The organism is Vibrio sp. Vb1729 (assembly GCF_033338655.1).
Classification (GTDB): Bacteria; Pseudomonadota; Gammaproteobacteria; order Enterobacterales; family Vibrionaceae; genus Vibrio; species Vibrio alginolyticus.
The window spans coordinates 57672-111675 of sequence record NZ_JAWOTB010000004.1; the positions used below are offsets into that span (position 1 = coordinate 57672).

The 54004-nt window shown below is 45.1% G+C and carries 48 protein-coding genes (1 of these 48 running past the window's edge); 27 read left to right on the forward strand and 21 right to left on the reverse strand.

Features of this window, described 5'->3' with window-relative positions; translation table 11 throughout:
* From R7E29_RS02035 to rsuA, 3 genes are all read right to left on the reverse strand, one after another.
* Positions 1 to 498, reverse strand: the 5' portion of a protein-coding gene (locus R7E29_RS02035; RefSeq protein ID WP_005378053.1) for a DUF2913 family protein. It extends 165 nt beyond the left edge of the window; only the first 498 of its 663 coding nucleotides appear in the window; its start codon is at positions 496 to 498; the stop codon falls past the left edge of the window.
* Positions 498 to 1700 carry a Bcr/CflA family multidrug efflux MFS transporter gene (locus tag R7E29_RS02040; RefSeq protein WP_005378055.1) on the reverse strand — a complete coding sequence of 401 codons (1203 nt, stop codon included), beginning with the start codon at positions 1698 to 1700 and terminating at the stop codon, positions 498 to 500. Before R7E29_RS02040 ends, R7E29_RS02035 begins: the two co-directional genes overlap by 1 nt.
* A 436-nt stretch (positions 1701 to 2136) precedes the next feature.
* Entirely contained in the window at positions 2137 to 2838 is a 702-nt protein-coding gene (rsuA, locus tag R7E29_RS02045; protein ID WP_005388670.1) for a 16S rRNA pseudouridine(516) synthase RsuA, read from the reverse strand.
* Positions 2839 to 2959: 121 nt separating this feature from the next.
* On the opposite strand from rsuA, the gene R7E29_RS02050 reads away from it, so the two are divergent.
* The 5 genes from R7E29_RS02050 (at position 2960) to rplY (ending at position 7870) form a co-directional block, all read left to right on the forward strand.
* The gene (locus tag R7E29_RS02050) at positions 2960 to 4711 is read left to right on the forward strand and encodes a DEAD/DEAH box helicase (RefSeq protein WP_047100738.1); all 1752 of its coding nucleotides are present in this window, start codon (positions 2960 to 2962) and stop codon (positions 4709 to 4711) included.
* Positions 4712 to 4866: 155 nt separating this feature from the next.
* Complete coding sequence (locus R7E29_RS02055; protein ID WP_372008595.1) at positions 4867 to 5232, forward strand: PepSY domain-containing protein; 366 nt, start codon at positions 4867 to 4869, stop codon at positions 5230 to 5232.
* 76 nt (positions 5233 to 5308) lie between these two features.
* Positions 5309 to 5968 carry a response regulator transcription factor gene (locus R7E29_RS02060; RefSeq protein ID WP_005378073.1) on the forward strand — a complete coding sequence of 220 codons (660 nt, stop codon included), beginning with the start codon at positions 5309 to 5311 and terminating at the stop codon, positions 5966 to 5968.
* Positions 5958 to 7307 carry an ATP-binding protein gene (locus tag R7E29_RS02065; RefSeq protein WP_054576423.1) on the forward strand — a complete coding sequence of 450 codons (1350 nt, stop codon included), beginning with the start codon at positions 5958 to 5960 and terminating at the stop codon, positions 7305 to 7307. The genes R7E29_RS02060 and R7E29_RS02065 overlap by 11 nt, the downstream gene beginning before the upstream one ends.
* Before the next feature lie 284 nt (positions 7308 to 7591).
* Positions 7592 to 7870 carry a 50S ribosomal protein L25 gene (gene rplY, locus R7E29_RS02070; RefSeq protein ID WP_005378066.1) on the forward strand — a complete coding sequence of 93 codons (279 nt, stop codon included), beginning with the start codon at positions 7592 to 7594 and terminating at the stop codon, positions 7868 to 7870.
* Positions 7871 to 8017: 147 nt separating this feature from the next.
* On the opposite strand, the gene R7E29_RS02075 is transcribed toward rplY, so the two are convergent.
* Complete coding sequence (locus R7E29_RS02075) at positions 8018 to 8533, reverse strand: GNAT family N-acetyltransferase (RefSeq protein ID WP_017634886.1); 516 nt, start codon at positions 8531 to 8533, stop codon at positions 8018 to 8020.
* A gap of 751 nt (positions 8534 to 9284) precedes the next feature.
* Between R7E29_RS02075 and ushA the strand changes: the two genes are divergently transcribed.
* On the forward strand, positions 9285 to 10973 hold the full coding sequence (gene ushA, locus R7E29_RS02080) for a bifunctional UDP-sugar hydrolase/5'-nucleotidase UshA (RefSeq protein ID WP_017634888.1): 1689 nt from the start codon (positions 9285 to 9287) through the stop codon (positions 10971 to 10973).
* 415 nt (positions 10974 to 11388) lie between these two features.
* On the forward strand, positions 11389 to 11610 hold the full coding sequence (locus R7E29_RS02085; RefSeq protein ID WP_005386686.1) for a hypothetical protein: 222 nt from the start codon (positions 11389 to 11391) through the stop codon (positions 11608 to 11610).
* 135 nt (positions 11611 to 11745) lie between these two features.
* Here R7E29_RS02085 and R7E29_RS02090 read toward each other — a convergent pair whose 3' ends face one another.
* Positions 11746 to 11994 (reverse strand): DUF1289 domain-containing protein, encoded by a 249-nt coding sequence (locus tag R7E29_RS02090; RefSeq protein WP_005378062.1) that lies wholly within the window; start codon positions 11992 to 11994, stop codon positions 11746 to 11748.
* 184 nt (positions 11995 to 12178) lie between these two features.
* Between R7E29_RS02090 and R7E29_RS02095 the strand changes: the two genes are divergently transcribed.
* The 9 genes from R7E29_RS02095 (at position 12179) to R7E29_RS02135 (ending at position 22465) form a co-directional block, all read left to right on the forward strand.
* Positions 12179 to 12625 carry an META domain-containing protein gene (locus tag R7E29_RS02095; RefSeq protein ID WP_017634889.1) on the forward strand — a complete coding sequence of 149 codons (447 nt, stop codon included), beginning with the start codon at positions 12179 to 12181 and terminating at the stop codon, positions 12623 to 12625.
* Positions 12626 to 13060: 435 nt separating this feature from the next.
* Entirely contained in the window at positions 13061 to 14221 is a 1161-nt protein-coding gene (locus R7E29_RS02100; protein ID WP_042522009.1) for an ABC transporter substrate-binding protein, read from the forward strand.
* Positions 14222 to 14230: 9 nt separating this feature from the next.
* Complete coding sequence (locus R7E29_RS02105; protein WP_054576422.1) at positions 14231 to 15940, forward strand: ABC transporter permease; 1710 nt, start codon at positions 14231 to 14233, stop codon at positions 15938 to 15940.
* Positions 15906 to 16553 carry an ATP-binding cassette domain-containing protein gene (locus tag R7E29_RS02110; protein WP_042522013.1) on the forward strand — a complete coding sequence of 216 codons (648 nt, stop codon included), beginning with the start codon at positions 15906 to 15908 and terminating at the stop codon, positions 16551 to 16553. The genes R7E29_RS02105 and R7E29_RS02110 overlap by 35 nt, the downstream gene beginning before the upstream one ends.
* On the forward strand, positions 16546 to 17157 hold the full coding sequence (locus R7E29_RS02115; protein ID WP_005386693.1) for a CDP-alcohol phosphatidyltransferase family protein: 612 nt from the start codon (positions 16546 to 16548) through the stop codon (positions 17155 to 17157). Before R7E29_RS02110 ends, R7E29_RS02115 begins: the two co-directional genes overlap by 8 nt.
* A 123-nt stretch (positions 17158 to 17280) precedes the next feature.
* The gene (locus R7E29_RS02120) at positions 17281 to 17760 is read left to right on the forward strand and encodes a glycine zipper 2TM domain-containing protein (RefSeq protein WP_005386695.1); all 480 of its coding nucleotides are present in this window, start codon (positions 17281 to 17283) and stop codon (positions 17758 to 17760) included.
* 202 nt (positions 17761 to 17962) lie between these two features.
* Positions 17963 to 19492, forward strand: a complete 1530-nt coding sequence (norR, locus tag R7E29_RS02125) for a nitric oxide reductase transcriptional regulator NorR (RefSeq protein ID WP_054576420.1) — start codon at positions 17963 to 17965, stop codon at positions 19490 to 19492.
* A gap of 174 nt (positions 19493 to 19666) precedes the next feature.
* Positions 19667 to 21328, forward strand: a complete 1662-nt coding sequence (gene hcp / locus R7E29_RS02130) for a hydroxylamine reductase (protein WP_054576419.1) — start codon at positions 19667 to 19669, stop codon at positions 21326 to 21328.
* Positions 21329 to 21409: 81 nt separating this feature from the next.
* Complete coding sequence (locus R7E29_RS02135) at positions 21410 to 22465, forward strand: hybrid-cluster NAD(P)-dependent oxidoreductase (RefSeq protein ID WP_054576418.1); 1056 nt, start codon at positions 21410 to 21412, stop codon at positions 22463 to 22465.
* Positions 22466 to 22678: 213 nt separating this feature from the next.
* Here the strand turns inward: R7E29_RS02135 and R7E29_RS02140 are convergent, their stop codons facing one another.
* The 3 genes from R7E29_RS02140 to R7E29_RS02150 all read right to left on the reverse strand — a co-directional run bounded on the left by R7E29_RS02140 (position 22679) and on the right by R7E29_RS02150 (position 25796).
* The gene (locus R7E29_RS02140) at positions 22679 to 23620 is read right to left on the reverse strand and encodes a class I SAM-dependent methyltransferase (protein ID WP_054576417.1); all 942 of its coding nucleotides are present in this window, start codon (positions 23618 to 23620) and stop codon (positions 22679 to 22681) included.
* Positions 23621 to 23651: 31 nt separating this feature from the next.
* Positions 23652 to 24344, reverse strand: a complete 693-nt coding sequence (locus tag R7E29_RS02145; RefSeq protein WP_017820860.1) for a TIGR01621 family pseudouridine synthase — start codon at positions 24342 to 24344, stop codon at positions 23652 to 23654.
* Between the two features lie 81 nt (positions 24345 to 24425).
* Positions 24426 to 25796, reverse strand: a complete 1371-nt coding sequence (locus tag R7E29_RS02150) for a sodium-dependent transporter (protein ID WP_042522154.1) — start codon at positions 25794 to 25796, stop codon at positions 24426 to 24428.
* Positions 25797 to 26226: 430 nt separating this feature from the next.
* Between R7E29_RS02150 and cls the strand changes: the two genes are divergently transcribed.
* The 4 genes from cls (at position 26227) to R7E29_RS02170 (ending at position 31129) form a co-directional block, all read left to right on the forward strand.
* Entirely contained in the window at positions 26227 to 27681 is a 1455-nt protein-coding gene (gene cls, locus R7E29_RS02155; protein ID WP_005378105.1) for a cardiolipin synthase, read from the forward strand.
* A 214-nt stretch (positions 27682 to 27895) separates the two neighbouring features.
* A complete protein-coding gene (locus tag R7E29_RS02160; protein WP_053349514.1) occupies positions 27896 to 29101 on the forward strand; it encodes a cystathionine beta-lyase in 1206 nt (401 codons plus the stop codon).
* A gap of 249 nt (positions 29102 to 29350) precedes the next feature.
* Positions 29351 to 30256 (forward strand): esterase/lipase family protein, encoded by a 906-nt coding sequence (locus R7E29_RS02165; protein ID WP_017820863.1) that lies wholly within the window; start codon positions 29351 to 29353, stop codon positions 30254 to 30256.
* A 12-nt stretch (positions 30257 to 30268) separates the two neighbouring features.
* Positions 30269 to 31129, forward strand: coding sequence for a lipase secretion chaperone (locus R7E29_RS02170; protein ID WP_054576416.1), 861 nt, complete (start codon positions 30269 to 30271; stop codon positions 31127 to 31129).
* A gap of 24 nt (positions 31130 to 31153) precedes the next feature.
* Here R7E29_RS02170 and R7E29_RS02175 read toward each other — a convergent pair whose 3' ends face one another.
* The 7 genes from R7E29_RS02175 to pspA form a co-directional block, all read right to left on the reverse strand.
* On the reverse strand, positions 31154 to 31720 hold the full coding sequence (locus tag R7E29_RS02175; protein ID WP_017634671.1) for a DNA-3-methyladenine glycosylase I: 567 nt from the start codon (positions 31718 to 31720) through the stop codon (positions 31154 to 31156).
* Positions 31721 to 31792: 72 nt separating this feature from the next.
* Complete coding sequence (gene vmeI / locus R7E29_RS02180; RefSeq protein ID WP_054576415.1) at positions 31793 to 34903, reverse strand: efflux RND transporter permease subunit VmeI; 3111 nt, start codon at positions 34901 to 34903, stop codon at positions 31793 to 31795.
* Positions 34900 to 35997, reverse strand: a complete 1098-nt coding sequence (locus R7E29_RS02185) for an efflux RND transporter periplasmic adaptor subunit (protein ID WP_005378112.1) — start codon at positions 35995 to 35997, stop codon at positions 34900 to 34902. Before R7E29_RS02185 ends, vmeI begins: the two co-directional genes overlap by 4 nt.
* Position 35998: 1 nt before the next feature.
* Positions 35999 to 37030, reverse strand: coding sequence for an efflux RND transporter periplasmic adaptor subunit (locus tag R7E29_RS02190; RefSeq protein ID WP_054576414.1), 1032 nt, complete (start codon positions 37028 to 37030; stop codon positions 35999 to 36001).
* 161 nt (positions 37031 to 37191) lie between these two features.
* A complete protein-coding gene (gene pspC, locus R7E29_RS02195; protein ID WP_017820868.1) occupies positions 37192 to 37581 on the reverse strand; it encodes an envelope stress response membrane protein PspC in 390 nt (129 codons plus the stop codon).
* Entirely contained in the window at positions 37574 to 37807 is a 234-nt protein-coding gene (gene pspB, locus R7E29_RS02200) for an envelope stress response membrane protein PspB (RefSeq protein ID WP_005378117.1), read from the reverse strand. The genes pspC and pspB overlap by 8 nt, the downstream gene beginning before the upstream one ends.
* 14 nt (positions 37808 to 37821) lie before the next feature.
* On the reverse strand, positions 37822 to 38493 hold the full coding sequence (pspA, locus tag R7E29_RS02205) for a phage shock protein PspA (RefSeq protein WP_005378119.1): 672 nt from the start codon (positions 38491 to 38493) through the stop codon (positions 37822 to 37824).
* 232 nt (positions 38494 to 38725) lie between these two features.
* Between pspA and pspF the strand changes: the two genes are divergently transcribed.
* The 6 genes from pspF to R7E29_RS02235 all read left to right on the forward strand — a co-directional run bounded on the left by pspF (position 38726) and on the right by R7E29_RS02235 (position 45177).
* A complete protein-coding gene (pspF, locus tag R7E29_RS02210; protein WP_054576413.1) occupies positions 38726 to 39733 on the forward strand; it encodes a phage shock protein operon transcriptional activator in 1008 nt (335 codons plus the stop codon).
* A 205-nt stretch (positions 39734 to 39938) separates the two neighbouring features.
* Entirely contained in the window at positions 39939 to 41558 is a 1620-nt protein-coding gene (sapA, locus tag R7E29_RS02215) for an ABC transporter substrate-binding protein SapA (protein WP_054576412.1), read from the forward strand.
* Positions 41558 to 42520, forward strand: coding sequence for an ABC transporter permease (locus tag R7E29_RS02220; RefSeq protein ID WP_005378122.1), 963 nt, complete (start codon positions 41558 to 41560; stop codon positions 42518 to 42520). The genes sapA and R7E29_RS02220 overlap by 1 nt, the downstream gene beginning before the upstream one ends.
* The gene (locus R7E29_RS02225) at positions 42507 to 43394 is read left to right on the forward strand and encodes an ABC transporter permease subunit (protein ID WP_005378123.1); all 888 of its coding nucleotides are present in this window, start codon (positions 42507 to 42509) and stop codon (positions 43392 to 43394) included. The genes R7E29_RS02220 and R7E29_RS02225 overlap by 14 nt, the downstream gene beginning before the upstream one ends.
* Positions 43394 to 44389, forward strand: coding sequence for an oligopeptide/dipeptide ABC transporter ATP-binding protein (locus R7E29_RS02230; RefSeq protein ID WP_005378126.1), 996 nt, complete (start codon positions 43394 to 43396; stop codon positions 44387 to 44389). The genes R7E29_RS02225 and R7E29_RS02230 overlap by 1 nt, the downstream gene beginning before the upstream one ends.
* Positions 44386 to 45177 (forward strand): ATP-binding cassette domain-containing protein, encoded by a 792-nt coding sequence (locus tag R7E29_RS02235; RefSeq protein ID WP_005393308.1) that lies wholly within the window; start codon positions 44386 to 44388, stop codon positions 45175 to 45177. Before R7E29_RS02230 ends, R7E29_RS02235 begins: the two co-directional genes overlap by 4 nt.
* Before the next feature lie 82 nt (positions 45178 to 45259).
* On the opposite strand, the gene R7E29_RS02240 is transcribed toward R7E29_RS02235, so the two are convergent.
* Both R7E29_RS02240 and R7E29_RS02245 read right to left on the reverse strand, forming a co-directional pair.
* Complete coding sequence (locus R7E29_RS02240; RefSeq protein WP_054576411.1) at positions 45260 to 45649, reverse strand: DUF2750 domain-containing protein; 390 nt, start codon at positions 45647 to 45649, stop codon at positions 45260 to 45262.
* A 68-nt stretch (positions 45650 to 45717) separates the two neighbouring features.
* Positions 45718 to 46623: a manganese-dependent inorganic pyrophosphatase gene (locus R7E29_RS02245; RefSeq protein WP_017634678.1), complete on the reverse strand. Its 906-nt coding sequence runs from the start codon at positions 46621 to 46623 to the stop codon at positions 45718 to 45720.
* A gap of 186 nt (positions 46624 to 46809) precedes the next feature.
* Here R7E29_RS02245 and R7E29_RS02250 point away from each other — a divergent pair, with 186 nt between their 5' ends.
* Positions 46810 to 48024: a putative manganese transporter gene (locus R7E29_RS02250; RefSeq protein ID WP_054700662.1), complete on the forward strand. Its 1215-nt coding sequence runs from the start codon at positions 46810 to 46812 to the stop codon at positions 48022 to 48024.
* 77 nt (positions 48025 to 48101) lie between these two features.
* Here R7E29_RS02250 and R7E29_RS02255 read toward each other — a convergent pair whose 3' ends face one another.
* From R7E29_RS02255 to torE, 4 genes are all read right to left on the reverse strand, one after another.
* Complete coding sequence (locus tag R7E29_RS02255) at positions 48102 to 49841, reverse strand: glycoside hydrolase family 36 protein (RefSeq protein WP_054576408.1); 1740 nt, start codon at positions 49839 to 49841, stop codon at positions 48102 to 48104.
* A 198-nt stretch (positions 49842 to 50039) separates the two neighbouring features.
* Positions 50040 to 52502 carry a trimethylamine-N-oxide reductase TorA gene (gene torA, locus R7E29_RS02260; protein ID WP_005378138.1) on the reverse strand — a complete coding sequence of 821 codons (2463 nt, stop codon included), beginning with the start codon at positions 52500 to 52502 and terminating at the stop codon, positions 50040 to 50042.
* A 26-nt stretch (positions 52503 to 52528) separates the two neighbouring features.
* On the reverse strand, positions 52529 to 53713 hold the full coding sequence (torC, locus tag R7E29_RS02265; protein ID WP_005378139.1) for a pentaheme c-type cytochrome TorC: 1185 nt from the start codon (positions 53711 to 53713) through the stop codon (positions 52529 to 52531).
* A 50-nt stretch (positions 53714 to 53763) separates the two neighbouring features.
* On the reverse strand, positions 53764 to 53943 hold the full coding sequence (torE, locus tag R7E29_RS02270) for a trimethylamine N-oxide reductase system protein TorE (RefSeq protein WP_005378141.1): 180 nt from the start codon (positions 53941 to 53943) through the stop codon (positions 53764 to 53766).
* Between the last annotated feature and the right edge of the window lie 61 nt (positions 53944 to 54004).

Sequence of the window (54004 nt, forward strand, 5' to 3'; positions counted from 1 at the left end):
GCGTACAAACCAACTCATTGGCTTTACGAGCAACTCGCCATCAAAACAGCTTTCGCATTGGTCTGCACATAACGCTAAAGAGTTTTGACCTTCAGTGAAGATTTGTACTTTGCCGCACCCAATCAGTTGCTCAGATGTTGAGACTTCCCAGCCTGCTTGCTCCATCAAATCAAGAAAAGACTCAATATCTGAATCTTTGAACACTTTGGAGTCTTCACCTTCAGGGAAGAATTGCGCATAAAAAGCAGAAATACGCTTGAAGATAAACAACAAACCAGCATCGTTCCCCTTTGAGCGACCTGCTTTTTGCCAACGCGTTAAGTCATCGCCCACTGTACGTCCGAAACGTTGTGATTTTAGCGCCTTTGTTACCCAACGCACTAAATAATGGTTATTCGCAACAGGGGCATTGGCTAACTTACCTGAGCGATGCTCTTGATCTAACTCTTCAAGTGCTGAGTTAACCAAGTTTTGAATTTCTTTGGTGTAATTCGACATTACGCCTTTCTTCCTAAAGTCCAATAAAACAGTGCTGAAAGCACAGAACAAGCAAACATCACGATGATCATCGGCCAAGCAACATTCCCGGGCAGTGATGCCACCAGCGCACCAACCAATGAACCGATACCGAATCTTAATGTCCCCGCTAGAGACGACGCCGTACCCGCCATTGATGGGTAACCACTTAAAAGCAGCGCCATCGCGTTACTACCTATCGTCGACAATGTACCGATAAACAGCACAACAAAAGGTACAATGCCCCATAATCCGAAGTCCATTAACCAACTTACGAATAAACCAATCCCCGCCAAAAGTTGCACGAACAACCCAAAACGAAGCATGGCATGGGAACCAACTTTCTTCACCAAGCGACCATTAATACTGGTCATGATGATCATCGCCACAATGTTCAAACCAAATAGGTAACCAAAGTGGTCTGGTCGAACACCATATAAATCAATATAAACAAACGAACCCGCCGTCAAAAATGCAAACATTCCGGAAAATGAAAACGCACCTGAGAGCATCAAACCGATCGCTTCAGGATTGGAGCATAATCTGGCGTAGTTTCTCAGCGTCGTGCGGAAACGAAGAGGCTGACGATTTTCAAGCTGTAACGTTTCAGGGATTTTCCAAAGTACGAGAAAAATCACGACTACAGCGAAAATAGCTAATACCCAAAAAATGGAACGCCAACCAAACCAAATCGCGAGATGGCCACCGATCATCGGTGCCACCAACGGCGCAATAGTAATGACCAGAGTAACGAAGGACATTGCGCGTGCAAAGTCTTCACGGTCAAACATGTCACGCACGACAGCTTGGATAATGACCGCCGCTGCCGCGCCAGCAAAACCTTGTGCCGTACGTACATAGGTCAGCGCATCAATGCCATTTGTTGTCGCACTCACAACAGCAGCCAAGCCGAAGAAAAGTACGCCTAAAATCAACACAGGTCTGCGACCAAAGCTATCGGCAAGCGGCCCGTGAATTAACTGGCCGATCGCAAAACCCGCGGTATAAGCCGTCAACGTAATCTGAACCGCGCCAGGCGCGACCCCCAAATCTTTCGCAATTGTCGGCATCGCAGGCAAATACATATCGATCGCCAAAGGCGTCAAAGCACCAATCGCTCCTAGTACCAGAAACAATAGAAAACTGATTTGGGATTGCGGAGCACTTTGAGCTTTTTCTGTCATTCTTTTACCTCTTGTTGGAGCCCTACCGTCAATACTTGCAGAACAAAGTGAAAATAACGGAAGTTCTCATATCGCTGAATGTAGAAGCCAAAAAACTGTTCTATCCAACGTTCGAGAATCATAAGGGCAAATATGTACCAAGGTGTGACCTTGACGAACTCGACATAGAAAAGCATGTGAAAGCGAAATGTGTTTATGGGAAACAAACACAATGCAGTAAAAATGATGGCGTTGACACCATCATTCCATTCACCGTAGCCGAAGGCTTTGCAATAAGAGTATGCATGCATCAGCTAAATGCAAAGGCATATCACTGAGATGAGTAAGCACACCGGAATTGTCTAGGCACTAATTTTGGTAGGAAAATTTATTTTGAGCCAATTCCTACCAAAAGACTAGTTCCTATTAGGAACTAAAGAATTTCCCATGCCGACAATTAATTCCAAATAGAATCAATTTCTTCTTGCGTGAGGTAGCGATAATCACCTGGTTCTAGTGCCTCATCAAGTTCGATAGAACCAATACGCTCACGATGTAAGTACTCAACTTTATTTCCTAACGCCGCGAACATACGTTTCACTTGGTGATACTTACCTTCCACGATAGTTAACAATACTTCATTCTCGGCCTCGTTCACGATTTCCAAACGAGCGGGCAATGTTGCTTCTGATTCATTGCGCAAAATGATGCCTTGTTCGAGCTTTTCCGCGTAATCTGGCTGAATAGCATCGACGAGCCAAACACGGTACGTTTTCTCACACTTATGCTTAGGTGAGGTAATACGGTGAGACCACTTACCATCATCCGTAATCAACACTAAACCAGTTGTGTCGACATCTAATCGGCCCGCAAAGTGAAGGTTTTCAATTTTAGGCTCATCAAGCAATGCGAATGCAGTTTGGTTGTAGCCATCTTCATGTGAACAAACAAAGTCAGCAGGCTTATACAACATAATGTAACGAGGGCCAGGAGCACCAATAACACGGTCTTCCCACATCACTTCCGCACCTTTAGGTACTTTAAATGCACCACTTTTTTGAACCTCACCGTCAACGGTGATGTCTCCACTTTTGATGATCTTTGTTGCCTGTTTGCGTGTTGCACCCAGAGCGTCACACAAATATTTATCTAAACGCATGAATACCTCATTTAATTATACCCAAGTGATCTCTAAATCTTGGTTTAAAGGTCACTTGGGTATAAAAGTCAGGTATTATAGCGTTCCTCGTTCGAATAGTTGAGCAATTTCACATATTTTCATGTACACACTTCGTCCTTATCAAGCCGACTCGGTTAAAGCCGTTATTCATTACTTTCGTAAACACTCGACACCAGCAGTGATCGTGCTGCCAACCGGTGCAGGAAAAAGCTTGGTGATCGCAGAACTTGCTCGCCTTGCGAAAGGACGAGTGTTAGTCCTCGCCCACGTCAAAGAACTGGTCGAGCAAAACCACGCGAAGTATGAAGGTTATGGTTTAAAAGGTTCTATCTTCTCAGCAGGATTGGGACGAAAAGAAACTGACCAGCAAGTCGTGTTTGCTTCGGTTCAATCGGTCGTACGTAACTTAGATTCGTTCAAAAACCAGTTTTCTCTGCTCGTTATTGATGAGTGCCATCGTGTGCCAGATGACAAAAACAGCAGCTACCAAAAAGTTATTACTCACTTACGAGAACTGAACCCTGGCATTAAGGTGCTGGGATTAACTGCAACGCCCTATCGTTTAGGAATGGGCTGGATTTATCAGTATCATACCCGAGGTCAAGTGCGAACCGAAGAGCCTCGATTCTTCCGCGATTGTATTTTCGAACTGCCGATCCGTTACTTGCTCGACGAAAACTTCCTCACTCCAGCCCGCATGATGGATGCGCCCGTTTTGTCTTACGACTTCTCTCAGCTGAAGCCCGCTAACACCGGACGCTACAAAGAAGCAGAAATGGACATGGTGATCGATAAAGCCAAACGTGCGACTCCACAAATTGTTGAGCAAATCATGCAATATGCGAAAGAGCGCCAAGGGGTCATGATCTTCGCTGCAACTGTTCGACACGCACAGGAGATCCACAGTCTATTGCCAGAAGGCGAAACTGAAATCGTCATTGGTGATACACCTACGCCGGAGCGCGATGCGATCATCCAAGCGTTCAAGAATCGTCAAATAAAATACTTGGTCAATGTTTCGGTACTGACAACCGGTTTTGATGCGCCGCATGTCGATTTAATCGCGATTTTGCGACCAACAGAGTCAGTCAGTCTGTACCAGCAGATAGTAGGACGAGGATTACGCTTATCAGACGGAAAATCAGAATGTTTAGTGCTTGATTACGCAGGCAACAGCTACGATTTATACCAGCCTGAAGTCGGTGATCCAAAACCAGACTCTGACAGTGAAATTATCACGATTCCTTGCCCGGCTTGCGGATTCAATAACAACTTCTGGGGTAAGTTGGATAGTAACGGTTTCTTGGTTGAACACTTTGGCAGACGTTGCCAAGGTTACTTTGAAGATGAAGACACAGGCGAACGTGAACACTGTGGCTACCGTTTTCGTGCCAAATACTGTGGTGAATGTGGTGCGGACAACGATATCGCTGCACGAATTTGTCATGAGTGTGACGCGACGCTCGTTGACCCAGATAAAAAGCTAAAAGAAGCCCTTAGTCTCAAAGATGCATTAATCTTTGAATGCACAGAAATGGACCTATCTGTATTTAAGTCCAGTGATGGTAAATCTCAGCTAAAAGTGACGTATTCTGGTGAACCATACCAAGGCGAAGGCAATGCGTTAGTTCATGAGTTTTGGTCATTGGGTACCAAAAAACAAAAACAAACGTTTAAAGATCAGTTCGTACGTCCCCACTTAGCAGACAAGCATCGCCCTTTTGAAGAGGCTTCACCGACACGCGTTGTCGCTAATCAACATCGTTTCCGTTTGCCTCAGTTTGTTATTGCTAGAAAATCTGGTCGCTTTTGGAAGCTGCGAGATAAAATTTTTGAAGATGAGTTGAAATAACATCGACAACACATGGCAAAACTTAATTAGCTGATTCACTCTCTGTTCATCTATCTCCGATATACTGCGGCTAACGCTCCAGAAAAGGTTTGACTATGTATAAAGCAACGACTTCTCTACATTCTGCGTTACTTTTCGGCCTTATCACGACATTCATGTGTGCACCAAGTTTTGCCAAGCATGGCAACGAGTACACATCACAAAATGGCCACGCCATCGTGCAAGATGTCGAAAAGCCAGGAACACGCATCGAATTCGATGAAGATCAAGATGAGGTCTATCGCGCGGTTCAACAAGGATATATACGACCATTTTCGGAACTTTACGCCGCAGTAGAAAACGACCTATACGGCCGCATCATCAAGGTCGAGCTTGAAGAAGATGATGATGCTTGGGTGTATGAATTGAAAATTCTGTACAACAATAGCGTCCTGAAAGTTGAGTACGACGCCGCCACGCTGGAAATGCTTGAGATCAAAGGTCGCAGCTTTAACAAAGCGTTAAAACCGCAAAACAACTAAACTTGTCTAATGCGTAATCCAGACGCGATGCGTAGCTTACTTCGATAAAAATCCAAACATAATAAGAATCATCAATATGAAAATACTTGTTGTTGAAGATGATCCTCGTTTAGGCGAGCAAATCATCGAAACATTAGAAAGTACCGGCTGGGTACCAGAATTGTCCCAAGATGGCATAGACGCTCTGTATCGCGCGACTTCGGAAGAATGGGACGCCATTGTTCTTGACCTCGGCTTGCCAAAACTGGATGGTCTTACCGTCCTAAAAGGCATCCGAGATGAAAACATTAATACTCCTGTCGTGATTCTAAGCGCTCGCGACACCCTAACGCAGCGAGTTGAAGGCTTAAACGCAGGTGCAGACGATTACCTAACTAAACCATTTGAAATGGTTGAGCTTATCGCTCGTATTCGTGCACAGCTGCGAAGAGCCTCTGGTAATGCCTCTCCTGTAATGCAAATTGGCGACTTGAGCTTGGATACACGCACTTCTAAAGTCATGTGGCAAGGGCAAGCGGTAAGCTTGACTGCGCTAGAGTATAAAGTGGTCGCTTACTTTATGCATAACCCGGAAAAAGTGATTTCTCGAACCGAACTCGTTGAGCACATTTACAAACAAGACTTTGATCGTGACTCCAACACAATCGAAGTTTTTATCGGCCGAATTCGCAAAAAAATCGCACCAAAGATCATCAAAACTGTCCGAGGGTTGGGATACCAATTAAATGCCGAATAGAAACAGGCTACCGTTGAACGCAATAAAACGACTGAGTATCAAAAGTCGCCTCGTTTTAGCGGCGATCGTTTGGTTAACAGCAATGATCCTCGCCGCTGGTGTGACGATACCGACGCAGGTCTATAACTATATGGTTGATGACACTCGCTCACAGCTCAGCATTTTTATGGATGAAGTCGCCGCACAGTTAGAAGTCGATAACACCGGGCATCTTTCACTCGCAGCTCAGCTATCAGACCCTCGATTTAACCGACCTTACAGTGGTTTGTATTGGAGCGCCTCTACAGAGGCAAGCCTCGAACGTTCTCGTTCGTTGTGGGACAAAAAAATCGAATACAAAGGTTTGGATAAAGATGCGTATGGAGCAAGAGGCGAAAAACTAATTACGCTAGAAAAAGCGCTGTATCTTCCTGATTACGATGGTCCTATTCACATTATTATTGGTATTGACGAAGAGCCCATTAAAAATACCCTTCAGACGTTAATCGGCCAACTTTGGCTTATTTTGGGTTTATTATTCGCGGGCGTACTTACCGTCATTTTACTGCAAATTGCTTGGTCATTGAGTCCGCTTACAAAGCTACAAAAAGAATTAGCCGAGCTGAAGTCTGGTAATAAAAAGAGTCTAGAAGAAACCTACCCAAAAGAGATTTCTCCTCTAATCTTCGACCTCAACGCTCTGCTGTTCCATTACCAAGAATTACTAGAGAGAGCTCGCAATCATGCAGGTAACCTATCTCATGCACTTAAAACGCCACTTTCTGTTCTAAAAAATGAAGTTCAGACGTTAGAACCTGAGGCACAATCCCGTCTCCGAGCTCCAATCAATCAAATACAAGACCATATCGATTACCATTTGGGTCGTGCCCGTATGGCCGGATCGATGAACATATTATCAGTGAAGTCGAACCCAGCAGAGCGTGTGGATGCTATCTCAATGGCGTTTGATAAAGTGTATGCGAGCCGAAGCATTACCTTAATTAATGAACTTGATTCAGAGCTGAATGTAGCAGTAGAGCAGACCGATCTCGATGAAATGCTAGGTAACTTGCTAGAAAATTGCTATAAGTGGGCCAACAGCATGATTCGTGTGCACTCCTCTCAGGATAAGGAAAATATACACATCATTATTGAAGATGATGGGCCAGGCATCCCTAAAGAGAAACTGAGTCAAGTAATCAAGAGAGGAGTTAGATTGGATGAAACAACCCCTGGCTCAGGTCTTGGTCTAAACATAGTCAGTGAAATGGCACACAGTTACCGAGGTCAATTAACATTGGATACAAGCGCTTTAGGTGGATTAAAAGCATCTTTAGTCTTACATCTCAGCCGAACATAAAGCATATAACACATAAACTTTGTTTTTCGGACCATGATCAGTAAACCGATGAAAATGAAGTCGATGTGAACAAAATCCAAGCAAAGCGTTAAAAGGGATAGCCTTCCACCCCGCTAAATCATACCTTTTTGTTGATTTGGATACGATTTGGGTTGCCCATTTATAAGTGGAATGATAGTATCCGCGCTCGCTTGAACAGTTCCTGTTTCAAGCTTTACCACGAACAACAAGGTCGCATTGTTGATTGTGAACATTTGATTTTTACTAATTTGAGAGTAAATACTATGAAATTCGAAGCAGTAGTACGTACTGAACTAGGTAAAGGTGCGAGCCGCCGCCTACGTCACGCTGGCAAATTCCCTGCAGTTGTATACGGCGGTGAAGAAGCAGCAGTAGCTATCGTTCTTAACCACGACGACATCGTAAACCAAATGGACAAGCCTGAATTCTACGAAGGCATCGTTCTAGTTATCGATGGCAAAGAAGTTAAAGTTAAGCCACAAGACGTTCAACGTCACGCGTTCAAGCCAAAAGTTGAACACATGGACTTCATCCGCATCTAATTCCCTACCAAGGAATTAATCGGATTAAATCCAAACCTTTTGCATAAAAGATAATCGGACTTACCAACCGAGACATCTAAAAAATTTCAAAACCCCGGAGTCTTACCACCTCCGGGGTTTTACTATATTTGGCATATAGCATTTGATTTATGAGCGGGCAATATACTTCACTAAAGTGAGATCGGTCAGCGTCATACTCTCAATCACTTCCGACTCTTCCTCTCCAGTACGCACAAAACCACACTTCTTGTAAAAGTTAAGCCCCTGTTGATTAGTATCCAGTGCTTTCAAACTGATCTGCATAACTGACGTAGAGAGCAAACGTGTCTCTAACTCATCTAACAGTGCACTTCCTGCTCCTTGCCCATAATGTAGCGGCGTAACGTAGCAACATGTCACTAATGCCGTTTTATCTTCGCTGGTGTGGTTAGGTAACTCGTAACTTAAAAAGCCAACAATTTCTCCTTGCCTCTCAACTACGATCAATTGGGCCAGTTGCTCCGTCATCACTCGTGCCCACATCCTTTCTCGACGCTCAATCGTAAACTGCTCTATGTAGCTCTTTGGCATTAATCCTTTATACGCCACCTGCCAAGAATCAACGTGTATCTTGGCGATTTGGGCTGCTTCCTTTTTGAGTGCGTCCCTTACTGTGTATCTCATAAGCATCCTTTATTAGCGTTCACCACTTACAAATTCTTTTAACCCTACCCTTTAAACCAAAGCTCAAAGATAACAGCTACAGTCGCAACGCTTTACATTAATCCATTTCATTTTCATTAATTAAATGATAGTTCACATCATAATATTCGAACAAGAACGATCCATTATTTACTTTTCATTTTGACTCATTAGGTTGAATCTATTTGTTTAAACACTCGAGTGTCAAATGCGGAATAAGCACGATAAGGTATCGGATGAGGATAAATAAACGATGCCTAAAGCATAAGGTTTCTAAACGATCGCAATTATAGTAAAGAGATAAATACAATTTTTGATAGAGTTAGGCAGAATAAAGCCATAATCAAATGAGTTTCAATTCTGTGCTGTTCATTATGCATACAAACCGAGCCCCTCATCATTAGAGCGAAAATTTATAACGATTTGTGTCATACCTATTAGGGAAAACATAAACTTGGCAAAATTATCACCAAAATCAGCGTAATACTTCGCAAAAATGCGCATTGATTCACACAAACAACACACATTCAATTAACTACCTCACAAAAAATAGAGCTAGCTATATAAAATAAATACTAAATACCAATTCTGTTTATTTATAGACGTAGTTTGCAGGCTTATTAATTCATTTCTCCGATAGAAGTATAAATAAGAGATAGATCACTAAAGTTTCACATTAATTCCGTATATTTCACGCCGTAACAATAACAAAATCACAAAGAAAGGATCCCTTATGAAGTTTTCCAAATCTCTTTTGGTAGTGGCAGTGGGCGCTGCGCTAGCAGGATGCGGCTCAGACAGCGACAATTCTCCAGTAACCTGCGAGACTGCAGATTCTTGTACTAAGTTCACCGTTCTCCACACTAACGATAACCATGGTCGCTTTTGGCATAACAGCGACGGCGAATACGGCATGGCTGCGCGTCACACTTTAATCGAATCTATCCGCGCAGAAGTCGAAGCAAAAGGCGGTGAAACCATTCTGCTATCTGGCGGTGATATTAATACCGGCGTACCAGAATCAGACATGCAAGATGCGGTTCCAGACTTCGTAGGGATGAACCTACTTGGTTACGATGCAATGGCTGTCGGTAACCACGAATTTGATAACTCACTAGATATTCTCGATATGCAAGCCGAGCTAGCTGACTTCCCTATGCTGGCTGCGAATATCTATAAAAAAGATACAAACGAGCGTTACTTCGACCCTTACAAAGTATTTACTATCAACGGCCTTAAGATCGCTGTTATTGGTCTAACAACGCAAGACACTGCGAAGCTAGTCAATCCAGACAACGTATCAAACATCCACTTCGAAGACCCTCAAGTAGAAATCAAAAAGGTACTGAAGGAAATCGAAGAGAACGAAAAGGTAGACCTAGTATTTGCAACGACGCACATGGGTCACTACGAAGATGGCAAAAACGGTAGTGAAGCACCAGGTGACGTTAAACTCGCTCGCTCTCTTGAAGAAGGACAGCTAAACGCTATCATCGGTGGTCACTCGCAAAACCCTGTATGTATGGAACCAGGTACCAATGAGTATGCTGATTTCAAACCTGGGGATGATTGTGCCCCAGACCAACAAAAAGGTACTTGGATTATGCAAGCGCATGAGTGGGGTAAATATGTGGGTCGTGCAGACTTCGAATACTACGACGGCAAGCTTCACTTAGCAAACTACGCACTGATTCCTGTAAACCTTCTAGACGAAAACGATGAAGTTATCGGTGAACGAATTCAACAAGATGCAACAGTAAAAGCGTTACTACTGCCATACCAACAACAAGGTCAAGAGTTATTAGATGAGAAGATTTCTAATACGACGGGTAAGTTAGAAGGTGATCGTAACGTAGTTCGCTCTCAACAAACTAACCTAGGTCACCTACTCGGCGAGGCATACCGTACTTACAAAACGGTAAATGCTGACTTTGGTGTGATGAACTCTGGCGGCGTGCGTGATTCAATCCAAGATGGTGATATCACTTACCGTGACGTATTAACGGTTCAGCCATTTGGTAACTTCGTGACTAAAGCAACTATGACAGGTAAAGAAGTTAAAGAATACCTAGACGTGGTTGCGACGAAATCTGCAGGCTCTGGTGCTTACGCTCAACTAGATAACATCACTTTAGATGTAAATTGTGATGCTGGCTCAGTAACCATTACCGATATTAACAATAAAGGCTTCGATCTAGACGCAACGTACACATTCTCTGTAATCAGCTTCAGTGCTGCTGGTGGCGATAACTATCCAATCATCGATGTTCAATCTACACAGCTAACCGATGCATACGTTTTGCGCGAGTTCTTCGTAAACAACCCACAAATCTCTGCGGATAACTACAACAAGAACTTAGAGAACATCAAGTACTTCAGTAATGGCCAACCAGTAAAAGGCTGTCCTGCATCTGGTAGCTAATACTCAACACCTTACCCCTGGCACTAAGAGCTTTTACAAGCAATTTCGTCAGGGCTTTCCTCAAAACCGAAGCTTTGTGCTTCGGTTTTTTATTTTCGATAAATTACTGAAAACTCTCCACCTTCACAATATGTTCAAAAATTGTTCATTTGTGTTATTGACGCCCCTGTGTTGGGCTTCTATGTTTGATAAGGTCTTTTAAATATGCAGGTTCATCGGCTAAATTTCGCGAAACATTTTTAATCGCATAGTCAATGATTCTGAGAAAGATGTGAATGGCGTTACAAACACTGCTCTCAAACAATTTGTCTTTGGACTTCAAACGATGGTGATGTGCCTCCACGCGCACACTAATGAGCAGCGATCTGGACGTCAATGTGTTCAAACTGCTGCCATCGAGTTCTGGAGGTCAAAAATGAAACGAGCCAGCAATAGCTACAGACTCCAAATGATCAAAGAAGTAGTTACCCGTAGAGAGCGTGAAGCTTGTACGGATCCTATGGCGAGATATATTCATCAACTGATGGATGAACGCCCAACAAGTAAATTAGATGTTGAATTCAATCATCGATTTTCAGGAAATCACTTCGACGAACAAGCGGGAGGCTGGGTTAGCGACCGTTGGTCGATGAAATAACGCCAATTACCGCTCTATAGGGAAAATGGATAGGAGATTCCCGGTTCTTAAAGGACACCTTGCCGGACCGGGAATATGTAAAAGCCTAATCAGAACCGAAAGCGAAGGCGTAACCCCACAGACTGAACAAGAATTCTAGAATAAGTCTTGTTGAGGCGATGACTCATCTTGAAGCTGTTCTGGCTTCGTCTTCCCTGCCAACATCTTTCTTCTGTACCTTTGACGACACAACTTAATAACGTGCAACTGCTGAGCGGGGGTTAAGTTAAGCCAATTAAACCTTTCCTCTCTCTTTCTCATACACCCCTTGCAATACCCTTTTTCATCAGAGGTACATACTCCAACACAAGGGCTTGGGACAGTAAAAAACTCCAGTTGCTCCATACTAAAACCGCTCTTTCCATATTAGGGCGTATTGGCCTAGTTTAAATAATGAGAAGATTAGTCAGCAACAAAACTTGCTATATACTTCGTTATGTCAAAAACATACGAAACCATAACCTTATGCTGACAAAAACAGTGTTTTATTACTTATACTTACCGCGTTTATAAAAACGGAGTCTATAAAATGAAGCTTAGCCTAAAAACGTTAGTTACAGCAATCTCTCTCCCTGTTCTTATGACTGCTTGTGCTAGCAACGGTGATAATGTGAAAGAAATAACGGCTCAAGATTTGCAGCACCACAACTGGGAACTTGTTCAAGTTGATGGCAAAAATATCGTTCTAGACGAACACCAAAAAGCGGCTCGCCTAGAAATCGGTGAAAATCTAACCGCAAACGGCAACGCAGGTTGTAACAACTTCTTCGGTCAAGCCGAGCTGAAAAACAACCAACTACGCATCGAAAAAATGGGCATGACCATGAAGATGTGTATGGAAGATCAAATGAAGATCGAAAACGCAATGACACAAACACTATCTAACTGGAGCGATATCACGCTAACTACAGATGGTCTTGTTCTGAAAAGTGCCGATCACGAATTGACGTTTACACTACGTGACTGGGTAAACTAATCCCAACTAAGTAAACCAGATAGTATCTTAAAGCAGCCAAACGGCTGCTTTTTTTATATCGATGAATCGTTAGTCATGCATGCCAAAGTCATTTAAATGGCCAACTTTCTTTCTCTTTTCGCCCTCAATTCCATGCTTTAAACATCAATTTTGCTCTGTAAAACAACCTATTCATATCTCTGGGGACAATAATTTTCAATTACTTGAAAGAATATCCTCAAACAAACGGTCCGCTCCTAAAATGACACCAAATTTGTCCTTTCTTCGTTTTGCTTCACATTGAGAGTAATTCTTTGAATCAATGAGTGATTCCGTTTGGGATTGGCATTGATAATAGAGAGAGATGAATTACTATCCTTGTAACAGAGCGGAACGACTTGCGAAAACGTCAATAGAAACGAAAGCAAGCACCAAAAGACATAACACGGAATAGATATGAAAAAGCTACTCAGCAGCATTGGCATTTTAGCCACGACTTTTGCGACACCTTCTTTTGCCGATTCATCAGTGAATAGCGAATGGCAAAAAATCGAACAACAAGCCGACGGGCAATCCGTCTACTTTCATGCTTGGGGCGGAAGCCAAGAAATTAATCGCTACATACAGTGGGCGAGTAGAGAGCTAAAATCACGTTATAACGTGACGCTAAACCACGTTAAAGTAACTGATATTTCTGAGACCACTACTCGACTTATCGCAGAAAAAGCGGCAGGCAAAAACAGCGGTGGCAGTGTTGATATGGTTTGGATCAATGGCGAAAACTTCAAATCAATGAAGGATAACCAATTGCTATTTGGTCCTTTTGTCGAAGGTTTGCCAAGCTGGCAATATGTGGATAAATCTCTACCAATTGATGTGGACTTCTCCGAGCCAACAGAAGGTCTAGAAGCACCTTGGGGAGTAGGACAATTAGTGTTTATCCATGACGAGCAAACCCTCCATAACCCTCCAAAATCATTCGCAGAAATGCTGAGCTATGCAAAAGCGTTCCCGAATCGCCTGACTTACCCTCGACCACCAGAGTTTCATGGCACAAGCTTTATCAAAGCATTACTCATTGAACTGTCTAACAACGCCCCTGAGCTGCAACAACCAGTTACCGATGACACGTTTGAACAAGTCACTCAACCGCTGTGGTCTTATCTAGATGAGTTCCATAAAGTCGCTTGGCGCGGTGGTAAGCAGTTTCCAGGCGGTACAGCAGAAACCCTTCAGCTACTAGATGATGGTCAGACTGACCTGGCGATTACCTTTAACCCGAACGCGGTTTTCTCTGCGCAGTCAAGCGGTAATCTTGCAGAGAGCACCAAAGCGTACGCAATGGACGCAGGAGCACTCTCAAATATCCACTTTTTAGCGATTCCTTGGAACGCAAATGCCAGTGCGGGTGCACAAGTTGCGATAAACTTTTTATTGAGCCCTGAAGCACAGTCTCGCAAAGGTAACCTAAACATCTGGGGCGACCCTTCGGTACTAAGCAACCAATACCTAACTGGTTCGGCCAAAAACACTCAACAATTCAAATCTATCGCTGAGCCACATCCAAGTTGGCAAGCTGCGTTGGAAAAAGAATGGTTGAAACGCTACGGGAATTAGTAAGAATCCATGTTAAGAGCGCTGTATTTAGTCATTATCGCAGTTTGTATTTTGCCTACCATTCCGGGACTACTTGGAGTGGTGGTCTCTGCGCTCGGTTATGTGCCTCCTATCGGCTTGCACCACTTTTCTTTAGATGGCTTTAACGCTGTTTTTGATTGGGAGGGTGTTTGGACATCCATCGGGCTTACTTTCTACTCTGCCATTTTCAGTAGCTACTTGGCTTGCTTGATCACATTTGCGATTTTGCAAGCCTCTTGGGGTAGCAAGTTTTGGCGAAAAATTGAAGTAAGCCTCTCGCCACTTCTTGCCATGCCGCACGTAGCGTTTGCGATTGGCTTTGCGTTCTTGTTTGCCCCAACTGGTATGGGCGTTAGGGTTCTCAACCAACTGTTTGGTTACGACCCGAATGCACAAACGGTGAATGACTTAGCATTGCTGATTAAAGATCCGCACGCACTCGGTTTGATCATCATGCTTGCGATTAAAGAAGTGCCGTTTTTATTGTTGATGAGTATTCCAATTCTTCAGCAATTGAAAGTCGATAAGATTGAAAAAGTCAGTCATTCGATGGGCTACAGTTCGGCGCAAGCGTGGTGGAAATGCGTGTTCCCACAGTGGATAGCAAAACTGCGCTTTCCAATGCTGGCGGTATTGGCTTACAGTTTGTCCGTTGTCGATGTCGCCCTGATTATTGGCCCTACCAACCCGCCGACGTTTGCGGTTTTGGTATGGCAATGGTTTAACGATCCAGATTTATCGCTCCTACCAAGAGCGGCCGCTGGAGCAGTAATACTGTTTGCGATCGCTAGCCTTTTGATTGGATTTGCACGCTTAATGGAATGGTGTATTACCAAAGGCTTCAAACGCTGGCAGTACTCTGGTCGAAACGGTTTTCGTTTACCCGGTAAAACCCTATTTTCACTGATTACCCTACTCGCACTTCTAATGATTCCACTCATGGTGGTGTGGAGCTTTGCTCAACGTTGGCGCTTTCCAGATTTGCTCCCAAGCCGTTACAGCCTGCGTTTTTGGGAATACGAATGGCACAGTATTCTTGGCACGCTGGAACAGAGCATGCTGATTGCCGTTATCAGCGCGACTGTCGCTCTAGCCCTTGCCTTGATCGCACATGAGTATCGCCTTCGTTATCGCTGGCAGGTGCCCGGTTACATCATCGCCATCCCAATGCTGATTCCTCAGCTATCCGTGCTATTCGGTATGCAAGTAGTGACGCTGTACTTAAACAGTAACGCGTATTTCTTTTGGGTATGCTGGGCGCATGTGTTCTTCGCATTCCCATTTATTTACCTCTCGCTAGACGGGCCGTGGCGCAGCTTCGATAACAGCTTAACTCGCGTCGCACTCAGCTTGGGTAAAACACCGATGCAAGCTTGGTTAAAAGTGAAACTGCCAATCCTCCTGCCTGCGATTGCATTCGCGTGGGCTGTCGGTATTAGTGTCAGCCTAGCGCAATACCTACCTACATTAGTGCTAGGGGCTGGGCGCATTAGCACCATCACAACCGAAGCCGTTGCACTATCCAGTGGTTTTGACCGACGTGTCACCGCTATTTACGCCATTTGGCAAGCTCTGCTGCCATTCTTGTTCTTCTCTTTTGCGATACTGCTTAGCCGCTTACACGTGAAGTATCGCCGCTTGTCTATAAAAGGTTTACTACTGAATGAGTCTTTGTCTCGAAAACCTCGCCATCCGTAAAACCAATGGCGACGCGCTTTTCTCGGCGTTCAATATGACCGTAGAAAAAGGTGAAATCGTTACCCTGATGGGGCCTAGCGGTTGTGGTAAATCCACTTTGTTGGATGCCATTGCCGGGCACCTATCCGCCGAGTTCAACTACTCTGGATCCATTACGCTTGATAACGAAAAGTTGGATGCCCTCCCTGCCCATAAGCGTCAGGTCGGTATTCTATTCCAAGAAGATTTGCTCTTCCCTCATTTAACGGTGTGGGAGAACCTTGCCTTCGCGCTACCAAACTCAATCAAAGGTGAAGAGCGTAAAGCTCACGCTATGCAAGCGCTGAAGAACATTTCATTGACCAAACTAGCAGAGTCCTTTCCTGACCAAATTTCGGGAGGGCAACGCGCCCGTATTTCATTGACTCGTATGCTGCTAGCAAAGCCGAAAGTTGCGCTACTTGATGAGCCCTATAGCAAGCTGGATAAAGACCTGCGTGTACAATTTCGCAATTGGGTGGTCGAACAATTGCAGCAAGCGAACATCCCTACTTTGATGGTAACGCACGATGAAGACGATATTCCTGATGGCAGCCGCTGCCTAAACTGGCCGTGGGAGACAAATCATGCTTGATAGCCTGAGTATAAAGCTCATCCGCAAACCGCTGGCACTCAGTGCGACATATATCGATAAATGTGGCATCACCGCAAATCAGACGACAGTATTTGGTTTTGTGCTTGGCTGTTTTGCCCTGCCTGCTTTGATCGCCGAACAGTACTTGTTGGCGTTGCTGTTTATTTTGCTGAACAGAATCTGTGATGGGTTAGACGGTGCACTGGCAAGGATTCAAGGCATTACCGATGCGGGTGGTTTTCTTGATATCAGCTTAGATTTTTTGTTCTATTCGTTGATTCCTTTTGGCTTTGTGCTTGCCAACCCAGAGCACAATGCCGTTGCAGGCGCATTTTTGATTTTTTCCTTCATCGGCACTGGTAGTAGCTTTTTAGCTTTTGCCATCATGGCAGGAAAACAAGGCATCGATAATCCGGTATATAAAAACAAATCGCTTTACTACATGAGCGGCTTAACCGAAGGTACAGAAACCATTGGCTGTTTGGTTTTATTTTGTTTGCTACCGCAACACTTTGCCGTCATCGCGTATATCTTTGGCGCGGCATGCTGGTTTACCACTTTTACACGTATTTATTCAGGGTTTCATACGCTTAACGATCATTAATACTGCTTAGACAATCGCGTTTCCTTAAGGGACAGGCCGCTAAGCCACTGTTTTATAAAGCACCAAAACGCAGGTTAAATTGGGGTATATACTCTTTGAATGAAGAAACCATTCGGAGGCTATATGAAAAAACAGATCAATTTAGGCATGTTGCTCACCATTACTTGTGCGCTCGTGCTTGGCGGCTGTAGCTCACCTAACCCGTACGGAGATGCATACGGCTCATCCGACACTCGCAAAGTTCAGCAGGTTTACTACGGCACAGTAGAAAAAGTAGAACCCGTAACCATTGATGCCTCTACCCAATCCAATGCCATTGGCACCATCGCTGGTGCTGCCGTGGGCGGGATCTTAGGCTCAAAAGTTGGGGGCGGTTCTGGCTCGGATATCGCTGCCATTGGTGGTGGTCTATTGGGTGGCTATGCAGGCAGCAAAGCGGCTGAAGCAACCGCGAAAAGAAATGGCGTGAATCTGACCATTCGTTTAGAGGACGGAAAGATTATCTCTATTGTTCAAGAAGCAAATCCAAACATGATTTTCCAACCAGGCCAAGCGGTCCAAATCAATGTTTCTGGTAATGACGCCAGAGTCGTTCCTCGTTAATTCGGACGAACCAAACCTTTGGCCTGCTTTAATTCAAACACCTAACCCGCGCAAGCTTACATCACTGGCTTGTTAACTTGCGCGTTTCTTTTCGTATCAAACTTGATCGTCGTCAATGGAACATCAATCTCCCACACCTTTCGATGTTCAAATGACATCAAGTTGCTAGCATGAGCCCATTCCAGATAACTTTGGGCTTGTTATGACTCCGACTGTTGACCACGTACTCCTTAATATCGCGCTAAACCTCAGCTCAAATCGCTCTCACGAGCAGCAATATCAGAATCTCATTGATGGGGTCGCGCAAGTATTCCCATGTGATGCGAGCTGCCTGTTTATCTTCGATGAGGATGGTTTTCTAACTCCTGTCGCGGTAAAAGGCTTATCCAGCTCGGTCTTAGGTCGTCGCTATTTCCCCAAGGCGCACCCTCGCTTAGATGCCATTATTCATAGCGGTGAACCGGTGCGTTTCGATGCCGATTGTTCACTGCCGGATCCTTTCGACGGCACACTATTAACTGAAGACCAATGCATTGATGTTCACGATTGCATGGGCTTTAGCTTGTATGTCGAAGGCCAACTTGTTGGCGCACTAACGATGGATGCACTAACGGTGGGCGCGTTTGATGGCATCGATCCTGTCGCTATCGAAACCTTTGCGGCTTTGACCGCTGCGACATTGCGTAACATTGCTCAGTTAAAAGCACTCAAAGCGCAAAACCAGAAGCAAAAAAGCGTCACTCAAACCCTTATCCAGCAAGCCCGTTCTCAACATGGCGAAATGGTGGGTTTGAGTCCGCAGATCAACCAGTTACGAAACAACATTGCGACTGTTGCTCAATCAGATTACGCGGTACTTATCTTAGGAGAAACCGGAACTGGTAAAGAACTGGTCGCGCACTCGGTACACGCGCAATCTCATCGTAGCGATAAGCCGATGATTTACGTCAACTGTGCGGCTTTACCAGAAGGTCTGGCTGAAAGTGAACTGTTTGGCCATGTCAAAGGCGCATTTACAGGTGCTAATAGCCACCGTGCCGGTAAGTTTGAACTGGCAGACGGTGGAACGATTTTCCTTGATGAAGTGGGCGAACTGCCTTTGATTTTGCAAGCAAAATTGCTGCGCGTAATTCAGCAAGGCGAGCTGCAACGTGTAGGTAGCGATCAGCATTTGATGGTCAATGTGCGCATCATCGCAGCGACCAATCGACAACTAGAAAAAGAGGTCGAAGCTGGCACGTTTCGAGCAGACCTTTTCCACCGTTTGAACGTGTTCCCAATCCAAGTCCCCCCACTGCGTGCCCGTGACGGGGATATTCCCGTTTTAGCAGGATATTTGTTGGAAAAAGTACGCCAACAATTCAATGCACCCAATCTGCACGTTCACCCTAAAGTGTTGACTCAATTGGAATCTTTACCTTGGTACGGAAACGTGCGCGAGCTCGAACACACTTTAACTCGCGCGGCTTTACACGCCATTCAACAAGGCGCAAGCACGATCATGCTTAACCATTTCGACACCTCATTGGCTCTCGATGATGTAAAAAACACATCGCATTATCTGCCTAAAGAAAGCCAACCAATGCGAGAGCTAATAGAAAGCTATCAACGTGATTTAATTGAACATGCTTTGAGCCAAACTGGTGGCGTTTGGGCAAAAGCAGCGGAGTTTTTACAAATAGATCGAGGGAACTTATATCGGATGGGTAAAAAGCTCGGGATCAATAAATAACCGACCACAAGAAGCCGATGTGATTAAGACATCAGCTGCGTTGTCTTAATCACATCAACCACTCTCCTAAATCTGATAAAATTCAATACAAATCAACAAGATAATAATTGGCACGCATTCTGCTCTCTAGTGGTCAACATCACGACTATTAAAACAATCACTGGAGAACCCAATATGTTCTGTATTCAATGTGAACAGACAATTCAAACCCCTGCTGTTAAAGGTTGTTCTTTTGCACAAGGTATGTGTGGTAAAACTTCTGAAGTATCTGACCTTCAAGACGTGTTGGTTTACACACTGCAAGGGGTTTCTTTTTGGGCATCAAAAGCACTTGAATTCAACATCATTAACGATGAAATCAACCAATGGGCACCAAAGGCATTTTTCTCTACATTGACGAACGTAAACTTTGACCCTGAACGTGTCCTAGAGCTAACTTCTCAAGCGGCAACGTACAAAGCATTGCTAAAAGAGCAAGTAATGTCTGCTGCAACACTCGCCGATACCGAAGTTGCTGACATCCCTGTTGTTGCTCACTTTGAGCTACCAAATAGCGCAGAAGCAATCTTAGCTTTTGCTCCTCAAGTCGCGGTTAACCGTGGTAAGGACCAAGTACATGAAGATGTGATTGGCCTACGCCTACTTTGCCTATACGGCCTTAAGGGTGCAGCCGCGTACATGGAGCACGCACGTGTTCTTGAGCAAACCAACAACGATATCTATGCCGAATACCATGAAATCATGGCGTGGTTGGGCACAGACCCTGAAGATCTCGGCGAACTACTTGATTGCTCAATGCGCATCGGCCTGATGAACTACAAAGTGATGGAAATGCTCGACCAAGGTGAAACAATGACCTTCGGCCATCCAGAACCAACCACGGTGAACGTCAAGCCAGTAAAAGGCAAATGTATTCTTGTTTCTGGCCATGATTTGCATGACCTAGAAAAAATCCTGCAACAGACTGAAGGCAAAGGCATTAACGTTTATACCAACGGTGAAATGCTGCCTGCACACGGCTACCCTGAGCTGAAGAAATATCCTCATCTTGTCGGCAACTACGGCAGCGCATGGCAAAACCAACAGAAAGAATTCGCAAACTTCCCTGGCGCAATCGTAATGACGTCAAACTGCTTGTTGAATCCAAATGTGGGTCAATACGCAGACCGTTTATTCACTCGTAGTATTGTTGGCTGGCCTGGTGTGGCTCACATCGAAGGCGATGATTTTAGCCAAGTGATTGAATGTGCTCTAGCGCAAGATGGTTTCCAACACGATGAAGTCGAACACCACATCACGGTTGGTTTTGGTCGAAATGCACTGATGAACGCCGCCCCTGCGGTTATCGACCAAGTGAAGCAAGGCAACATCAAGCACTTCTTCCTAGTCGGCGGTTGTGACGGCGATAAAGCGGAACGTAGCTACTACACCGATTTTACGGCTGAAGCACCAGAAGACACGCTAATCCTGACCTTGGCGTGTGGTAAGTTCCGCTTCAACAAGAATACGTTTGGCGATATCAACGGCATTCCTCGCCTATTGGATGTGGGCCAATGTAACGATGCTTACTCTGCAATCCAGCTTGCACTTGCACTGGCGAAAGAGTTTGACTGTGACATCAATGAACTGCCACTCACGCTTGTGCTTTCTTGGTTCGAGCAAAAAGCGATCGTTATCTTGCTAACGCTATTTGCATTGGGCGTGAAAGGCATTTACACAGGCCCTACTGCACCGGCATTCCTAACGCCAAACCTAATCGCCATCATCCAAGAGAAGTTCGATATGCGCAGTATTGGCAATGTTCAGGATGATCTAAAAGCCATCCTAGCAGCTTAATAAACTTGCTTGTTACGCGCCTCCTTACGCGGAGGCGCTATCTATTTCGAACCAAAAATAGCCACAACCAAAGAGATTGTTATGTTTTTTGAATGGCAAGGTAACCAACCCGTCACACTCCGTTGCATCGACAAATACTTCGAAACACACGACACCGTCAGCATAAAATTGGCCGAACTAACCGAATCACTTCTGTTTCAGTTTAAGCCTGGCCAGTTTATTAACTTGGGCGTCGAAATTGATGGAAAAATGGAGTTTCGTGCCTATTCAATCAGCTCGATCAATGAAGACGATCACCTTCAACTCACCATCAAACGAGTATCTGGCGGTAAAGTATCGAACTACATCGTTGACTCGCTGCTGCTCGGTGATACTGTTCAAGCATTACCACCAGCAGGCGAATTTAACTGCATCGACCATCCACCCGTGTTACGTGATGGCGAAACAAAAGCCTTGCTTATCAGTGCAGGTTGCGGCGTCACGCCCGTATTTTCGATGGCAAAGCACTGGCTGAGTAATCAAGATGAAAACGACAACGATGTGGACATCGCATTTCTTCATATTGCACGCAGCCCAGAAGAGACGATTTACTACGATCAGCTAGAAACGTTAGACGCTGTGTATCCCAACTTCAATTTAAAGTTGTTGCTGAAAAACCGCGAAGGAACATCGCATCCACAAGGTCGTTTGAATGCCGACTGGCTTAAAGAGCTTGTTCCTGATTTCAAACAGCGCACCGTTTACCTGTGTGGTCCAAGCCAGTTTATGCAAGATGTTCACGGCTATTTGAATGACCTTGGTTTTGACATGACGAACTTCTACCAAGAGAGTTTTACGCCAGCGACTGGCGCAGAATCATCGGTCTCCGATGAGACGGTTAACGTTTCTGTTCCTGATTTTGCTCAAAGCATCGATGCTCAAAAAGGTCAGGTACTGGCCGATGTGCTCGAAGGCGCAGGTTTACCATTAATCGTCGCTTGTCGAAGCGGGATTTGTGGCTCGTGCAAATGCAAGGTTCGTAAAGGCAACGTCTCTTCCACTAGCCTAGAAACATTGACGCCAGAAGAAATTGAACAAGGCTATGTGCTCGCCTGCTCATCAACCATCGAAGCGGATCTTGAAGTGCAGATCGGTTAATGCTGCTGGTATCGATCTTTTATTGTTTCCCGTCATTCCGACGAGCCTAGGCGAGATCAGGAATCTAATATCAGCGTGTTAGGAATAACTCACTCTGATAATAGACTCTGAATCACACTCGCGTCTCGCTATTCAGATTAACGGGGTATCGTGGAAATGCCAGCCGTACTCAAACGGCTGGTATTATAGATAGGTACAACTTTCGTTTCGTCGTCATTGCTTCTCGCTAAACAGCAACACTTTCAATGCTGCTTCGCTGTCTACGTCCATAAACTCTGGTGGGTTATCCAGACGCTCACGGTATGTCAACTCTGGCGCTTCGTCTTTCATGCTTTCAATCAAGAAGTCGCTTGTCACAGATGGCGAGTTCACACATGCCATCACTTGACCGCCGTCTGCCAACAAATCCGGTAATCGACGTAGAATCTTTTTGTAATCTTTCGTCAGCGCAAAGCTGCCTTTCTGGAATGAAGGCGGATCGATAATGATCAAATCATACTGACCAGATTTCTTAATCTTACCCCAAGATTTAAAGATATCGTGCCCCATAAAGCTTACCTGGTTGATGTTATGACCATTTAGCTTGTGGTTCTCACGACCTTTAGACAGCGACGCTTTCGCCATGTCGACGTTAACCACTTTATCTGCGCCACCCGCAATGGCAGCGACAGAAAAGCCACAGGTGTAAGCAAACAAGTTAAGCACGTTTTTGTGCTTCGCATTTTCGCGAACCCAATCACGACCGTAGCGCATGTCCAAAAACAGACCGAAGTTTTGGTTGCGGCCAATATCCAATTGGTATTTCAAACCGCTTTCTTCAACGACAGGGCGAGCGTCTAATTCACCGACAAGTACTTCTGAAGGCGCACCATCGGCATAACGGTGCTGAAGAACCATAGTGCGACCTTGCTTGTCTGCCCACAGTTGTGATTGTGCCAACGCATTCAGGCCGCTTTTCAGCTCAGCGAGAAACGCGTCGTCGACTTCTTTAAACAAGTTGATAATCAACTGACCTTGTAACCAATCACAGGTGATTTGCTCTAGGCCCTCAAAACGACGGCCACGACCATGAAACAGTCGACGAATTTCGTTAGGAGCTTGCGCGAGCTCGGTTTCTAGATGCTGAAAGAACAGCGGAAGTTGTGATGCTTGCATCGAGTTCTCTTATTAGTTTTCTTTGTGACGGTTATTTGATCGTAGGCCAGTTCAGCTCCCAAGGGGAAAGCCAAGTATCCAAGCCCTGAGAGACGATTTCACTGTGCCATTTGCTACCCAGCACTTTGTATTCTCGTGGATCGCAAACAAAGCGATATTGCTCATCTCGGTATTGGAAGCAAAGTGAAAATGCATGCAGGTAACCGCGATCAGCCTCATTGCCTGCATTGTAAATCGGGTCGCCAACAATACCTGAGCCAACCGATTTTAATGCCACGCGGATTTGATGCGTTTTACCAGTGTGTGGCTTACATAAAAATAGGCGCTCTCCGGGCTCTGCCGCAAGAGAGAAAAACTGGGTGACGGCTGGGTTGTTTTTGCTGTTGACCAGCTTCCATGATGAACGGCGCGAACGCTCCATATCACCAACGACCAAACCTTGTTTCTTTTTCGGCTTTTTAGAGCCAATCGCCAGATAGAACTTTTCCACTTGGCGGTCAGCAAAAGCTTGCGATAACGCACTAGCCGCTTTGGCGTTGCGTCCGAGGAGCAGAATACCCGATGTCATTTTATCCAAGCGATGGATAAGATAAAGCTGCTCATCACCACTCTGCTTAGCCACTTCTTGCAGCAGCATTGTGTCGCCATCGTCTTTATGAACAGAGACGTTGGGATGCTTATTGATGATCAGAAAATCGGGATGGGTATGTAGAATATCGAACATAAAAAACTGGCTCCACGTTTGGAGCCAGCAGTATACATAAGTTACCGGACAAAGCTATCGAGGCTTGCCCTAAGGTCTTTGCTAAAGCTTCTTAGAGAAAATGCCAGCAAGACCAATGATTGCGATACCCAGCAGCATGATTTCACCTTTGCCACTGTCAAAGCCAGACTTAATCCCCATGAAGGCAACAATAGCAATCGCAACAGGAATCAGGTATTTAACTAGGTTGTACCACAATCCAAATAGCGGGAAGGATACTTCGCCGTCATTAGTGATCTCTTTTTCTAGCTCAGCACGGCTTAGGCGCCATCCAGCAAAGATACAAACCAACATACCACCAACCGCTAAGAAGATTTTGTCCGTTAGCAAGTCGAAGATATCAAAGGCACCGGTACCAAACAGCGTTGGTCCCATTCCACCTAACGATAGTGACGCAAAAATACATAATGCCGCCATAACTGCACTTGCAGACAGAACTGCGTTCGAGCGCTTCATGCCTTTCTCGTCAATTAGGTAAGACACGACAACTTCCAATAGTGATACTGAAGAAGTTAATGCCGCCACCGTCAAACCGATGAAAAATAGCAACGCGAATAGCAACCCAATCACTCCGCCCATTTCAGCAAATAGCTGAGGAACGACAACAAATACAAGACCAGGGCCTGCCGCAGGCTCCATGCCAAAGGCAAACATAGCTGGGAACATAGCAACACCAGCAAGAATCGCAACACCAGTATCCATCGCTGTAACCATACCGGTTGTTTGAACTAGGTTCTCTTTCTTCTTCAGGTAAGAACCGTACGTCATCATACAACCCATACCTAAGCTAAGTGAGAAGAACGCCTGTCCTAGTGCAGCAAGAACCACGTTGCTGTCGACTTTAGAAAAGTCCGGCATGAATAAGAACTCAAGGCCAGCCATTGCACCTGGCAGCATTAAGCCCTTAACAGAAACAACGATTAGGATTAAGAACAGAAGCGGCATCAGAACCTTACCGGCTTTCTCAATACCACCCGAAATCCCTTTCATCACGATCATGACGTTAAGGAACAGGTAAACACCCATCCACATTAAAGGTTGAATCGGATCTGAGATGAAACCGCCAAAGCTGTCGCCAATTGCTTCTGGCGCGCTGAGTAGACCACCGCCCACTTTAAAGATGTAGGCCAATGCCCAACCACCAACCACTGGGTAGAAGCCCATGATCAAAAGACCACTGAAGACTCCCATAACACCAGTGAACGTCCAGCGTCGGTCAGTTGTTTTGAATGCACCTACGGCAGAAAGACCTGTCTTACGACCAATAGCGAACTCTGTCAGCATCACGCTAAAGCCGATAAAAATTACAAAGATAAGATAGATAGCAACGAATGCACCGCCGCCACTCTCACCTGCTGTGTAAGGGAATTTCCATATATTGCCTAAACCGACAGCGGAACCCGCTGCTGCCATTACGAAGCCTAGTTTAGACCCCCACGTATCACGTGGTGCTGCTGTATTAGTTGTAGCCACGCTTTTTCTCCAAAATTAGTTTGTTGTGTATGCATAGAGATAGGCGTCTAAAAAGTTTATGTAAAAATTATTGTACACTTATAAAATAAGCGTTCGACGCACTATGTCTAGAAAGTAAAGCAGCTCCCCTTTAAAATTGGAACCCCAAAAAAGTACATTTATCGCACAAGTGTCGAGTTACGCAGGTTAAATGCTGCTTTTTTGTTCAAAAGTTAAAGAATGACCTTATTTTTCACATTAAAATAACAGAATCAGCTGTTATGAAATTCGTTCCTCATATAAGGTCAATCCCACGTCTAAATGGGAAATCTATTCCCCCAACCCACTTTTATGCTTAATATCCTAGAAGGGCATATTACTCTGAGCGTATATGGACAAGTTTTATCACTTTCTTACTTTAGCTGGCATCGGGCTATATTGGTTACTGGTCGCAGGTGTGACCATTCGTGTCGTTTTAAAGCGCCGTGCAGTGAGCGTGTCTTTAGCTTGGCTAATGATCATTTATATCCTTCCCGTTCTGGGTGTCGCATGTTATTTCCTCTTCGGTGAACTGAACTTAGGCAGAAAGCGAGCCGAACGTGCGAAAGAGATGTTTACACCATTCGAGAAGTGGTTCAGTCAGCTTAACGACTGTAACGCGCACAACCCAGAAACGATGGGAAGGCACATCTACCGAATTGATGAACTTTGTAACAACCGCCTTGGTCTTCCCGCATTGAGCGGTAATACATTGTCGCTGCAACAGTCACCTAATGAGATTTTGCATTCCATTATTGAAGACATCGAAAACGCGCAGAGCAGTATTCGAATGGTATTCTACATTTGGCATCCGGGTGGTTTGGCTGACTCTGTCGCTTCTGCGCTTATTCAAGCGGCTAAACGCGGCGTAGATGTCAAACTATTGCTCGATTCAGCAGGTAGTCCACGTTTTTTCAGAAGTCCTTGGTATCGAATGATGCAGGATGCTGGAATTGAAGTTATTCAAGCGCTAGAAGTGAAGATGTGGCGTATTTTCTTACGTCGTCTTGATCTTCGCCAACATCGCAAGATCATCGTAATTGATGATGAAATTGCTTATACCGGTTCAATGAACCTGGTTGACCCGGCTTACTTCAAGCAAAACAGTGGCGTCGGGCATTGGGTGGACATCATGGTTCGCATTACGGGACCAACGGTAAACGTATTGAGTGCCATCCACTGTTGGGATTGGGAAGTCGAAACTGGCGAACGTCATTTACCAAGACTACCTGAATGCAAGATCGATGAGAGTGAATTCCAACACCCTATTCAGGTTGTGCCTTCTGGCCCAGGTATGCCGGAATATCTGATCTATCAAGTATTAACATTGGCAATAAACCAAGCCAATCGCTCGGTACGAATCACAACACCATATTTCGTGCCCAATGCTGATTTACTCGAAACGTTAAAGATGACAGCACAACGAGGCATTGACGTTGAACTCATTATTCCACATAAAAATGACTCTATGATGGTGCAATGGGCGTCACGCGCTTTTTATAGTGAGCTCTTGAGTGCAGGGGTCAAGATTTATGAGTTTTATGGTGGTTTGCTGCATACAAAATCTGTCGTAATTGACGACCAATTCTGTTTAGTTGGCACCGTAAACATGGATATGCGCAGCTTGTGGCTGAACTTCGAAGTGACCCTCGCCGTTGATGACGAAGAGTTCACCAAGCAAATGTCTTGGTTACAAGATAGCTATATTAAGCAATCTCACACTGTTGTATTGGAAGAATGGGAGAAAAGGAGCCTATTTTCTCGGTTCTTAGAGCGAGTGTTCTATCTCTTCAACCCACTCCTCTAATACCTCAAATACACCGACTAAAAAACCTCCAGCGCTACATGCATCCTGCTGGAGGTTTGTTCTTTTAGCTCCCTATCTACACGATACCTCTCGACATCATTATTACCTGTTCATCTTGGCTGTTATTGGCTGATAGTTGACTTTTCCCTTGCATAACCTACGTCGTCCATGTTTTAAATATTCAAAACCGCAATATTTAAGACAGGGAACTTTTATGTCAGAGGGAAAAAAAACCAAACTCATTACCGCTGGCCGCGATAAAAAGTGGACAAATGGTGTTGTAAACCCACCCGTTCAACGCGCTTCAACTGTGGTATTCAATACCGTTGCAGAAAAGAACCAAGCCACCATTAATCGTGCAAACAAAACGTTGTTTTATGGTCGCCGAGGCACCAACACGCACTTTGCTTTCCAAGACGCAATGGTTGAGATTGAAGGTGGAGCTGGTTGCGCGCTTTACCCTTGTGGAACGGCAGCAATTTCAAACGCCATCCTCTCTTTCGTTGAAACTGGCGATCACATTCTAATGGTGGACACTTGTTACGAACCAACTCGTGACTTTTGTAACACCATCATGAAGAAAATGGGCATCGAAACCACCTATTATGACCCAATGATCGGTGAAGGTATCCGAGACTTGATTCAGCCGAATACCAAAGTCCTTTTCTTAGAGTCTCCTGGTTCAATAACCATGGAAGTCCAAGATGTACCTACATTAGCGCGCATTGCCCATGAGCAAGATATCATCGTGATGCTAGACAACACATGGGGAGCTGGCGTGAACTTCTCTCCTTTCGAGCATGGCGTAGACATTTCCATTCAAGCGGCAACTAAGTATATTGTTGGACATTCAGATGTCATGCTAGGTACTGCTGTGGCTTCTGAAAAGTATTGGGATCAGCTTCGTGAACAAAGCTACCTGATGGGTCAGTGCGTTTCTCCTGACGACGCATACCTAGGTCTTCGAGGTATTCGCACGTTGGATGTTCGCCTAAGACAGCACGCAGAAAGCAGTTTAAAAGTCGCTCAGTGGCTCGCTTCTCGCCCAGAAGTTGATCATGTCCGCCATCCAGCTTTAGAAACAAATCCTGGCCATGAGTTTTTCAAACGAGATTTCACAGGTGGAAACGGCTTGTTTTCATTTGTTCTCAAAACGTCTTATCCAAAAGCGACGACGGCTCTGCTTGATGGTATGAAACACTTCAGTATGGGTTACTCTTGGGGCGGTTATGAAAGCCTCATTCTAGCTAACGAACCTAAGAGCTTTAACAGCCTGAGAACCATAGCTCACCCACACTTTGAAGGTACTTTGGTTCGTATTCATATTGGCTTAGAAGACGTAAATGACTTGATCGCTGATTTAGAGGCTGGTTTTGCGCGTTATAATGCCTTAATGCTTGAAAAAGAAGCCTCCCTATAACAATGATTGAATCGCCCTGCATTGCGGGGCGTTTTTATAAGTCCCTGACTTAATTAGAATTAACTAACATTCACCCGAACCCATTAATTAATGTTAATCATTTGTGTTGTTTTTCAATTGAGCAGTCACAGAATGAAATAATGTGCCACAAATAGGCTTTCCAAATTTAGAGTTTCTCTCCTACTTTTTATCATTCATAAGAGGTCATACCACAAGGAGATAGTTTTGAAACTCAAATTTATAGCGCTAATGCTTTTTACCTTAGTTACCGTCCCAATAACCTCCGTATACGCTGCAACAGGTTATACCCAAACCAAGTATCCGATTGTTCTGGTTCACGGTTTGTTTGGTTTTGATACCCTGGCAGGCGTTGATTACTTTTTCGGAATACCACATTCCTTAACAAAAGATGGCGCTACGGTTTATGTTGCACAGGTATCCGCGACCAATAGCAGCGAAGTTCGAGGGGAGCAACTGCTTGCTCAAGTAGAAACCTTACTTGCAGCAACAGGCGCAGAGAAAGTCAATCTCATTGGTCACAGTCATGGTGGTCCAACAACGCGCTATGTTGCCTCTGTCCGTCCTGACCTAGTCGCATCAGTTACGAGTATAGGAGGCGTTAATAAAGGGTCTAAAGTGGCAGATTTAGTTCGTGGCACCGTATCTGAGGGTTCGGGTAGTGAGCAGCTCGCGGTAAAACTGGCGCAAGGCTTAACTACTCTTATTAATCTTCTATCAGGTGGTTCTGATCTCGACCAAGACCCTTTAGCCTCACTAGCAGCATTAACCACGGAAGGATCATTAGCGTTTAACCAACACTACCCGGAGGGGGTCCCTACCAGTGAATGTGGTAATGGTGACTTGCTGGCTTCAAATGGCGTTTATTACTACTCATGGACCGGATCATCCACTTTTACAAACGTTTTCGATCCGACCGACGCTGCCATGATGGTACTTGGCTTAGCCTTTGATGGGCCAAATGATGGCTTAGTTGGTGCGTGCAGCACACATTTGGGCAAAGTCATACGTGATGATTATCAAATGAACCATTTGGATGAAATTAACGGCCTACTCGGTATTCATCATCTTTTTGAAACCGATCCAGTCACGCTTTATCGCCAACATGCAAATCGTCTCAAACTTCAAGGTTTATAAGAGGTCATCACAATGAAGAAAGTCGCTCTCACCACTTTTATCCTGCTCTCGATATTTGGCGTGGGAGCGCTTTCTCTGTTGCAAAGCGACAAACAACAAGAGATAACCTCTAACCATTCGCAATCTCAGCAAGATATAGCCGCCGATGTCTCTTCCCCAAAAGATTTCTTCGAATATTCTCTTAGCCGGCTGGGCGAAGAAGATCTCGATACGATCAAAGCGGAAGTCAATGATGACACTTTAGCAAAACAAACTCTGAATATTGATGCCAAACTTTTTCAAACCTACCTTTCCTACAAGCAAGCACTCACTGCATTAGAGCCTTTTGAGTACAACCACCTAACGCTTGAACAGTTAACCATGCTGAATGAAGCAATACTGAACTTACAGCTTCAATACTTTAACGAGGTGCAGATAACCCAATTGTTTGACGAAGAAAACCGACTTCGCCAACTTGCTTTAGAAAAGCTGACGATTAAAACACAGGCATCGGCTATCGAGAGTCAAGCACACCTTCTCAATCAAGCGTTATCAGAACAACCGGATTACATACGAGAAAGTGAACGCAATAACGCATTAGCAGAGCAGCTCGAGCAAGCTTCTCAGCTTGATTCACAAGACAAGTACATCGCCCGTGTTGCTCTGGTAGGAGATGCCGGAGCGCAGAGGCTACAAAAGCTTGATGAGCAAAGAGCATCATTTGAGACTCAACTCGCCACTTACTTAAAGCAGCGTCAAAATATTCTGAATAGGGATTTTCTAGGGCAAGACGAAAAACAGGCAGAAATCATTGCTTTAAGAAAACAAAGCTTCGATGCCACTCAATGGCGTCGAATCGAAGCTTTGGAACGTATTCATGATAGCCAGAACTAACAACATTAGCTTAATCGCCAAACGTTACTTATTCTGCTTTTTAGGACATCCAACGATATGGTCATCCACCATGCCGACGGCTTGCATGAAAGCATAACAGATGGTTTCACCGACAAACTTGAAGCCTTTCTTTTTTAAGAATTTACTCATGGCTTTGGATTGCTCTGTCGAAACTGGCACGTCACTCATATGTTGCCATTGATTAATGATTGGTTCGCCGTCCACGAACTGCCACAACGCGTCTGATAAACTTCCGTATTCAGCAATTAACGCTTTGGCCGCTTTGGCATTACTGAAAACCGAGTTAATCTTTCCGCGATGCCTCACAACATCGAAGTTTTCCACGATGTATTCAGCGCGTTCTTCATTTCTTTGTTCCAACGCATCTAGGTCGTAGTTCTCGAACGCTTCTCTATACCCTTCGCGCTTTTTAAGAATGGTGATCCAACTAAGGCCAGCTTGCGCACCTTCCAACGTAATAAATTCAAACAGGACTTGGTCGTCATATACTGGCACGCCCCATTCGGAATCATGATATTCGCGCTCTAATGGGTGATTCATCGCCCACGCACACGTTTTTTGTTCTGTCATTATTCTTCCTTAAAAAGCGCCTCTAACTGATGAGCTAGAGGCGCGATATTTTTCATCGTTATATCAGTAGCACTAAGCCTGTTTCGGTACTGCCACTTTATGGAACAAACGATACAACACTGGCACGACAATCAGTGTCAGGACTGTCGCAAAACCCAAACCAAACATAATCGTAACCGCCATTGGTTTGAAGAAAATATCTGGCAACAGTGGGATCATACCAAGGATCGTCGTGATAGCAGCCATACAAACGGGACGGACGCGACTTACCGCAGCATCAACGACCGCGTCATAAGCCTCTTTACCGGACTTCATTTCAATTTCAATTTGGTCCAGTAATACGATGCCATTTTTGAGCACCATTCCCGATAAGCTTAAGAAACCGAGCAATGCCATAAAACCAAACGGCGTGTTGAGTGCCAACAAACCGGTAGTGACACCAATTAACGCCAGCGGCACGGTAAGCCAAACAATGAGTGGCTCTTTGATAGAGTTAAATAGGAATACAGTGATCAAGAACATGAACAAGTACCCCATTGGCATAGTAGTAAACAGTGACTCTTGAGCATCACCTGAAGATTCGTATTCACCACCCCACTCTAAGGAATAACCTGGTGGTAATTGAATCGCTTCGATTTGGGGCTGTAAACGTTTTTGCAACGTCGATGCGGTTTCTTCACCTAGAATATCAGGGTCTGCCATCACAGTGAGCATACGCTTACGGTTCTTACGCACAATAATAGGGTCCTCCCAACGCATGTCATAACCCATTGTGACTTGTTGAAGTGGGATAAACTCACTCTGTGCTGGACTCCATATTTTCATGCCTTCGATGTTACGAATATCAATGCGCTCATCTTCTGGTAAACGAGCCACGATAGGCATGAGCGTCGTGCCGTCTCGGTATAAGCCTATCGTCATTCCAGAGAATGACATGGACAAGAAATCATCGACGTCCGATTTGGTAATGCCATAGCGACGTGCCTGACTCTCGTTAAACTGAGGTTCAAGAACTTGGGTTCGTTCACGCCAATCATGCCTGATATTTGTTGCCTGAGGGTCGGCGTACATGATGTCCTTGACCTGAGCGGCTATCGTACGAAGGACGGTTGGATCTGAACCAATAATGCGCGCTTCAATTTTTGCACCACCACCAGGGCCTAACTCAATCTGTTTGAGCTTGTAATTGATTTCTGGGTAGTTGGCTTTTAAATACTCTCGAAACTTCGCCATTAATGGTTTTAACGCTTCGTAGTTTTCCATACGAGTGGTTATCTCACCATAAGCCGCATAACTTTTCTCTGGCGCGTACGTTAACATGAAGCGCTGTAAGCCTTTACCCGCGGTCGTCGTGATATGGTCAACATGCTCTTGCTTAGCTAACCAACTTTCTAACTCTTTAAGCGTTGTGTTGGTTGCTCGAATATCAGTTCCTTCTGGCATCCATACATCTAACTGAAAAATCGGCGTTGTCGAAGATGGGAAAAACGCTTGCTTCACAAAGGTGAACCCGTAAACACTTGCCGCTAATCCCGCAATCAGCACCACAACGGTAAACCAAGCACGACGCATACAAAACTGAAGAAACTTTTTATAAATAACGAAAATAACCCCGTTATATGGATCATTTTCTTCCCCTTCACCTTGTTTAACCTTCTGGCCTTTAAAGAAGATGTCAGCAAAGAATGGTGTCAACGAGATAGCGGTAAACCAGCTCAACATTAAAGAGATCAGCAGAACCGTAAATAAAGTGCCACAGTATTCGCCCGTCGAGTCTTCAGACAGTCCAATTGGCGCAAATGCAGTTACCGCAATCACAGTTGCCCCAAGTAATGGCCACTTTGTTTGGGTAACAATGTCGGTCGCTGCTTGGAGTCGAGTTCGCCCTTTTTGAGTACCAATCAAAATCCCCTCAACCACAACGATGGCATTGTCCACCAGCATACCCAATGCGATAACCAAGGCACCTAATGAAATCCGCTGTAAATCTATCGCGAGATACTTCATGAAAATGAACGTACCCAGCACCGTCAGCAGCAAGATTAAACCGATAAGTAGCCCAGAACGTAGCCCCATAAAGAACAGAAGTACGATAATGACGATACCGACAGCTTGAGCCAAGCTCACAACAAAACCGCTAACCGATTTATCCACCTCTTTAGGCTGACTGTAAATTTCCGAGATTTCGATACCAACAGGTTGTTGGTACTTTAGCTCTGCAAGGCGATGATCAAACGCTTTTCCGACTTCAACGACGTTGACGCCTTCAGCAAAAGAAACACCCACGTTTAGTGCGAGGCTGCCGTTAAAATTAATAATATTATTCGGGACTTCTACGTAACCACGTTTTATTTCCGCCACATCTTTCAAGAAGATGAGCCCCTGAGCACCCGACTCAGTAATCAACAAATCGCCTAGCTCATCCACACTCTGGAACTCGCCAGTCGGCTGAATTCTGATGTACTCATCACCAATTCTGATCGCTCCTGCGTCAGAAACTACGTTTTGCGTCGAAAGAAGATTAAACACGGTATCCGGAGCAAGACCTATACTGCTCAATTTTTTCATCGATACTTCGATGAACACTTGCTCTTGCTGTTGCCCAGATACCGAAACTTTACTCACGCCATCAACCAGTTCGAGCTCTCGGCGTAAGTAATCGACGTAATCCAGTAGCTCTTTATAGCTATAACCGTCGCCAGTCACCGCTAACAAAATCCCGTAAACATCACCAAAATCATCGATCACTTGAGGTTCATTCACACCTGGAGGCAACGTCCCTTTAAGGTCGTTCACTTTACGGCGCAACTCATCCCAAATTTGTGGTAGATCATCAGGGCCATAATTGTTCTTCATCGTGACCGTGATTTGAGATAAGCCTCGGCTAGAAATCGAATTTACTTCATCAACATAAGTAAGCTGCTGAATCGCTTTTTCGATTGGGTACGTCACTTCTTCTTCGACTTGTTGCGGTGTCGCACCAGGGTAAGAGGTCACTACCATCGCATCTTTAATAGTAAAAGCAGGGTCCTCAAGACGCCCTAAACCAAAGAATGCGGCGATACCACCAATCAAAAATATCAGTGCAACCATCCAACTGATGACGCGATTTCGGATGAAGTACGCAGCAATACCGGTCACATCATCATCACTTTGAGGCGCTGATTTATTAAGATCGCTCATAGACCGGCCTCCTGCGTAGCCATTTCCTGTATCACTTCCACTTTCATGCCATCCCTTAATCGAGAAACACCGGCAATCACAACTTTGTCTTTGAGCATGAGACCATCAAGGATTTGAATGGACGTTTTAGATGCCTTACCTGCTCGCACCTGTTTGCGCGATACCGTATTGTCATCATTCAGTACCCAAACAAATTTGTTTTCGCGCCCCAGCTCGTCACCGTCCGCATTGAAAATGGCTTCGATAGGGACATTAATTCCTAGGTTGAGATCAAGCCCAACATTCTCGTCTTTAGACGTTACTTCAACAGCCATCCCATCTAGGATGTACTCTTCTTCCGGCATAGGAAGCGACAGTGTGACAGTAAACGTACCTGTTGTTGGGTCGGGTTCGGTTGTAAATTCTTTTACCGTCGCGTTATATTCGTTACCGCTGGGCACGCGCACCAATGCTTTGATCGCGGTGAGTCTTTCTTCCGTTGGCGGTTGGTTCACATAGAGGCGGTCTGGAAGCTGAATCAACACTTCGACTCGCTCCAAGCTGTGAATATTAACGATATGCTGTCCGACTTGAACATTTTCGAATTGGTCGATATTAACTCGCGAAATAATCCCATCCACGGGCGCTTTTAAGGCAGTAAATGATAGACGAAGTTTGGCTAACTGAAGCTCAGCTAAGGCGATTTGTCGTTGTGCTGCAATTTCATCAAACTGAGACTTAGCTAATAGGCCTTTATCAACCAAAGGGCGTGAGCGGCGATACTGACTGTCGACAACAGAAAAACGCGCACTCGCATTATCTACATCCAACTCATAGTCAGTGGGATCTAGCGTTGCAATAACATCACCCTTCGTGACTTTGTCGCCCTCTTTTACCATGATGCGGCTGACTTCTCCTGCCACTCTGAAGCTCAAATGAGAGCGATCCGCTGCATTCGCAACCGCAGGGAAGTACAAGTTGTCGTCCACCTTGTTTCCCGCTAATGACGTAACCCTAACTCGTGGCGTTTCGAGCTCTTTTTCTGGCGCCTTATCCCCACAGCCGACGAGAAAAAGCGTTGAAAGTAAAGTCGCTAGAGAGATGATTCCTTTCATATTACAACCCTCTTTCCTTAATCCACGCTCTTACCTTAATTCCGGGGTCAATTACACTGACACCCGAGATAATGATTTGGTCGCCATCGTTAAGCCCGGCTAACACTTGATTTTTGTCATTCATCTCAATTGCGGCTTTGGATACAATGCCTTGCTCATCGACACGCCAAACGTATGTTTTGCCGTTTTCTTCTAGCAACGCGGAGTTAGGAATCTTTGTCGCTCCTGCACTTTTGGACAGGAGGTAAGCATTGCCAGACATTCCCGGCAAAAGGCCTATTTCTGCTGGTCGCTCCATGACCATCGTGACTTTGTAACTGCCCGTTTTAGGATCGGCTTCTGTATCGATTTCCTGAAAGGTTAAGTCAAAGGCTCGCTCGGGGAACGCATCAAATATCATTCTGGCAGAGACATCGCTCCCCTGCGTGTAACGATTTAGAAGATAGTCTGGGATTTGGAATATCACTTTGAGGAGTTGGTTGGACTGAATATTCATCACCCCTTCTTTCGCGGCAACATATTCATGGTTTTCTGCTGGAATGTACGAAATGGTGCCATCATATGGCGCGACAAGTTTGGTATACCTTAAGTTTGCCTTTGCTTGATTCCATTGAGCTTTTGCCGAGTTGTGATTCGCTTTTGCCTCATCAAAATCTTGCTCAGATACTACTTGGTCTTTACGTAGCTTTTGGTATCGCTTGTATTGCACATCTGCGAGCAAAAAATTTGCCCGAGCTTGCTGTTCGAGCAGAGAATATTCATCTGGGTTTAATGACGCCAAAACATCACCTTTACTGACGACTTGACCTTCATTCACTTCTATCGTTTGAAGAAGCCCAGGAACTCGAAATGTCAGTACTGCTCTATCGCCAGCTTCCGTCGTGGCAGGGAAATGTCGCTCAAACTGGGCATTGCCAACAGATACTGTAAATAGCTTCGCAGGGCGCGATTCAGGTTCAGGAACAGGAGGAAGTTCTTTACCGCACCCCGACAAGACAGCCGAGATGGCAATAGGAATGAGCAATCTTCTCATTACATTCATCCATAAAAATTGGGGGATTATTTTTAAAGTAGATGAATTTTGAACGAACTTCCAGAGCAGAAAAGATTAATAGTGCTTTAAAATTAGTAATTTGTGATAAAAAAGCAGGCTTTATGCCTGCTTCAGTTAAATCTTCTTTGGATACAAAATGCCTAGAGCTTACTGAATTCTCTGTTCACCCTATATGTATCAGACGTAACATAAGCTTCCATGTTACGAATTTTGACATCAAGACGGTCAAAATCCCTTTCCAACACACTGAGCAGTTGATCAGGGCTTTGCCCTTTCTGCCAAGGCTTACTTTTGAGCGTATGCTCTTGCTGCGCTCTGATATTTTCAGAATACGTTACTGGTTGCTTTTCTAACATAAACGCCATCGCGATGTACGCTAACAATACCAAAAACGTACCACCTAACAGCGCTGCAGAAATCACTACAATACGAATCAACCAAACTTCTGCACCAAAGTAGTTGGCAATTCCGGCGCAAACACCGGAGATTTTGCCATTTACTGGGTCACGATACAGTTCTCGATTATTCATACTTTCGTCTCCATGTTGGTGACTCAGCATCCAAGATGCGCTCCAATGTATCAACTCGGGACTGCATCGCTTCCGCTTTTTCAGATAGTACCTGAAGGCGCTCTAAATCTTGGCTCGACAGTGCACTATCTGTTTTGCGTTTGCTGCGATAGTGTAAGAAGAGCCATAGTGGAGCGACAAAGATTAAAAAGACAATCACTGGTCCTGCTATAAAAAATGCCGACATAAATGGCTCCTTTCTTATTTATCTTTCGATGACATCTGTTCTTTCAGTTTTGCCAACTCTTTTTCAATTTCGTCTTGTGCCTGCAACTCTGCAAACTCTTGTTCTAGCGATTTAGCATTACCAGTTTGAGCATACAAGTCTGCTTCCGCTTCCATTTCATCCACTTTACGTGAGTACTGCTCAAATTTCGCCATCGCTTCATTAGTACGGCTAGTGTGCAGGTGTTTTTGCACATCACGACGGTTAGATGCAGTTTGGTTACGAATTGCTAGTGCTTGCTGTTTTGCGCGCGTTTCAGCAATTTTGCTTTCCAACTTACCAATCTCGCCAGTAAGCTTATCGATCGTTTCTTCCACTAAGGTTTGCTCAGTGTGGAGGCCTTTAATCACTTGCTCTAGCTTTTGCTTTTCAATTAACGCTGCACGAGCTAGATCTTCACGCTCTTTAACTAATGCTAAGCTCGCTTTTTGGCCCCATTCGCCAATTTGCTCTTCTAACGTTTCTACCTTACGAGCCAACTCTTTCTTGTCTGCAATCGCTTTAGCCGAGTTAGTACGCACTTCAACAAGTGTGTCTTCCATTTCTTGAATGATAAGACGGATCATTTTTTCAGGATCTTCCGCCTTGTCCAGTAATGCACTGATGTTTGAGTTAACGATATCTGCAAATCGAGAAAAAATACCCATAACGGAACTCCTCTTTTTTCCTATTAAAACTCGACAAGGTGGTGATTAACCTTGTGTCTCCCTGAATACATAACAAGTAACGTGCCAACTTATAATTTTCTTTTAAATCAGAGTGTTATTCATTTTGTTGTCGTTACACACTATTGTGCTATGATGTTTTTCACCAACTGTTGGTGAAATTTACCAACTCTATCCCTGCATCATGGCTCGGCTGTTAAATAAGAAGGACTTTATGAAGCAAAACCTGATTGGTGAATCACCTGCTTTTCTCGCTGTACTAGATAAAGTATCACAACTTGCACCCATTGAGCGCCCTGTCCTCATCATTGGTGAACGAGGTACGGGTAAAGAACTTATCGCTCAACGTTTGCATTATTTATCAAGACGTTGGGATAAACCACTACTATCACTCAACTGTGCGACATTAAGCGAAGGGCTAATAGATTCCGAATTGTTTGGACATGAATCCGGCTCCTTCACGGGCTCTAAAGGTAAGCATAAAGGGCGTTTCGAGCGTGCCGAGGGCGGTACTTTGTTTCTTGACGAACTGGCAACCGCACCACTTTTGGTTCAAGAAAAGCTATTACGTGTCATTGAATATGGTGAATATGAGCGAGTTGGCGGTCATACCGCTCTCAATGCGGATGTTCGACTTGTTTGTGCAACCAATGCCGACCTACCAAAATTGGCAGAGCAAGGTGATTTTCGTGCGGATCTGCTCGACAGGCTAGCCTTCGATGTCATTATGTTACCGCCTCTTCGCGAGCGCAAAGAAGACATTCTCTCTTTAGCAGAGCACTACGCGATGAAAATGTGTCGTGAACTGCAACTGGAATACTTTGTCGGTTTTACCCCAAAAGCGCAGCAGTCGCTTATTGAATATGAATGGCCCGGTAACGTCCGCGAACTAAAAAACGTGATTGAACGTGCGATTTACCAACATGGTCTGAATGCTCACCCAATTGATGAACTGGTTTTCAATCCTTTTGAAACGGTTTGGCACAGCGCGCTTGGCCATAGTGCAAAACAAGCAGATCAACAAGAAGAGGAAGCATCAAGCAACACCATCCAATTCCCTCTAGACTATAAACAATGGCAAGAGGAACAAGATATCCATTTACTCAATCGTGCATTGGAAGAAGCCAAGTTTAATCAACGACAAGCAGCCGAGCTACTTGGCTTGAGCTATCACCAATTACGAGGGATGGTTAGAAAATATGGTTTGGTCGGACAAAGCTAACTTGACCGAGAGTACTCAATCAATACACGAGCTCGTGACTGCGCTCTAATTCGCATGCATTTATGGCATAACACCTTACAGTGTATGGATTTTATGTTTGGAGCGAGTTCACAAAGGTGATAAATTAGCGAGATCATTTTCGCTTGTTAGCTTTGAAAGAGTAAGATCAAACGAAACGAGCAAGATCCAATGAACATTTCATATTATGAATGCTTTTATAAGATTATCGCTGAGCCTTATTGGGATTAGCCTACTGACCGCTTGTGGCGATGAAATTGACCACAATGATATTCGCAAAGCTGGCTTTGTGTTTTGCGGACAAGGTAAGCCGACCACGTTTAACCCTCAGCTTATTGATAGCGGTATTACCGCAGAGGCTCTGAGCCCGCAGCTGTACGATACGCTGCTCACGCTCGATCCTAAATCACATCAGCCCGTGGCAAGCATCGCCGAGAGTTGGTCAGTAAATGAATCAGGGACGGAATACACGTTTAAGCTTAAACGTGGTGTTAAATTCCAAACCACACCTTGGTTCACACCCACTCGCCCATTGAATGCAAAAGATGTGGTATTTAGCTTCAAGCGAATCATCGATGTAGACCATCCTTTTCACCAAGTAGGTGGTGGTTTTTATCCATGGTTTGCAGGGTTAGATTTTCAAAACCTACTCCAAGACGTGGTTGCAATAGATGAGCATACGGTAAGGTTTACGTTATCTCAGCCAAACTTTTCTTTCTTGGCCAATATTGCCACCAGCCATGCGGTTATCTTGTCTTCGGAGTATGGACAGCAATTGGCTGCAAAAGATCATAAAGAAGAAATCGACCAACTTCCTATCGGTACCGGCCCTTATCAATTAAAAGAATACCAAGTGAACGACTTGATTCGATTAGAGCGTCATTCTAATTACTGGAAGTCACCAGCAAAAATGGAACAAGTGGTGTTCGATATCTCTCACAGAGGCACGGGTACATTAGCTAAACTTTTAAGAAACGAGTGTGACGTACTCTCTTCACCTATTTCGAGCCAAATACCTGTCATTCAAGAAAATGACAACCTTGAGCTGACGGCTACACCAGCTAACAACGTTTCCTTTATTGCGATAAACACAGAAACCACCGCGCTGAGTGATGCTCGAGTTCGCCAAGCACTTAACTTAGCGATCAACCGTCAAAATATTTTAGATTCGGTTTACTACGGAACTGGCTCCCAAGCTTATACCTTGCTACCACCTAATTCATGGGCTTATCAAAAAGATAGCGTAAAAATTCGTTATGACCGGAATTATGCATTGGCACTACTTCGAGATGCAGGCTACGAAAACGGCCTAGAATTGACCATGTGGGTACCACTTGAACCACGTGCTTTTAACCCAAGCCCTCGTAAGACTGCGGAGTTAATCCAAGCGAATTTTGCCGATATTGGGGTTAAATTAACGCTACTGACCGATGATAGGTTTGAACGTATGGATTTGGAGAACATCAACGATATCGATTTACTTTTAACAGGTTGGATTGGTGATACCGGGGATCCTGACAACTTTTTCCGCCCTTTATTATCTTGCGAGTCTGACCGCGTTGGCCTTAACGTGTCCATGTGGTGTAACGATGACTTCGATTTCTTGCTCGATTTGGCGTTAGAAACTCAAGAACCGCGTTACCGTTTGAACCTATATCGCCAAGCACAGAACATTTTGAATCAAGAGTTCCCGGTTATTCCTCTGGCGCATGGCGTGCAGTTCCGTGTGCACGACAAATCGCTGACAGGCTTCAAATCAAGCCCTTTCAATGCCCAACCGTTTGATAGAGTTGAGAGAATTCACTGATGTTTTGGTATACCGTTCGACGCTTTAACCTATTTATCATCACTTTGATGATCCTTACATTAGTAGGTTTTTCTCTGCTTCGCCTTGACCCTCTCTCGCACTGGGCAAACGTTGATTTTTGGTCTGGCTGGCAAACTTACTTAATCAACCTTTCTCAACTCGATTTTGGCATAAGTAAAAACGGCAATGCGATTTACGACGAGCTCGCCGTTGTATTCCCAGCCACTTTGGAACTGTGCTTTTTTGCCTTTTTGGTGTCCCTTTTGATCGGCATTCCTCTTGGAACCGTGGCTGGGATGAAGCAAGGTAAATGGCTCGATACCAGCATTTCATTCATGTCAATGTCTGGTTATTCCGCCCCAATCTTTTGGGTAGCTCTGCTACTTATCATGGTCTTTTCATTGGAATACCAACTCTTTCCCGTTGCGGGACGGTATGATTTACTTTACGAAATTGATCATGTAACCGGGTTTGCCATTATCGACGCATTCATGGCGAAAGGCGAATACCGCGCTCACGCACTGCAAAGCGTTATTGAGCATATGGTGCTTCCATGCTTGGTGCTCGCTTTGGCTCCAACCACCCAGGTTGTCGGACTAATGCGCTCCTCGGTAGCGGAAGTGATGAGCCAAAACTACATCCGTGCAGCGAGAATCAAAGGTCTTTCTAACCGCGAAATCGTAACTCAACATGTATTGCGGAATGCGATACCGCCTATCATTCCCAAAGTTGGTGTTCAACTCTCGAGTATGATTACCTTAGCTATCATCACGGAGTCTATTTTTAACTGGCCAGGTATTGGTCGTTGGCTTTTAGATGCGCTAGCAAGCCAAGACTATGCATCTATCCAAGCTGGCGTGATGGTACTTGCGACTTTGGTTCTTACCGCTAACATACTCTCGGATTTGATTGGCGCGATGATTAACCCTTTAGTTCGAAAGGAATGGTATGCTAACAAATAACGTTTATCAGGAAGAGCGCATTCCAACACAGTTTGAGCGTTTTTGGCGAAGCTACCGCGCCAACGGACTAGCCATGTTTGGCTTGTGGTGCTTGGTGTTTATCGTCCTTATTACCATTTTTGCCCCCCTACTTGCACCATTTGACGCCCAAGCACAGTCAGGTGAGTTGCTTGTGCCGCCATCATGGGCTCCAGCAGGAACGGTTGATTACTTTTTGGGGACCGATGACTTAGGTAGAGATATTCTTTCGCGCCTGATTATGGGCTCTCAGCTGACATTTGGCGCTGCTGTCGCCATCACCGCAATTGCTGCCGTTGTAGGCTGTTTAATTGGCGTATTGGCAGGTATGACGAAAGGCTTACTGTCGAGTACTCTCAACCACTTGCTCGATACCGTCATGTCGATCCCGTCGCTCTTATTAGCAATCATTTTTGTGGCATTTCTAGGCTTTGGTGGGTTCAATATTTTACTCGCAATCTGCTTGGCTTTGATTCCGCGTTTTATTCGCTCTGTTTATATCGCAGTCCACACCGAAGTTGAAAAAGACTACATAATGGCAGCACGCCTTGATGGCGCTAATGATTTCTACTTACTGTGGAGTTCAATTCTTCCTAACATTCTGACGGTCATTGCCGCTGAAATCACACTCGCGCTCTCTGCTGCGATTTTAGATATTACGGCACTGGGTTTTCTTGGCCTAGGTGCACAGGCCCCAAGCACCGAGTGGGGAGCAATATTAGGTGACTCTGTCGAGCTTATTTATATTGCACCTTGGACAGTGACCCTACCCGGCCTGACCATCATGTTTACTGTTATTACCCTAAACTTAGTAGGTGAAGGTGTACGTCAAGCGCTTAATGCGGGGATCGAATAATGCCGTTGTTAGATATTCGACATTTGACCATTGAGATCGAAACACCTCAAGGGTTGGTCAAAGCCGTTGACCGAATGAGCCTAACTTTGAACGAAGGCGAAATTCGTGGTCTTGTAGGTGAGTCTGGCTCTGGAAAAAGCTTAGTTGCAAAAGCGATTGTCGGTGTGAGTAAAGATAACTGGCGCATCACCGCTGACCGTATGCGCCTTGGCAATATTGACTTGCTTCAGCTTACGCCAAAAGAGCGTCGGCGCGTCATTGCTCGTGATATTGCGATGATTTTCCAAGAGCCTTCAACTTGTCTTGACCCTTCAGAGGAAGTCGGGCGTCAATTGATTGAATCCATTCCATCTCGCGCATTTGAAGGGAAATGGTGGGAGCGATTTAAATGGCGTAAAAAACAAGCCATCGCGCTTTTGCATAAAGTGGGTATTAAAGATCACAAGCGTTTAATGGGTAGCTACCCTTATGAACTGACTGATGGTGAGTGTCAAAAGGTCATGATTGCCATGGCGATTGCGACCAAACCTAAATTGCTGATCGCAGATGAACCAACCAACGACTTAGACCCGATTACCCAATCGCAAATTTTGCGTCTGTTGAGCCGCATGAACCAACTTAATAACACAACCATTCTGCTTATCGGCCACGACTTAGCGACCATAACACAGTGGGCAGGGCGTATTACGGTAATGTATTGTGGTCAGTCGGTGGAGTCTGCCGATACCAGTAAAATCATTGCGGCACCCAAGCACCCGTACACCGATGCCTTGCTTAAAGCGATGCCTGACTTTAATGATTGGGTACCACACAAGCAAAAACTCCAATCCCTACCGGGCTCGATTCCGCCATTGCAGCATCTGCCTATCGGTTGTCGCCTCGGACCACGTTGCCCATATGCGCAGAAACAATGTGTAGAAATTCCACACACCAGACGAATTAAGAATCATAAATTTAACTGCCACTTTCCATTGAACACGGAGAAAAAGTCATGAGTGCGTTACTTGAAGTCGATAATTTATCGAAGCAATTTGTTACGCGCTCCCGTCTGTTCAAACGTCAGGTTAATGAGGCAGTTAAACCGGTAAGCTTTACTTTAGAGCCAGGACAAACTATTGGTTTTATTGGTCAAAACGGGTCAGGAAAATCCACACTAGCTCGTATGCTTGCTGGCGTTGTTGAACCAAGCTCCGGAGAGATCCGTGTGAATGGCGAACGATTGGAGCACAAAGATTACGCGACACGCTGCAAGCTCATCCGCATGATTTTCCAAGATCCAAACACATCGTTAAACCCACGAATCCAGATTGGTCGTATTTTAGAAGGTCCGCTAAAGCGAAATACCAACATGCCGCCAGATGCGCGCATGCAGCGTGTAAAGAACACCCTACTCCGCGTAGGATTGCTGCCTGAGCACGCCTATTTTTATCCACAAATGCTAGCTGCCGGTCAAAAACAGCGCGTGTGTTTGGCTCGTGCACTTATTCTTCAACCTTCCATCATTGTCGCTGATGAGGCGTTAAACGGTTTGGATATGGCAATGCGCTCGCAGATCATTAACTTATTCCTCGAGTTGCAAGAAGAGATGGGATTGTCATTTGTGTACGTGTCTCAGCATATTGGCATTGTTAAGCATATTACTGATAAAGTGATGGTGATGCATGAAGGTGAAGTGGTCGAGTTTGGCGAGACCAACCAAGTACTGACTCATCCCGAGCATCCTATTACTCAACGACTAGTCGAAAGCCACTTTTATAAAGCGCCAAGCCATCAAACAAAATAGCTTATCAAAGATGTAATCGTGCAAATGTAAAGAAGCCTGCTTTAACGCAGGCTTCTTTATTGCATGGGTACTAATCAAAGAACTAACGGCGGCTCGCTTGTTTGCGCAGTTCAAAATCAAACTCGTCAGGAAACAATACGACCCCTTCTTCATTTTGATTTGGGAATACAACAATCGATAGCTCGTCATCCTCTAGACCAGAGGTCCAACGGCTGTGCCACTTGTTTAAAGAGATCGCCTCAGGCTCGCAATCTTCCCAATCACCATTCGCCCATTGCAAAGCAAACTCTTCGTTTGGCCATACTGGTACACAATCATCATCTTCTGTATTTAACATGACACAGCCATGTTCGTCTTTCAGAATCCAAATCTTACGATTCGCCACAATCTCTTTTACGCAGTACTTTAAACGTTGCTCTTCATTGTAGCGATTAATGGTATCCATCTGCTCTTGGGTCAGTTGCTCAGACATATTCGTCTCCTATTTCCCATAGAAAAATGCCCGCAGCTAGGCGGGCATTTAAAGTATATGCTAGAAAATTAAGCTAGCTCAGTTTGAAGCCAAGGCCAACCTTGCTTCTTACGGCTTAGCGTGTTTTCCATCATTAGCATGCCGTCTTTTTCGTGCTTAACAAGCTTCTCAGCCCACTCACCTTTGTATAGAAGACGAGTTTGAGCAGTCGTGATGTCTGTTAGCATTACAGCAGCGAACGCTAGGTTATCTTTCTCACAACGAGATTCTAGGTCTGCTTCTAGTGCTTCGATCATACCGTCAACTTGCTCAAGAGTTGCAAGTTCAACCTGACCAACCACTACGTCACGACCGTTGAATGGGTAACCTTTAAGGTCTTTCTCAACAAGCTCAGCCGCAGATAGACCTTCGATGTTTGTCTTAGCAATTAGAAGATCTTTAGTGAATGCGTCAACATCTTGTACGTCTGCGATTGCCGCTAGCTCAGCAACGGCATCTTTGTCTTTTTGTGTACAAGTTGGAGAAGCGAAGCCTACTGTGTCAGATAGAATTGCTGACATCATTAGCTTAGCGATTTGTGGAGTAATCGCGTGACCTTCAATCTTGAACATGTTGAATAGAACAGTGTTGGTACAACCAACAGGCCAGATCCATGCTTCCATTGGGTTTACTGTCATCACGTCACCTAGGCGGTGGTGGTCAACAATACCCGCAATTTCAGCTTCTGCGATATCGTCTGGTGCTTGTGCTAGATCTGAGTAATCTACTAGCCAAACGGTCTCACCCGCAACTGATGTGCGAAGCTCAGGAACTTCAGCGCCAGCAACTTCTAGGATGTGCTGAGTTTCACGGTTGATTTCGCCTTGGCGAATTGGCATAGCTTCAACGCCACGCGCTTTTAGAAGTTCAGTTGCAACGAGTGCACTACAAATACTGTCACTGTCTGGGTTCTTATGACCTACAACTAGAATCATGTTTCTTCCTATTCAAGTCAATTTTATACGCCGCCTAATACAGTTAATTAGGGCGTGTTTGCTCACAAAGGCCGATACTTTACCTGATTTCAGAGAGTTTGACACGAAGAAAAGTTCACAATGCTATTGCGAATAAATCTCATTTACATATAATGATAATTATTCCTATTTGCATTTGAGTAAACGATGAACGCGACCCAATTTTTACACTCTGCACAACAGTTGTTTCAGCCTACTCAGTTTCGTTTAGCTTATAAGCGATTGCTGATCCCTATCGTCATGCTCATTTTGCTAGGCAATGAAAATACACGTGACGTTGCCGTACAGACGCTATCCGACTCATTCTGGGCAGTGTCATGCTATGTTGCTGCCACATTGGCTATTTATCATTATCTTTCAAACTTTATGTCGAAAACCAATCGAATTACCGAGCTCTACCATCGCTCGCGTAATCATCAGGTTTTCTTTGCTTCTTTATTGGGTGCTTTGCCTGGCTGTGGTGGCGCTATTGTTGTGACAACGCAATTTATTAGTGGCCGAGTGGGATTTGGTGCGATTGTCGCGGTACTTACTTCAACAATGGGTGACGCTGCCTTTTTACTTCTGGCCGCCAAACCAAGTGTTGGATTAGGCGTGGTTGGATTAGGCATTATCGTGGGTACTCTTTCAGGGTTAGTCGTTAATGCTTTTCATGCTGATAACTTTCTGCGACCAGAACCAAAAGAAGCACCTCAGACACATGCTTGTTGCCAACACCAGACAGACCGACATACACCCCTTGAACAACGTGCAATCAATCTACAAGGCGCATTTTGGAAATGGCTTATTGTGCCTGCTAGTGTCGTTGCTGTGTTAATGTCTTTCCAAATCGATATTAATCAGTTGCTATCTTTGAAAGCCAACACCATTGAATGGCTGGGCGCTATCTTTGCAGTGATCACAATGTCGTTGTGGGCGATGACAAAAGAGCTCGGCGATTATCAGTCAACAGTCTCTGAAGATGAAAAAATTGTGGACTCGCACCCAATTCAAAAAGCGGCTCAAGACACAAACTTCGTCAGTGCTTGGGTGATCGTGGCGTTTCTGGCGTTTGAACTGACGACCTATTTTTCTGGACTCGACCTTGTAGAAACCTTTTCTCATTGGGGGATATGGATGCCATTAGCTGGCTTAGCCATTGGTATGCTACCTGGTTGTGGTCCGCAAATTTTAGTCACTAGCCTGTACATCTCTGGTGCAGCGCCACTTTCTGCGCAACTGGCCAATGCGATTTCTAACGATGGTGACGCCCTATTCCCCGCCATTGCAATGGCACCGAAAGCTGCTTTGGTCGCGACTATTTACTCGTCCATTCCTGCGTTTATTGTTGGATACGGGTATTACTTTTTATTCGAGTTCTAACGCCCAGAGCATCAAAACGAGAAAGGAGCCGCAATAGGCTCCTTTCTTGATCTTGGTATTGGGCGATTTACTTCACGTTATGCTGTAACGATCGCTTTCGCATTGAGCCCTTTATCAACGCTCACCATTAACAACTGGCAAGGTTCTTGGTTTAGCTTTTCCCCTGTCCAGTAATCATACCAGTCCACCGGTTGATCAGACGTCAGCGTAAATTCCATCGCTCCGTAACTCGCATAATTAAACAAACAATGGAGGTCATTCTTCGTCGTTAGTTTTAAAAACGCGTGATTTAAACTCAAAGCGGTAAACTTTGCAGATTGTTGGTTACGTTGTTGACGTAACATGAGCTTAGACAGTGTCTTCTTAGCAAACGGCGTAATCTCAGGGAGCGGGTCACCAGACAGCAGCAAACCACCACTCGCTAATAACACCGTGCGATGAAATTCATACTCTTCTCTGGATGCAGATTGATTAGCTAATGAAGTGAACGTGGCGCAATCCGGGTCAATTTGCCACAATTTTCGATGCTGCCAACTACGGTAAAAGGTTTCTTTGGCTATCTGCTCGAATCGACGACTATGACGCTCTACATCGTCAGAAACACGCATTGCATCCACAAGCCCCAGAGATGGCCACATTGGCGCGTTGCAACCTAAAAGCCACGCATCACCAGCGCCTTTGGCAATCGCTTCCATTCCTAAGCGATACGCCTCAACGCCTGTAATACCAGATTGTTTACGAACACCTTTTAAGGTGCCCCAATAGTTCGCGTCTAGCTTGAACAACTCAACGCCCCACTCTTGTCTCATGACAGAGACTACATTCGTCAGATGGTCTTGTACTTCTGGGTTTGAGGTATCGAGTATGTACCAAGGCGTGCATCGCCAACCACCGTATGTGACATCTTCTGCTTTAAGTAAGCCACCATCCTTGTGGCGAACAAACCAATCTGGATGCTGTTTGAAGATCTCCGACTCAGGCTGAGCAATAAAGGGCGCCATCCAAATCGCCGGCTTTTTGCCTTTTGCACGGATACTATGAATGAGCTCTTTTACGCCACCAGAAAACTTATCTGATGGGGTTAACCAATCGCCCATAAAGGCTTGATAGCCATCATCCAGAAGTACCCACTCCAGGTCTTCGAGCTTATCTTGCATGCAATCAACGTTCTGCATGATGTTTTGCTCTGTCACGTCTGCGTAGTACGCGTACCACGAACACCAACCAACAGGCGCATCTTGTGTCACACCTTGGCGAACAGGATGATGCTTTGCAATCATCTCGCCATAGGTTTGATAAAGCTCGGACAGCGATTGACCACAGAGTACCGCCACGGATTCAAGTTGATTACTTTCCCAATCCGCCACTTGAGTCAACTCACCATCAATTGCGGCTGATAAAACCCAATGCCCATCACGCAGCACAACATCAAAATAGCCTGCAAAGCGATGACATGATGTGAAGCCAAATAATGTGTAGCCCGCTGAACCTTCCACCACTAAATAGTTGTAATAACGCTTAGGTGCATCTTTAGGGTAGATTCGATAAGAAGGATTACTGTCTGGGCAGCGACCAATATCAACGGGGTGATTGATCGTTCCCGCCGTTTGCGCCAACATTTGAAAACCATCCCCAATTACGTCGGCCTCGTGCTCGTACAAAAACGGCATTTCGAATAACACTTCACGGTCCGTAAAGGTTTTATTGTGAAGACCAGCAAAAGAAAAATGTAATTGATTACCCTCGACTTCAACTTGGAAGTCATTGTTATTCACAGTGATCTCAGTGTGATTTGCTAATTGAATGCTCTGAGCCATAAAGAGTCTACTCACTTAATTATTATTGTTTAGCTTGGCGCATTATCTCCTGCTTGTCTCACCCAATTCGTTACCATCATCACGAATACCAGTCTCGTTTAACGTTATGAAGTTACTATTGAGACAACGCTCACTGAAATTTTGATAAAAAAATACCAGCCCTGAGGCTGGTATTTGGATTTATGCAAACTGCACTAATTAAGCAACTTCGATCGGACCACCAAATGAAGTGACTGGCGGCACTTTACCTGTGAACTTCTCGAAGTCTACGATACATGTGTTCGCAGAAGTCGCCTGTGCAAGCTCAGAAGAACCGATGTCTTGCGTTAGGGTGTTAGGATCACCGTAGGTACAGATTGCGCCTTCTTTCTCGTTTAGAGGACCGTACCATGCACCTTCTTCGATACGAATAACGCCACGTGGGTAGCTGTCAGTCAAAACAGCACCAGCTAACAGCTGACCACGACCGTTGAATACACGTACCAAATCACCATCTTTGATACCTTTTGCTTTGGCATCTGCTGGGTTGATGTAAACCGGCTCACGACCTTGTACCGCGTAAGTCGCGCGGAACTCTTCAGACTCACACATCTGAGAGTGCAGACGCTTATCAGGGTGGCAAGACTGCAACCAGAATGGGTATTTATCTGAACCAGGACCACCGTGTGAACGCTCTGATTTTTCGAACCACATTGGGTGCTCTTGACAGTGTTCGTAACCGTAACGGCCGATCTTACGAGACGTGATCTCGATGAAGCCAGACGGCGTACCTAGTGGATTCAGCTCAGGGTCTTTACGGAAGTCCGCATGACGAACCCAAGGTTTACCTTCACCGAAGTCTAGTACGCTCTTCTCCCAGAACTCGTTGAATTCTGGCATTTCAAACTTACCTTCGTTCGCTTTTTTACAATCGTTGTAAAGGCTTTCGATCCATTCCATCTCGCTCATACCACGAGTGTATTCTTCGCGGCGACCAAAACGCTGAGTTAGTTCACTCATGATTTGGAAGTCAGGCTTAGATTGGAACAATGGATCAACTAGGCGATGCATCGCAATCAGACCTTTGTTCGAGTATGAACCGTATACGTCGATGTCGTTACGTTCCCATTGCGTACACGCCGGTAGAACGATATCTGAGAAACGACATGTCGCAGTCCAAGCAAACTCGATCGTTACAACCGTTTGAAGCTTGCGGAACGCTTTCTTCATGCGGTTACGATCTTGATGGTGGTGCCATGGGTTACAACCCGAGATAACCATCATCTTGAAGTCTGGCAGTTTCACTTTACCGCCGTTGTAGTTGATCTCTTTGCCAGGCTCTAGCAGACAGTCGATCCAACGTGCAACAGGGATAGTACGACTGTAACCGTTAAAGTCGTTGTTGTCCCACTTCGGTTTCATACCTTGGTCAAGGTTACGAGGGAAACCACCAGGGCCCGCGAAACCAGTAGAAGGCACACCGATACTTGAGTAATGGTGACCGTAAGAGATACCACCGCCAGGTAGACCGATTTGACCAACCATTGCAGCAACCACAGCCGCTGCCCAGTATGGCTGCTCACCGTGCTCTTGACGCTGGATACACCAACCCATCAGGATCTGTGTACGACCGCTGACTAGCATGCGTGCGAATTCACGGATCTTGTCCGCTTTCACGCCACAAATCGCTGCTGCCCATTCAGGCGTCTTCTCTACTTTGTCTTTTGTCTTACCTTGAACGTATTGAATGAACTCTTCAAAGCCGAGACAGTAAGTATCAATGAACTTCTTATCGTACAGGTTTTCGTTGTACAACACGTGTGCCACAGCGAGCATGAACGCTACGTCTGTCAGCGGGTTGATGTACAAGTGATCGTTCTCTAAGTAGCGCTGAGTTTTGTTCTTCACTGGGTCTACAGATAGAACGTTGATCTCACCTTTCGCCACTTTTTCTTTTAGTTGTGCAAGGTACTTAAACGACTCATGCGTTTCACAGTTCCAACCTACTTGAAGGTTTTTCACTGGGTCGTTAGCCCAAAGAACGATGTTGTCAGAGTTTTCTAGGATCTCAGACCAAGACGTACCTTGTGCGTAAACTTCGGTTGAACCAAGTACGTAAGGCATAATGGTTTGACCTGCACCCGTCGAGTAGTCACCTACTTTCGTGATGAAGTTGCCGTGCATACCTACTGCACGTTGCATGTGCGCGGTACAGTTGTTGAATGAACCTGTTTGGTTCCAACCCGTTTGACCTGCGTGTAGCGCCCATGGACCGTAGTCTTTTTGAATACGTTCTAGTTCGCGGTAGAACAAGTCTAGCGCTTCATCCCAAGTTACTCGAATGAAACGGTTGTTACCGCGCGTATCTGCGCTGTATTTATGTTTCTTCAACCAATCTAGACGAACCATTGGGTAACGCACACGTGAAGGGCTGTAAATAATGCCCTTGATACCGTTCAACATTTCTGTTGGGTTTTTGTCTAGCTCTAGCGGCTTGATCTCTTGAACTTTACCCGCGTAGATGTGGGCGCGGAACGCGCCCCAGTGAGAACCGGTTACTTTCCAAGTACCTGTCGTCTCAACGGCATTTGCAGAGGCGGACGCCAATAAGCTAGGACCAATTACTGACGCTGCACTTGTGGTTGCTACACCTTTAAGAAAACTTCTTCGTGTAATAGCCATTTAAAATTACTCCAATCCGACGCTTATTAGTGGTGACCTTCAGCATAATCTGAAGAGTGTTTCTGTAGATACTTCAAGATCAGTGCTTCACTGTCTGTATCTAGGTTAACGAACGCCAACATACCGTCGAACATACCTGGCCAGGTGTTCGCGTCGAAGTGCGCTTCCGCAGGTTGAGTGTGACATACAGAACAATTGGTCTTGTAGGCTTCACGAGATTTTTCCCAAACAGGATTGATGTCGTTCAGCATAGACTCTTTCTTAATCCATACTTTCGCCGCTACTTTTTCCCAAGGAAGGCCTGTTAGCTCATCCACTTTTTTCTCACCAGTCGTCACAATGTTGCTGTCTGTTGCTGCTTCTTTCATCAGAGACGCAGTCGCAATGTTCTTACCGAAGTCTTCTTGAATTACACGACCAAAACCTTTTGCTTTGCGCCAACCGTCAATTTCGATCTCAACAAACTCGCCTTTGTCTTCAAGAACTTTAACGGTCGATGCAGGATTAAGAAGACCAGCTTCTTTACTGCCTTGCGCATCAAAGTAAATTGGTAGGTGACGAACGCTCACGAGTTGCTGACCAACGCCGTAATCCGTGTTAGAAGTCATACCCTCTAGATCACCCACGATACCGCCAATGCTGTCCATGCCTGCTGGTAGGTTGTGCGCAATACCCTTGTGACAGTCAACACAGCTTTGATCTTTCTCAGCGGCTTGCTTCATTTGGATACGAGCCGTAGGAGACATTTGCTCGAAATCCATCGATTCATAGTTGTGACAGTTTTTACACTCCAGAGATTTGTTTGCCGAGAAACGATCCCATTCGTGTTTAGCAAGTTCGATACGACGCTCTTCGAACACACCCGGTTCGTCGTAGTTGCCAAATACTTGTGCAAATACTTCTTTAGAAGCTTGCATCTTACGAGCGATCTTATCTGTCCAGTTATGTGGAACGTGACAATCAGGACAGGTAGCACGAACACCAGAGTGGTTTTTCCAGTGCACCGTTTCTTGCAGCTCAACGTACACGTTGTCACGCATTGTGTGACAGCTAATACAGAATTCTTCTGTGTTGGTTGCTTCTAGAGCGGTGTTAAAGCCACCCCAAAAGATAACACCAGCAATAAAGCCGCCCATAGTCAGCACACCTAGGCTGATATGTACAGCTGGGCGCGTCATGGTACGCCACAGTTTAATGATTAATGATTTCATTATTTGCTCTCTTAAAATCTTTTCAAAAGTGTGGTTATGAGCTCACTGGCTTACATGCCGTGCGCGCCTGGAGGCCCAAAGAAGAAGACTTGCAACATCCAAACGATGAACCCGTAGCCGCCAACAAAGGCCACACTCAGAATTGGGAAGAGAACAACTGCAATGAAGAGGAACGACTTCCACTCCAGGGAGCGTTTTTCACCACTCTCAATTTTATTAACATCACTCATACATTTGCCTATTTTGTATCTAGTGTTATTGAAAAGCCCGCGTAACCAAGCTTAAGTTTTT

Coding starts and splice junctions, on each gene's coding strand:
- R7E29_RS02040 (WP_005378055.1), bottom strand. CDS start 1,700: ATGACAGAAAAAGCTCAAAGTGCTCCGCAATCCCAAATCAGTTTTCTA.
- rsuA (WP_005388670.1), bottom strand. CDS start 2,838: ATGCGTTTAGATAAATATTTGTGTGACGCTCTGGGTGCAACACGCAAA.
- R7E29_RS02050 (WP_047100738.1), top strand. CDS start 2,960: ATGTACACACTTCGTCCTTATCAAGCCGACTCGGTTAAAGCCGTTATT.
- R7E29_RS02055 (WP_372008595.1), top strand. CDS start 4,867: ATGTGTGCACCAAGTTTTGCCAAGCATGGCAACGAGTACACATCACAA.
- R7E29_RS02060 (WP_005378073.1), top strand. CDS start 5,309: ATGAAAATACTTGTTGTTGAAGATGATCCTCGTTTAGGCGAGCAAATC.
- R7E29_RS02065 (WP_054576423.1), top strand. CDS start 5,958: ATGCCGAATAGAAACAGGCTACCGTTGAACGCAATAAAACGACTGAGT.
- rplY (WP_005378066.1), top strand. CDS start 7,592: ATGAAATTCGAAGCAGTAGTACGTACTGAACTAGGTAAAGGTGCGAGC.
- R7E29_RS02075 (WP_017634886.1), bottom strand. CDS start 8,533: ATGAGATACACAGTAAGGGACGCACTCAAAAAGGAAGCAGCCCAAATC.
- ushA (WP_017634888.1), top strand. CDS start 9,285: ATGAAGTTTTCCAAATCTCTTTTGGTAGTGGCAGTGGGCGCTGCGCTA.
- R7E29_RS02085 (WP_005386686.1), top strand. CDS start 11,389: ATGAAACGAGCCAGCAATAGCTACAGACTCCAAATGATCAAAGAAGTA.
- R7E29_RS02090 (WP_005378062.1), bottom strand. CDS start 11,994: ATGGAGCAACTGGAGTTTTTTACTGTCCCAAGCCCTTGTGTTGGAGTA.
- R7E29_RS02095 (WP_017634889.1), top strand. CDS start 12,179: ATGAAGCTTAGCCTAAAAACGTTAGTTACAGCAATCTCTCTCCCTGTT.
- R7E29_RS02100 (WP_042522009.1), top strand. CDS start 13,061: ATGAAAAAGCTACTCAGCAGCATTGGCATTTTAGCCACGACTTTTGCG.
- R7E29_RS02105 (WP_054576422.1), top strand. CDS start 14,231: ATGTTAAGAGCGCTGTATTTAGTCATTATCGCAGTTTGTATTTTGCCT.
- R7E29_RS02110 (WP_042522013.1), top strand. CDS start 15,906: ATGAGTCTTTGTCTCGAAAACCTCGCCATCCGTAAAACCAATGGCGAC.
- R7E29_RS02115 (WP_005386693.1), top strand. CDS start 16,546: ATGCTTGATAGCCTGAGTATAAAGCTCATCCGCAAACCGCTGGCACTC.
- R7E29_RS02120 (WP_005386695.1), top strand. CDS start 17,281: ATGAAAAAACAGATCAATTTAGGCATGTTGCTCACCATTACTTGTGCG.
- norR (WP_054576420.1), top strand. CDS start 17,963: ATGACTCCGACTGTTGACCACGTACTCCTTAATATCGCGCTAAACCTC.
- hcp (WP_054576419.1), top strand. CDS start 19,667: ATGTTCTGTATTCAATGTGAACAGACAATTCAAACCCCTGCTGTTAAA.
- R7E29_RS02135 (WP_054576418.1), top strand. CDS start 21,410: ATGTTTTTTGAATGGCAAGGTAACCAACCCGTCACACTCCGTTGCATC.
- R7E29_RS02140 (WP_054576417.1), bottom strand. CDS start 23,620: ATGCAAGCATCACAACTTCCGCTGTTCTTTCAGCATCTAGAAACCGAG.
- R7E29_RS02145 (WP_017820860.1), bottom strand. CDS start 24,344: ATGTTCGATATTCTACATACCCATCCCGATTTTCTGATCATCAATAAG.
- R7E29_RS02150 (WP_042522154.1), bottom strand. CDS start 25,796: ATGGCAGCAGCGGGTTCCGCTGTCGGTTTAGGCAATATATGGAAATTC.
- cls (WP_005378105.1), top strand. CDS start 26,227: ATGGACAAGTTTTATCACTTTCTTACTTTAGCTGGCATCGGGCTATAT.
- R7E29_RS02160 (WP_053349514.1), top strand. CDS start 27,896: ATGTCAGAGGGAAAAAAAACCAAACTCATTACCGCTGGCCGCGATAAA.
- R7E29_RS02165 (WP_017820863.1), top strand. CDS start 29,351: ATGCTTTTTACCTTAGTTACCGTCCCAATAACCTCCGTATACGCTGCA.
- R7E29_RS02170 (WP_054576416.1), top strand. CDS start 30,269: ATGAAGAAAGTCGCTCTCACCACTTTTATCCTGCTCTCGATATTTGGC.
- R7E29_RS02175 (WP_017634671.1), bottom strand. CDS start 31,720: ATGACAGAACAAAAAACGTGTGCGTGGGCGATGAATCACCCATTAGAG.
- vmeI (WP_054576415.1), bottom strand. CDS start 34,903: ATGAGCGATCTTAATAAATCAGCGCCTCAAAGTGATGATGATGTGACC.
- R7E29_RS02185 (WP_005378112.1), bottom strand. CDS start 35,997: ATGAAAGGAATCATCTCTCTAGCGACTTTACTTTCAACGCTTTTTCTC.
- R7E29_RS02190 (WP_054576414.1), bottom strand. CDS start 37,030: ATGAGAAGATTGCTCATTCCTATTGCCATCTCGGCTGTCTTGTCGGGG.
- pspC (WP_017820868.1), bottom strand. CDS start 37,581: ATGAATAATCGAGAACTGTATCGTGACCCAGTAAATGGCAAAATCTCC.
- pspB (WP_005378117.1), bottom strand. CDS start 37,807: ATGTCGGCATTTTTTATAGCAGGACCAGTGATTGTCTTTTTAATCTTT.
- pspA (WP_005378119.1), bottom strand. CDS start 38,493: ATGGGTATTTTTTCTCGATTTGCAGATATCGTTAACTCAAACATCAGT.
- pspF (WP_054576413.1), top strand. CDS start 38,726: ATGAAGCAAAACCTGATTGGTGAATCACCTGCTTTTCTCGCTGTACTA.
- sapA (WP_054576412.1), top strand. CDS start 39,939: ATGAATGCTTTTATAAGATTATCGCTGAGCCTTATTGGGATTAGCCTA.
- R7E29_RS02220 (WP_005378122.1), top strand. CDS start 41,558: ATGTTTTGGTATACCGTTCGACGCTTTAACCTATTTATCATCACTTTG.
- R7E29_RS02225 (WP_005378123.1), top strand. CDS start 42,507: ATGCTAACAAATAACGTTTATCAGGAAGAGCGCATTCCAACACAGTTT.
- R7E29_RS02230 (WP_005378126.1), top strand. CDS start 43,394: ATGCCGTTGTTAGATATTCGACATTTGACCATTGAGATCGAAACACCT.
- R7E29_RS02235 (WP_005393308.1), top strand. CDS start 44,386: ATGAGTGCGTTACTTGAAGTCGATAATTTATCGAAGCAATTTGTTACG.
- R7E29_RS02240 (WP_054576411.1), bottom strand. CDS start 45,649: ATGTCTGAGCAACTGACCCAAGAGCAGATGGATACCATTAATCGCTAC.
- R7E29_RS02245 (WP_017634678.1), bottom strand. CDS start 46,623: ATGATTCTAGTTGTAGGTCATAAGAACCCAGACAGTGACAGTATTTGT.
- R7E29_RS02250 (WP_054700662.1), top strand. CDS start 46,810: ATGAACGCGACCCAATTTTTACACTCTGCACAACAGTTGTTTCAGCCT.
- R7E29_RS02255 (WP_054576408.1), bottom strand. CDS start 49,841: ATGGCTCAGAGCATTCAATTAGCAAATCACACTGAGATCACTGTGAAT.
- torA (WP_005378138.1), bottom strand. CDS start 52,502: ATGGCTATTACACGAAGAAGTTTTCTTAAAGGTGTAGCAACCACAAGT.
- torC (WP_005378139.1), bottom strand. CDS start 53,713: ATGAAATCATTAATCATTAAACTGTGGCGTACCATGACGCGCCCAGCT.
- torE (WP_005378141.1), bottom strand. CDS start 53,943: ATGAGTGATGTTAATAAAATTGAGAGTGGTGAAAAACGCTCCCTGGAG.